We start from the raw sequence: 53,777 nt of genomic DNA, 5'->3' as shown, positions 1-53,777 counted from the left end.
GATGGTGATCGGCTGCGTCGTCGTGAACGAGGTGAGCGGGAATCCGTACGCGAGGTTGGTGATGGCCGCCCTCTGATAAACGGCGGTGCGCGCCCCCGATGTGGTCGCGACGCCGTTGTACTGGCTGACTCCGAAGCCGCGAGCCCTTCCAACGGGGATGTTGATGCCGGCCGGTCGTTGAACGATGATCGTCACCGTTCCGGTCTCGCCCGAGATGGCACCGTCGCCGTTCGTGAGGGTGAACTGAGTCGGACGGGTGATCAGCGCCGTGGCGGTCACCGTGCCGCCGGTATCGAGAAGGTTCAGCGTCGCCAGGTTCGAGGCGTTGCCGCTCCACGCGAGCGTCGCGTTGGCGACGGAGGCGGCGGCCATCGGGGCGGCGACGGCCGCCGCGACGACGGGGACGCTCCAGACGGCGGACGTGGTGAGACTGCGGCGGGAGAGTGAGTTCTCGGGCACGTGTTCCCTTTCGAGGAGGTGGGAGTGAGGTCGGAGGGCGGCTGTGCGGTGATCCACCTCACGCCTGTACGGGAAAGGTAGGGACGGGACCGCGGCGCGATCCACGCCTCCGTCCCGTGCGACGAATCCTCGACTCCACTTCGGCTGAGAGTTGCCTGGGACCCTCCTGCCCGTCGTGAGCGGAGGAATCCGCGCAGTTCCGGGCCGCCGCGCCCGTCATCGACACCCACCGCGTTGTCGACTGCACCGTCACCCTCGACCGGGTGGCCCCTGACCGGGCCGACCGACCTGGCGCAGAAGCGCGCCCCTCTGTCGGAGGCGTGCGGAGCGGGACACGACGGGGCCGCGCCTCATGGACTGCCCACAGCTCCTCGATGCGCCACGCAGAAGTGCCGTCCCTACGGTCGGGCATCGCGCGGACGACTCCGCCGAGCGCCCCGTGCCGGGGCCTCCCCACCTCGACCGGAAGGACACGATGTTCACCACCTACCTCCGCAGGGAGCTCATCAACCGGCGACGGCAGACGGTCGTCGTCGCCGCGGGTCTCGCGCTCGCGATCGCCCTCGTGATCCTCGTCACCTCGTTCGCCGCGGGGGTCCGGAACGCGCAGGCGTCCGTCCTCGGCTCCGTCTACGGGGTCGGCACCGACATCACCGTGACGCAGGCCGCGGCCGCGCCGACCGAGGGCGGGGCGGGCGGCCAGCGGTTCGACTTCGGCGGGGACGACGGCACCACCGACGGCGGCACCACCTCGGTCAGCCAGTCGCGCTTGGAGGTCGATCGCGGGACCACCGCGTTCGACGCCTCGGCGGTCGACACGGCCCTCGGGGTCGACGGCGTGCAGACGGCGATCGGCGTGCTCTCGCTGACCAGCACCACCTTCAGCGGCGAGATGCCGGACCGGTCGCAGGCCGCGGCGCCCGGAGCGGCTCCGAGCCCAGGGGCCCCGGCCGGCGGCTCCTCCTTCGGCGTCGACTCGTTCTCGGTGCTCGGCCTCGACCCGGCGGGCAGCGCGATCGGCCCGCTCGCCGACGTCGTCCTCACCGACGGGCGCACCTTCACCGCGGCGGACGCCGGGCAGGACGTCGTCGTGCTCGACTCCTCCTACGCCACCACGGCCGCCCTGTCCGTCGGCTCGACCGTCGAGATCGGCGGCACCGCGTTCACCGTGATCGGCGTCGTCACGACCGACTCCCCCGACGCGAGCACCGCCTCCGACACCTACATCCCGCTCGACGTCGCGCAGACGCTCTCGGGCGAGACCGGGATGATCTCCTCCGTCTACGTCCAGGCCGCGTCCTCCGAGGACATCGCGGGGATCCAGGCGGACCTCGAGACCGCCCTGCCCGACAGCACGGTCGCGACACAGGCCGACCTCGCCTCCTCCGTCTCGGGGTCGCTCTCGACGGCCGGCGACCTCGTCGCGGACCTCGGCACCTGGCTCTCGCTGCTGGTCCTGGCCGCCGCGTTCCTGATCGCCACGCTCTTCACGATCTCGGGCGTCACCCGCCGCACCCGCGAGTTCGGCACCCTGAAGGCGATCGGCTGGTCGAACGGCCGCGTCGTGCGGCAGGTCGCGGGCGAGTCGGTCGTGCAGGGCCTGATCGGAGGCGCCGCCGGCATCGCGATCGGCCTCCTCGGCATCGCGATCGTGAACGCCGTCGCGCCCACCCTGTCGGGCGCCTCCGCCTCGACGTCCGCGGGCGGCCCCGGAGGAGGGTTCGGGCCGGGTGCGCCGGTGGCGGCCACGGCGACGGAGGTCGCGCTCTCGCTCCCGGTCACGATCCCGGTGATCCTCCTCGCCGTCGGCCTCGCGGTCCTCGGCGGACTGCTCGCCGGCACGATCGGCGGCTGGCGGGCCGCGCGCCTGCGCCCCGCCGCGGCGCTCCGCTCGGTCGGCTGACCCGACCACCTCCACACCCCTCTCCTACTCGAAGGACGACATGTACACCCTCACGAACGTCACCAAGAGCTACTCCGGCGCGCAGACCGCGGTCACCGCGCTCAAGGACGTCACCCTCACCATCCCCGACAGCCAGATGGTCGCGATCCAGGGGCCGACGGGCGGCGGCAAGTCGACGCTGCTGCAGATGCTCGGCGCGCTCGACCGGCCCACCTCGGGCACGGTCGTCCTCGGCGAGCACGAGATCTCGTCCGTCGGCGATCGCCGGCTCGCCGCGGTGCGGGCGACGGAGGTGGGGATCGTGTTCCAGAGCTTCAACCTGATCCCGACGCTGACCGCCCTCGAGAACGTCGAGACGGCTCTCGCGCCGCAGCGGATGCCCGCCGCCGAGCGGACGCAGCGCTCCCGCGAGGCCCTCGCCTCCGTCGGACTCGCCGACCGCGGCGAGCACCTCCCGGCCCAGCTGTCGGGCGGGCAGCAGCAGCGGGTCGCGATCGCCCGCGCCCTGGTCAAGAGGCCCCGGGTGCTGCTCGCCGACGAGCCGACCGGCGCCCTCGACGAGGACACCCGCGACGACATCATGACCCTGCTCGAGACGCTCTGGACCGAGCGCGGGCTGACGCTCGTGATCGTGACGCACGACTCCGCCGTGGCCCGCCGCGCTCAGCGGCGACTGCACCTGAAGGGGGGCCGGGTGACCGAGGCGGCGTGAGCGGAACGCGCGGCAGGACGCTGCCGTGTCCGGATCCTGCCGCGACCCTCGGCACCCTCGGAACTCCCGCTCTGCGGGGCGTAGGGGATACCGGTCGTGTCAGCATGCTGCCGCGCCCAGTGCCTGATCTGGCGGCACCGGTGCGGGTGCCGGAGTCTCGGAGTACCGCCGGCCGCGAGGTCCGGTGGACCACCCGCCGAGAGGACCGCACCATGACCGTGACCGTCACCGGAACCCGCTCCCCCGCCGCGCACGTGCGCCCGACCGCCGTAGTCGGCTCCGTCGCGTGGGCCGCCCTCGCCGTGCTGCTCGTCGTCCCGGGCACGTCTCCCGTGGCTCTGCTCGCCGTGGTGATCGCCGCCGCCGCCGCCCTGTGCCTCGCGGTCGTGCCCTTCGTCCGCTCCCGCCCGGCGGCCCGACGGGCTGGCGTGCTGATCGGGCTGCTGTCTCCGTTCCTCGCGCTGGCGGCCCTCACTCCGTTGATCGCGGTCGTCGGCCCCGTCGCGATCGCGGTCGTCGCAGCCGCGGTCGCCCTCGAGCTGGCCGTCCTCGCGGCGGTCGCCCGGCGGTGACGCGGCCGAGCGCCCTCCTAGACTCGTCGAGGCGGGAGAACGGGGGCCGACCGGTGCTGAGCGAGAACGCGATCGCCCTCTACCTGCACGCCTGCGTCCGCAGCGACTGGACCCTCGAGGGCGCGTCCGACGAGCTCGGGCTCGCGATCCGCGACCTGGAGTCGGCGCGCGAGGAGCTGCTCGGCAGCCGCCTGCTCCGCCCGCTGCACGAGGGCGGATCGGCCTTCGGGACCGCGTCGCCCGACACCGCGCTGGCCGAGCTGGTCGACGACGACGAGCGCCGCGTGCTCGAGCTCCAGGCCGCGATCTCGCGCCGCCGCAACGAGCTGATGGCCCTCGTGCCCGCCTACCGCAGTGCGCAGCGCGACGTCGCGGGCACCGAGCACATCGAGGTGGTCGAGGACCCCGCGACGGTCCTGCGACTCCTGCTGGATCTCGGGCGCACCGCCACCCGCGAGATCCTCATCGCCGCGCCGGGCACGAGCAGCGTCGAGCGGCACGACGCGAGCGACGGGACCGACCGCGAGATCCTCGCCCGCGGAGTCTTCCGCCGCACCCTGTACCACGAGCGCCGGCGCGACCACGCGGCCACCAGGCGCTCCGTCGAGCAGCTCGAGCCGCTGGGAGCCGAGTTCCGCACCCTGCCACTCGTGCCGTTCCGCCTCGTCGTCTTCGACCGCTCGCTCGCCGTCGTCTCGCGGGGCCGCGACGACGACGACCGCGCCGCCCTCGTCGTCCGCTCGCCGGATCTGGCATCGGCCCTCGCCCGCGTCTTCGACGCCGCGTGGGAGTTCGCCGTCCCGTTCAGCGCGAGCCCCGTCGATCCGGACGTGCCTCTCAGCGCCGTGCAGCGCTCGGTGCTGGCCGGCCTCGCCTCGGGTCTGACGGACGACGCGCTCGCTGCGCGGCTCGGGATGAGCGTGCGGACCTGCCGCCGCCACATCGCCGTGCTGTTCGAGCTGCTCGGCGCCGAGAGCCGGTTCCAGGCGGGAGTCCTCGCGGCGCAGCGGGGTCTGCTGCCGACGCGGTCGCGCCGCTGAGGACCGGTGTGCCCACCGGCCCCTAGGGGCTGTTGAACACGAGATCGCCGTCGCGAGCACGGCCTGATCGTGCGAGCTGCATGGAGGGAAGCGAAGGCCACTGCGGGCAGTGGTCGAGTTTCCCGACGCCGCAGATCGTGCGATCAGGACGAGCGGAGCACGCGAGATCGTGTTCACCAGGCCCTAGATCGCGCGGGCCCGGAGGAACGCGAGCGCCCGCGTCCACGAGTCGGCCGCCGCCTCCGGGACGTAGGTGCCCTCGTTCGAGTCGTTGAAGAAGGCGTGGCCCGCGCCCGGGTAGACGACCACCTCGACGTCCTCCCCGGCCGTCGCCTCGCGGATCCGGGGCACCTGCTCGACGAGCGGCGCGTCCTGATCGCCGACGAAGGCCAGCACGCCGACCTCGAGGGCCGCGAGCTCCTCGTCGGACGCCGTGACGTGCCCGTAGAAGGGGACGGCCGCCGCGAGTCGCCGCTCGGCGAGCGCCAGCGCCCAGCTGAACGTGCCGCCGTAGCAGAAGCCGGTGACCGAGACGCTCGTCACGCCGTCCTCGCTCAGCAGGCGCGTGACGAGCGCGCGGAGGATCGCGACGCTCCGTGCCGCGTGCTCGGGAGTGAACACGGGCGCGAAGAAGGTGCGCAGCTCGACCTGCCGCGGCAGCCGCCGCACGGGGTGGTCGTAGTCGGCCCGCTGCTCGGTGTCGAGCTGCTCGAGCAGGCCGCTGTCGGCGAGCAGCTCGGGGGCGACGACGCGGAACCCCTCGGCCGCGTACCGGTCGGCGACCGAGCGGATGTGCCCGTCCACTCCCCACACCTCGTGGATCAGGATGAGGGCGCGCTCGCCCTCTCCGCTGCGGTACAGCGGGACGTCGTGGTCGGCCAGGGTCCAGGTCTCATCGCTCGTGGGCATCCCCGCACGATAGCCGTGCGCCCCGGGAGGGGGACGCGTGCTTCCTGAGCGGTGTGCGGTTGACTGAGCGGATGAGCGCGGAGGATCGACGGGGCGTGCGGGTGATCGCGACGGTCGCGGTGGTGGTCACGGTGATCGTGGTGGGGCACCTGGTGGTGCTCCTGCTGCTGGATCTGTGAGCCGTCAGCGACCGAGGGTGCTGCTCGGCGCGCCGGTTCGCCCCCTCTCCGTCCGTGAGGGCGGAGGGCGGACGGGACCGGACGGGCGTGAGGCCGTTCGGTTCGCTTCCGGTGAGGGTGCGGCCCATCTGGGGGAGGGCTAACCCGATTAATGCTCCGATCGGAGAGAGGACGATAAAGGCTACGTAGATTCGAGGCAATCCCCTTTCCTCGAGACCCTGCGGAGTTCTCTTGCCTTTCTCGTCCTCTGCGCGCGCAGCCCCCACTGCCGCGTCTTCTCGCCGATTCCGATTCGGCGCTCTCACCGTCGCACTGGTCTCTCTTCTGACCGTCGGCGGAGTAGCGCAGCCGGCTTCCGCGGCGATTCTCCAACCCACGCCGACCACCCCGATAAGGGTGCAGGAAAGCAGTGCCGACCTCACCTATTCGGGTTCCTGGCGCGACATGTCGGGCGGTGACAGCGGCGGCGGTATCAAGTACCTCAACAGCGAGGGATGGGTGCAGTTCAAGTTCACCGGAACCGCCTTCCGATGGATCAGCCGCACGGGCGTGACCTCGGGGATCGCGAACGTCTACCTCGACGGCAAGCTCCTGACCGAGGTCGACCGGTACTCGTCGTCGACCCAGTACCAGGTGCCGGTCCTCACCAGGATCGGGCTCCCGGACCAGGTGCACACCGTGAAGATCGCCTACACGGGCGAGAAGAACCCCGCGGCGACCGATGCGAATCTGATCATCGACGCGTTCGAGCTCGGCAGGGAGGCCTCGCCGACGGAGCCGAGCCCCTCCCCCACGCCGACCGCGACGGCCACTCCGACCGCGACACCGACGGCGACTCCGACCGCCACCCCGCGCCCGACCTCGACTCCGACGGCGCCGCCCACTCCGACTCCCACGGCCGACTTCACCCCCAGCGGCACCGACCCGCTCCGCGTCGAGGGCAGCCACTGGAAGCTCGACTACTCCGGCGACTGGCGCACCATGACCGGCGGTGATAGCGGAGGGACCATCGAGTACCTGAACGGCGCCGGCAGCGTGCAGTTCACCTTCGCCGGCACCTCCTTCCGCTGGCTCAGTCGCACCACCCCCACCTCCGGGATCGCGGATGTGTCCATCGACGGCAAGGTCGTCGCCTCCGTCGACCGCTACAGCTCCACCACGAAGTACCAGGTGCCGGTGTTCGAGCGCTCGGACCTGGCCGACACGGTCCACACGGTCAAGATCGCCTACACCGGGCGGAAGAACTGGGCGTCCAGCGACAAGAACCTGATCATCGACGCGTTCGAGCTGGCGGGCGACGGCCTGGCCGTCGGAGGAGTGCAGGCGTTCCCCCTCGTGGACGGCTACGTCCTCGGCTGGAACGCGCCGTTCTCCTCCGACGTCGTCTCCTACGACGTGCACCGCTCCTCCGGCTCGGGCTCCGGCGACGAGACGATCGCGACGGTCGCCGATCCGGTCCGCCAGTACCGCGACGAGGACGCGGCGCTCGGAGTGGCCTACTCCTACTGGATCACCGCGCGAGACAGCGACGGCCGCAGGTCCACCGTGACCGCGCCGACCACCGTCACCGGCGAGCAGATGAGCACGCGGGCCGCGCTGCAGGCCGCCTCGGACTGCCCGACTCCGACGAAGACCGTGCGCACCGCCTCGGAGTTGAACAGCGCCCTCGTCGGCGCCCGCCCCGGGCAGGTCATCCGCATGGCGGACGGTCTGTACACCGGCGCCTTCGATCTGCGCTCGATCCCGGACAGCGCCGCGGGTGTCTGGCTGTGCGGCTCCCCGAACGCCGTGCTCTCCACCGGCAGCACGCGCTCCGGCATCGCCCTGACCCTCAGGGACGTGCACAACGTGCACCTCGTCGGCTTCTCGGTGAGGAACGCGTTCCAGGGCGTGCACGTCCTCGCGAGCTCGCAGGTCCGGATCGCGGACCTGACGGTCTCCGAGATCGGCTACGAGGGTGTGCACCTGCGCAACCAGACCGTCGACTCGCTCATCGTCGGCTCGACGATCAGCCGCACCGGACTGGTCACCGCGAAGTACGGCGAGGGCGTCTACGTCGGCACCTCCGACCGCAACTGGTGCGAGTACAACGGCTGCGCCCCGGACAAGTCGAACCGCAACCTGGTGATCGACAACGTCATCCGCGACACGGGCGCCGAGCCCATCGAGGCGAAGGAGGGGACGTGGGACGGGATGATCATCGGCAACGTCGTCGCCCGCGGCTCGCGCATCTCGACCGACGTGCTGTCGCTGACGATGGTCTCCGGTAACGGATGGACGACCGCCGGGAACACCTTGTCGAATCCTCGGATGTACGGAGTGCAGGTGATCACGCGCGCGGACGGATCGGGCAACAAGAACCTCGTCACGGCGAATCACGTCGCGAATTCCCCCGTTTATCCCGTCTATCTGCACAATCCGTCGGACTGGTCGACCTGGGGCAATATCGCGACCTGCTCCAATTCCGGGAAGAATCCGATCAGCAATTCCGACTGCACGAGATAGTCGGGCTTCTCGATCGAGGCCGGCGGAATCACTCCAATATCTGATTGCACCGGTCTCCCGTGACAGAGGGAAAGGAGGGCGCACGGTGGATGCGCTCTCCTTTCCCTCTGCGCCGCCATCGAAGTAGGAGCACTCCTCACCGGCATGGCCCGAACCATCCAGCAGTTCGCCGGCACGGTCCTCGACCACGGCGACGCCACGCTCGGTGCCGTCGATCAGGAGCTGCTGACCTCAGCCCTCGAACTCGCCCTGTTCGGGGGCCATTCTGTTGCTCGCGTCGACTTCTACGATGGGAGCGGGAATTCGCTCCGACCTTCCTGGCCCTGGTGCGTCCACATCACGGTGACGCGACAGATCCCTCGAAGGTGAGAACTCCCTTGCAGCTGCCCTTTTCCTCCTGGCGGTACCCCCGGCTCGCTCGGGTCCTCACGGGCGCTGCGGTGATCGCGCTGGCAGCTGGCAGCGTTCTGGCGGTGCAGGAGCCGGCCGAGGCGAGTCAGGTCGGCTGCTACAGCTCCGCGACCGGCGGACTGCGCGCCGTCGAGGCACCCTCGAGCTGCGAGCAGACCTCCGAGATCGCGCTCGGCTGGACCGTCGGAGCCGACCACGGCTCTTCGGTGAACGCCGTGTCCGCACTCTCGAGCAGCAGCACGACGGGTGCCGCTGCGACCGCGGCCACCGGCGTGCCCGGCCCCCGCGGAGCCACCGGTCCGCGAGGGTACACGGGGCCGCGAGGGTTCAAGGGGGCCACCGGAGCGAAGGGAGCCACCGGGGCGAAGGGAGCCGCGGGGGCGAAGGGAGCCACCGGAGCCACGGGCGCCGCGGGGGCGAAGGGAGCCACCGGAGCCACGGGCGCCGCGGGGGCGAAGGGAGCCACCGGAGCCACGGGTGCGACCGGGCCGCAGGGAGCCACCGGCGCGCAGGGCGAAGCGGGACCCCAGGGTGACACCGGGCCTCAGGGAGCCACGGGCGTGCAGGGCGAGACGGGACCCCAGGGGGCCACCGGACCCCGGGGCGAGGCAGGACCCCGGGGTGCGACCGGAGCAGACGGTGCGACCGGCCCCACCGGTGCACAGGGTGCGGCGGGAACGGACGGCGCCGCTGCGTGGTCGACCATCACGCCGTGGAGCGGATCCAGGCTGTACGAGGTGGGACCCCCGTCCAGCGTCGTCGCCTATGCGGGTGGAGCCTTCGTCGCGATCGCGGACAGCACCGGTGTCGCTCCGGGATCCGGACAGGACGCCTGGGTGCAGATCGCCGCTCCTGGCGAGCAGGGCATCGAGGGTCTCGTCGGCCCCCAGGGGCTGCAGGGCCTGCAGGGTGTCCAGGGCGAGACCGGACCGCAGGGCGAGAAGGGCGAGAAGGGCGACAAGGGCGAGCAGGGAGACACCGGCCCGGCTGGTCCCGCAGGCCCTTCCGGTGGTGCCGAGACGACGGCGGACGCCACGAGGAACTTCCCGGAGGGATGCACGGTCGAGACCGCCCCCCTCGTCGCCGTCACCTTCGATCCGGGCGCAGCACCGGTCTACCTGGACGGGCAGGCGTTCTGCCTGCAGTCGACCCGTGAGACTGCGGTCTCCACCTCCGGCGTCCAGTCCGGTCCGACGAGTTGGTCCTCCCTGTTCATGGCCCTCGAGGCGGGCCCGATCGCCACCCGATTGCAGCAGGACATGCTCGAGAATCGAGCGATGGAGAGTGTCCGCGTTCAGCTCGGGGCGCAGTCGGCCGGATCACCCGCGTGCCGTGCCTCGACAGCCCCCTGCGACCGGCCGGCCGGAACGGCGATCTACACGTTCGGCGACCTGACTACGGTGGCGATGAACATCAGCACCGCCGGTGACGGCAGCACGTACATCGAGCTCGCCTGGACGCGCATGACCCTGACGGCACAGGGATCCACGACCGAACTGGTCAAGGTCGATCCGGGCGGCCCCGACACATCGGCACCCGTCACCACGAGAGACACGGACGGTGTGTGCTCCCCCAGCACCGGTCAGGCGCGAACCATCACGGTCACCAGGCCCGGTGCCCTGGGGTCGCCGCGACCGTATCCGCTGACAGCCGGGGGCGACTGTTTCGCGTTGAGCCTCAGTTCCGGGCGTCTCGACATGAGAAACGTTCCGCTGACGATCGATGCGCCCAGTGCGCGGATTCCGCAGATCCTCGAGGACGGTGCGCTCACGTTCGAGATGACGACGACGGACACGGCATCCGGGAACGTGATCAGCGTCGTGAAATTGGATGCCTACGTCGTCAGTCGCACGCTCGGGCAGGGGGAACTCGGGGGCACGATCCCCGTTGAGGTGCTGCCTTTCCGCGTGACGCAGAGGCTCACCCCTGTCGAGGGTGCCCCGTCCACCTTCAACTGGGATCGCGTGAAGGGCGTCTCCTTCTGAGGACGGCGCGGCGGGATCGGCCACCTCGGAACGGCGGACCGCCGCGGCACGAGCGGACCTCGCGCGTCCCGGAGAACGGAATGCCGAGGCCCCTTCCCCGGGTCCGAGTCGCCTCAGGCACGGTGGCGACTCGGACCGCGGGCCGGAGCGGATGGAGTCGTTCACGTGCTCTGTCGCCGCTCGTCGATCCGCGCAGGCGGACGCGGGGCGGGATCGGCCACCGATGCTGCGGCCGCCCGCGAATGGCCCGCTGTCGCAGCGCCAGGTCGACGACGTCGTCCGGTCTCGCAGGCGACCTCGGAGATCGTCGATCCCGGAGTCAGGGGTCGAGGGGCGGAACGGCTGGACCGGATCGCTCGGCTGCACGGATCCAGGGTGACGGAGGGCGTTGCCGACGGTGTCGGGTCGGGATCGGCGGTGCGTTCCGCAGAGGGGTGTCGTCTGCAACCGAGGTCAGGAGGCGGCGCTGATCCGGAGGAGGCCCGCGCGGCCCGTCTCAACCTCGGGTGCGAACGGTCCGGCCCGCAGAAGTAAGGCTGAACGCGTCGATCCCGGCGAGGTCCGGCGATCCACCGCGTCCGGCCTTACTCCTGCAGCCGAAGCTGCGGACAGGACCGGCCGAGACACCGCCCCTGCGGGAGGACAGCCACGTCGAGACCCGACCGCCCCCTAGCCCGTGCGCCCGTACCCCCCTAGGTTGGGGGAACCCGCCACGCACCACCGAGTTCCACCGGAGGAACGCCATGGACACGACACCCCGTCTCCGCCGGATCGCGCTCGCGCTGGTCGCGGTCGTCTCACTCGGAGCGGCGGGTGCCGCACCGGCGTCCGCTCTCGACAGGCCGGTCTTCCCGCGGGACGGGCTGCCGTCGCTCGGGGACGTCCGCGATGCCCTCGGCGGGCCGGTCGTCTCGCCCTCGACCTCGGTCGGCTACGGCGGTGCCGTCTCGTCGGTCGACGCCCGCGCGAGCCGCGCGGGACTCGAGGTGCTCAAGCGCGGCGGCAACGCCGCCGACGCCGCGGTCGCGACCGCCTCCGCCCTCGGCGTGACCGAGCCCTACAGCGCCGGAATCGGCGGCGGCGGCTACTTCGTCTACTTCGACGCCGCCTCGGGCGAGGTGAGCACGATCGACGGACGCGAGACCACGCCGGCGGGCATCACGCCCGACGCCTTCCTCGACCCGGCGACGGGCGCGCCGTACACCTTCACTCCCGACCTCGTCTCGTCGGGTGTCGCGGTCGGAGTCCCGGGCACCGTCGCGACCTGGGACACCGCGGTTGAACGGTTCGGCACCCTGCCGCTCCCGGTCGTGCTCGCGCCGTCCATCGCGCTGGCCGCCAAGGGCTTCCCGGTCGACGAGACCTTCCGCAACCAGACGCTCGACAACCTCGAGCGGTTCCAGGCGTTCCCCGACACCGCGGAGCTGTTCCTCCCCGGCGGCGACGCCCCGAAGGTCGGCAGCACCTTCCGCAACCTCGACCTCGCGAAGACGCTGACCCGCATCGCGGCGCAGGGTCCGAGCGCGTTCTACGAGGGACCGCTGGCCGCCGAGATCGCCGACACGGTCCAGAACCCCCGCGTCGCCCCCGACTCCGCACTGCCCGCTCCGGCCGGCTCGCTCACCGCCGCCGACCTCGCCGACTACTCCGTCCTCGAGCAGGCGCCCACCCGCGTCTCCTACCGCGGACTCGACGTCTACGGCATGGCGCCCTCCTCCTCCGGCGGCATCGCGGTCGGCGAGGCGCTGAACATCCTCGAGAACCACGACCTCGGAGCCGAGAGCACGGGCGGTGCCCTGCACCTCTACCTCGAAGCGTCGGCCCGCGCGTTCGCTGATCGCGGCGCCTACGTCGGCGACCCCGCCTTCACCGACGTGCCCACCGACACGCTGCTCAGCCAGGAGTTCGCGGACGCCCGGGACTGCACGATCGACCCGACGACCGCCTCCGTCCGCCCGGTCGCTCCCGGCGCGATCGACGGCTCCGGATGCGCGACCGCCCTCTCCGAGGAGCAGGCCGACACCGAGAACATCTCCACCACCCACCTCTCCGTCGTCGACAAGTGGGGCAACGCCGCCTCCTACACGCTGACGATCGAGCAGACCGGCGGCTCGGCCATGACGGTCCCCGGACGCGGCTTCCTCCTCAACAACGAGCTCACCGACTTCTCCCCCGTCTTCGTCGACGGCGATCCGAACCGGATCGAGCCGGGCAAGCGCCCGCGCTCGTCGATGTCGCCGACCATCGTGCTCGACGACGGCGAGGTGAAGTTCGTCGTCGGCTCGCCGGGCGGATCGACGATCATCACGACGGTGCTCCAGACGCTGGTCAACCGCATCGACCTCGGTATGACCCTCCCGGAGGCGGTGGCCGCTCCCCGGGCCTCGCAGCGCAACACGGCGGCGACCACCGCCGAGCCCGGCTTCATCGAGGCGTACGCCGACGACCTGGCGCCCTTCGGCCAGCAGCTGACCCCCTCGGGCGACTCGTTCACCTCGGCCGCCGAGATCGGAGCCGTCGCCGCGATCGAGGTCGACTCCTCGGGGCGGATGACCGCGGTCGCCGAACCCGAGCGTCGCGGCGGCGGCACCGCGCTCGTGGTCGATCCGGAGGAGTGACGCGGGGCCGGCACTCGACCCGCGTGCTCCGTTCAACTCGAGCGGTCGGGCTTCCCGCGACGCCCCCGGCGCCGCCACAGCCCGCGGAGCCGCTCGAGCTGCCGATCGGTGAAGTCGTTCGAGAGGGCGAAGGCCTCGGCACCCGGGTCGGCTCCGTCGTCCACGTTCCGGATGGCGCGCAGCGCGCGCTCCGCCTGAGCGCGCGACTCGTCCGGGGGTGGCGGGGTCGTGTCCATGGCGTCCACCCTAGGTTCGCTACGGACTCCCCACCCCTCGGCTCTCGAGAACGGGCCGTTCCGGCACCGAGGGCGTCGACACCTCACTCCCCGTGAGCCTGAAGGCGAAGGAGCGGCACATGCAGCGAACGGTCGGCGGGGTCGTCATCACCGTCACTCACACGAAGACCGATCACGCGAGGCGCACGACCTCGGGGCCGATCCAGCTGCGGTCCCTCACCCTCTCGGGTCCGGGCATCGACTGCTCCGCGACGATCGGAGTCGCCGGCCGCTCCACCGAGGCTGATGACGACGTGTTCGCGACCCTCGTCGACGTCGCCCTGCTGCAGTACGTCTCGGCCGGCGCGGACGGCGACCCGCTCGCGGCTCCGGAGGTCTCGGAGTGGAAGCGGATACACGACTCGGAGCTGCGCCTCCTCGTGAGCAGGCTCCGGGGGGAGGGTCGTCAGCGAGAATGACGCCCGGCAGGAGCGTCGGCAGGGCCAGTGGAGCGCGCACCGCTCGCCCTCCGCGCCTCGCCGTCCGCTCGGCGGTCACGACCGGCCTCCTGCCGCGGCGGGCTGCGGCGCGGCGGCCCGCTCGGCCGACTGCTGCGCGGGCCAGGCTCGGCGAGCCACGACGGCGCCGAGGAGCGCGAGGGCGAGCAGCGCGATCGCCGCGGCGGTGAGGCTCTCCGCGCCGATCCAGCCGGCGAGCGGATAGGTGAGCAGGAAGCAGGCGTGGGAGAGGGAGAACTGCGCGGTGTAGATCGCGCTGCGGTTCTCCTCCGTCGCCGCCCGCATCAGCAGCCGCGACGACGGGGTGCCCATCAGCGAGTTCCCGGCGCCGAGGATCGCCCAGGTCCCGAGCAGCAGCCACCAGGCGCCCGGCCGGCTCGCGGACGCGATCGTCACGGCGACGGCGAGCGCGAGGCCGGAGATCGCGAGGACGCTGCCGGCGAGCATGACCCGCCGGTCGTCCCATCGCTCGATCAGCCGCGGAATCGTGAGAGCGACGAGGAGGGAGCCGCCGCCGTAGCAGGCGAGCGCGAGGGCGAGGCTGGAGTCCTCGAGCGCGAACACGTCGCGGGCGTAGACGACGGTGTTGACGAGCACGAGTGCGGTAGCGGCGCCGACCGTGAGGTTCAGGCCCATCAGGAACCGCAGCGACGGGGTGCGGAGGAACACGCGCACCCCCGCGGTGGTGCGCTGCCACAGGGTGCCGGGGGCAGCGACCTCGCGCCGGCCCCCCAGCGGGGTCGTCACGACGAGGATCGCGGAGCAGAGGAACCCGATCACGGTTCCGAGGAAGAGGGAGTGGTAGCTGATCACCGTCAGGAGGATCGCGGCCAGGATCGGGCTGACCAACGCCTCGAGGTCGTAGGCGAGACGCGACAGCGACAGCGCCTTCGTGTACTCGCGCTCGTCCGGCAGCACCACCGGGATGAGCGACTGGAAGGCGGGCGTGAATGTCGCCGACGCGGCCTGCAGGAGGAACACGAGGACGTAGATCTGCCAGATCTCCGTCAGGAACGGCAGCGACAGAGCGACTCCCGCCCGCACCAGGTCGGCGCCGACGAGGACGGCCTTCTTCGGCAGGCGGTGCACGAGCGCCGCGATCACCGGAGCGACGCCGACGTACGCGAGCATCTTGATCGTCAGCGCGGTGCCGAGGACGGCGCCCGCCCGCGCGCCCGCGACGTCGTAGGCGAGCAGGCCCAGCGCGACGGTGAGCAGGCCGGTGCCGATCAGCGCGATCACCTGCGCGGCGAACAGCGAGCGGTAGGCGCGGGAGCGCAGGACGGACAGCACGGGACGACTCCTGACGTCGGGAGTCGCCACTCTATACCTGCATACTCACGCAGGTTCGATGATGTGCAGGAGTCGGGTGAGTGCGGGAGGGTCCCCTCCTCCCACGGAAGGACCGCCGCTCGGGCGCATGGCAGGATCGGCGCATGGACGAAGACCGCGCCCCGGCCGACCACGACATCCAGTACGTCGAACTCGCCGTCGAGGTGTTCGCGATGCTCGCCGACGCCACCCGCGTCCGCATCATCCTCGCGCTGCGCGACGGCGAGCGCTCGGTCACCGGGCTCGCCGGCCTCGTCGACAAGGCGCCCACCGCCGTGTCGCAGCACCTCGCGAAGCTGCGCCTGGCGCGCATGGTCACCACCCGGCACGACGGCACCCGCGTCTTCTACCGCCTCGTCGACGAGCACGCCCGCCGCCTCGTCTCGGACGCGATCTTCCAGGCCGAGCACTCGGTCGACTCCTCGCCGCGGCACCACAGGCTCCCGCACGGATCCGGCACGGACGCCGTCGGCCCGGATCAGCGCGGCGTCGACGCCAGGTAGGCCTCGAGGGACTGAGGAGCGGCTCCGCTCACGGACTCGACGGCGTCGCTGACCGAGGCCATGCCAACGCTCGCGACGGCGGTGCAGGCGCTCACCCAGGCGTCGATCTGCCAGTCGGGGGCACCGTAGACGGCCCGCGAGGCGTACGCCTCCTCGAGGCTCTCGTCGCGGAACGAGACCTCGCGGCCGCGGACTCGGGCGATCGTGGCGGCGATGTCCGCGAAACTCAGCGCCTCGGGGCCGGTGAGGTCGTAGGTGCGTCCGGCGTGCGCGGAGGGGTCGCGCAGCACGGCCACCGCGGTGCGGGCCACATCGGCGCGCGACACGATCGCGACGCGGCCGTCGCCTCCGGGGCCGCGGATCACTCCGTCCTCGCCCACCAGCGCCTCCATGAAGTCGATGGAGAAGCTGTCCCTCAGGAACGTCCACGCCACGCCGGACGCCCGGATGTGCTCCTCCGTCGCCCCGTGATCGCGCGCGAAGGTGAAGACCGCGTCGGGGGCGGCAGTGATGAAGGACGTGGAGGCGACGTGCCGGTCGCCGGCGGCGGCCGCGGCGTCGACGAAGGTGCGGTGCTGGTCGAGGCGGTCGGCGCTCTCGGACGCCGACACCATGAGCAGGGCCTCCACGCCGGTGAACGCCTCGATCGAGGCGGGCCGGTCGGTGCAGCTGAGGGATGGACGGTGGAGTCCGCCAGCTGCGGGGCCTTCTCGGGGGTGCGGGCGAGCAGCCGCTGGGCGACGCCGTCGGCGGCGAGCGCGCGGGCGACGGAGCCGCCGAGGACGCCGGTGACGCCCGTCACGGCCAGGGTGGGGAGGGTGGTCCTGAAGGGTCCTCTCCCTCGCTGCCCACGGGGCGCAGCGGCCCGGCCTCCCGGGCGCGCATCCCGTCGAAGGTGAGCTGCAGGTACCGCCGCCAGGCCGACGGATCGGAGTCCAGCAGGGGCGCCGCCGTGTAGTACACGCCGCAGATCAGCAGCATGACGTCCTCGCCGTTCAGGTCGGGTCGGAGCGACCCCTCGCGCTGCGCTCGACGCGTGAGCACCTCCGCCGCTCCGATCAGCTGTTCCCACCGGACTCGGGTCTCCGGGTGCTGACGATCGGGCATGGTCCCGAGAGCCTGCACGAAGGCTCGGGACCTGGTCGCGTAGAGGTCCACGCCGGCGCTCATGAACTGCAGCAGGGCGGCATCGGGATCGGCGTGCTCCGCCTGCCCGCGACCGACCTCCGCCAGCTCCTCCATCTCCTCGCCGATGATCGCGGCGAGCAGGTCCTCCTTCGTCGGGAAGTGGCGGAAGACGGTGCCCTTCCCGATGCCCGCCCGCGCCGCGATCTCGGCGATGGAGCCGTCCGCGCCGCGATCGGCGAACACGTCCGCGGCGGCCTTCAGCAGAGCCGCGCGGGTCCGCACGGCATCGGCTCGCATCGGACGGGGTGACGCGGTCGCGGAGGGTCCACTGCTCATGGGATCAGTCTACGCAAAATGACCGAGCGGTCACCTTGCTGCTACGGTATGCAAAATGACCGTGCGGTCCGTTTACGACTTCTCGTCGCGATCGGTCCGCTTCCCCAGCAGACACGAGGAGACCCCATGACCACGACACTCGGCTTCATCGGCAGCGGCACCATCGGCGGGATCCTGGCCCGCCACGCCGTCGCAGCAGGCATCGACGTCGTCCTGAGCAATTCCCGCGGCCCCGGATCGCTCGCCGACCTCGTCGCGGAGCTCGGGCCTCGCGCCCGAGCAGCGACTCCCGTCGAAGCCGCCGAGTCCGGGGACCTCGTGGTGGTGAGCATCCCGTTCGGTGCGTACGAGACCCTCCCGGCGGCGCAGCTGGCCGGCAAGACCGTGATCGACACGCTGAACTACTACCCCGAACGCGACGGCCGCATCGCGGAGCTCGACGGCAACGAGGTGACCTCCAGCGAACTGCTGCAGCGCCACCTCGCCGGCTCGAGGGTCGTGAAGGCGGCCGGCAACATCGTCTCGAGCCAGCTCGCCGCCCTGGCCCGCCCGTCGGGAGCGCCGGACCGCAGCGGCATGCCGATCGCGGGCGACGACGCCTCCGCCAAGGCCGAGGTCGTCGCACTGCTCGACGACCTCGGCTACGACGCCGTGGACATCGGCGGGCTCGCCGACAGTTGGCGCAGCGAACCGGGCACCCCCGTCTACGGCAAGGCCTACTACGGAGAGGTGCCCGCGGGCCTGAGCGACGACGAGACGATGGGATGGATCTTCTCGACTCCCGGCTTCCCGGTGTCCGCCGATCGGGTGAGGGAGTCGACCGCCGCAGCGGTCCGCGGCCGAGCCGGCGGGAGCCTCTCGATCGACGCCTGGACCTGATCGGGGGACGGCGCCGCGGTCACCTGCGCGCGGGGAGGGGCGACTGCGGCTTGGTCACTCCGTAGGCGAAGGACGTCTCGATCGAGGCGAGCGCGGGGATCATCCGGATCCGGGTGCGGACCAGCGTCTCGTAGCTCTCGAGGTCCTCGACGGCGACCTTGAGGAGGAAGTCGCTGTCGCCGGCCATGAGGTACGCCTCGGTCACATGCGGGATCTCGCGGATGGCCGCCTCGACCCGCGCCACGATCTCGGGGCTGTGGCTCTCGAGCCGGAGGCGCACGAAAGCGGTGATCGCGAGACCCACGGCGCGGGGGTCGACGACGGCGCGGTACCCGGTGAGGACGCCGACCTCCTCGAGTCGGCGCACCCGTCGGAGGCAGGGTGAGGGAGAGAGCCCCACCCGGTCGGCGAGGTCCTGGTTGCTGAGCCGGCCGTCCCGCTGCAGCTCGTCGAGAATGCGCGCATCGATGTCGTCCATACGGCCGACTGTGGCAGATCCTGCCAGAAAAGGCGACTACCGCGCAGGAATCGGCAATCGTGCGCCTCGGCCTCCGCCCTAGCCTCGGAGGAGCCGCCTCGACCGGCGCCGAGAGGACCACGATGACCAGATCCGCGCTCACCGGACCGATCGCGATGATCGCGACCGTCGCCACCTGGGCCGGGTTCGCCCTGAGCATCCGCGGCATCGGCGGGTCCGGACTGACCTCGAACGACGTGGCGCTCCTGCGCTTCGGCCTCCCGCTGCTGGTGCTGGCACCGGCGATCCCGCGCGCTCTGCGGTCGATCCGCCGCGAGTCGCCCCTCACCCTCGCCTGCCTGGCTCTCGGGGCGGGGCTGCCCTACTTCCTCACGGCGGCCCTGGGCGGGAGGCTGACCAGTGCCGCCCTCGTCGGCCTGGTGATCCCCGGCTCCGTCCCAGTCTTCGTCGCGCTGCTCGCCCTGGGGCTGATGCGGGAGCGCCCGGGCGCCGCGCGCCTGGTGGGCCTCGGCTCGATCGTGGTCGGCGTCGCCGTGATCGTCGCGCTGACGGCAGCGACCTCCATCGCTCTGGGGATCGCGATCCTGCTCGCGGCCGGCCTCCTCTGGGCCGTCTACACGCTCGGACTGCGGCGCACTCGCCTGACCCCCGTCTCGGTGGTCGTCACGGTCTGCGCCCCGTCGTTCCTCCTCAGCCTCCTCGCGGCGCTGACCGGGGCGCTGCCCACCACGCTGCTCACGGGGTCCGCGGAGCCGAGCGCGGTCGCGTCCTTCGCCCTCGTCCAGGGGGTCGGCGTCGGAGTCGTCGCCGCGCTCGCCTACACGGTCGCGGTCCAGCACCTCGGGTCGGGTCGCGCGGCGGCCTTCGGCTCGCTGAGCCCCGTCGTCACGGCCCTGGTCGCGCTCCCGCTGTTCGGAGAGTCGCTGCCGCCGGGCGACATCGTCGGGCTCGCTCTCGTCGTCCTCGGCGTCGTCGTCGCGAACGCTCCGCCACGCGGCCGCCCGCTCCGCCCCGTCCCCGATCTCCTCTCCGCCCGCCCCCTCCGCCCGTCACCGACCAGGAGTCACCGATGATCGTCACCGCGAACAGCCTCGCTCCCGACCCCGTCTGGGAGCTGACCCGGCGCTACGCCGCCGACCCCCGCCCGTCGCGCCTGGACCTCACCCTCGGCGTGTATCGCGACGACAGTCTCCGCGCCCCGGTCATGGACGCCGTCCACGCGGCCGAGCGGATCCTGCTCGCCCGGCGCGAGTCGAAGCAGTACCGGGGCCCGAGCGGCCACCCCGACTTCACCGCGCGGATGAGCACCCTCCTGCTCGGCGAGGAGCTGGCCGAGCGGGCCATCGGCGTGCAGACCGTCGCCGGGACCGGCGCGCTGCGGCTGCTGGCCGAGTTCCTGGCGCACTTCGAGCCGGGGCGCCGGGTGATCCTGGGCGCGCCCTCCTACGTCAACCACGCCCCCGTGCTCCGCGCCGCGGGTCTGGAGATCCACTCGGTGCCCTTCGTGGACGAGTCCGGACTGCCGTGGCTGGAGCCGACGATCGACGCGCTGCGCTCCGCCCGCCCGGGCGACGCGGTGCTCCTGCAGGGCAACTGCCACAACCCGACCGGAGCCTCGCTGACGAGCGCGATGTGGGACGGGCTGACGGACGAGATCGTCCGCGCCGGCGTCGTCCCGTTCCTCGACCAGGCGTACTACGGGCTCGGCGACGGCCTCGAGGAGGATCTCGCCGGCATGCGCCGCCTGCTCGCGCGGGTGCCCGAGGCCGTGATCTCGGTCAGCTGCTCCAAGGCGTTCAGCCTGTACAGCGAGCGGGTGGGCTGCGCCCTCCTCCTCCTCGACCCCTCCGGCGCCGCCGGCGCGATGCACACTCTCGAGGGCATCGCACGGACCGCCTACTCGCAGCCCCCGCACCACGGAGCGGCGATCGTCGCGACGATCCTCCAGGACGAGGAGCTCGAGCACTCGTGGCGGGGCGAGCTCGATCGGATGCGGACTCGGGTCGCGTCGCTCCGAAACGGCCTCGTCACAGGGGCGCTCTCGGCAGGAGCTCCGGAGGCGTTCGCCGCCCTCCGCGATCAGAGGGGCCTGTTCCTCTCGCTCCCGCTGTCGCCGACGGCCATGCACCGGCTCCAGCGCGAGTTCGGCGTCTACGGTCTCCCCTCGGGGCGGATCAACCTCGCCGGGGTCCCGGGGGTCGCGGTCGACGCTCTCTCCGCGGCCCTCGCCGAAGTCGCTGCGGAGGACGCCGCGCGGGGCGCCCTCGTGCGAGCGGTGGCGTAGCGGGTCGCACGCGCCCGCCCTCCCGGTTCGTCGGGCTCAGGACCGTCGCCGCCGACCCTTCGCTCGCGCGCGACCTGCAGCGCGGCGCCGACGTGCCGCGGCGACGAGCGCCGTCGCGCCTCGACGGGGCGCCCGCTCCCGCCCTCGTGAACGACTGCATCGACCCCGCCAGGAGCGTCCTGCCACTGACGCCGTCGCTCCACGTACTGCTCGACCCGCGCGTCCCCGGGTCGGACGAGTGGACGCGGGCAGACGCGGTCGAGGCGGAAGCGCTCCGAGTCGGCGAACGGCCCGTCGATGCTCTGCCGAGATGCGGGAACTCCGACCTCCGGGACCAGCAACGGACGCGAAACGTGACCGTAACGGGATCCCGTCTCTTCCGACGATCGTCGAAAAGCGGGCGCGCGCTCCTCGCTCGATTCCTCTATCCCTCGAGAGAGAGGGACAGCTTGGATGACAGGCATGAGTGATGCTCCCGCCCTGATCGAACTCCACGGAGTCTGCATCGACTACAACGCCCATCGGGTCGTGCACGACATCGACCTGAGCGTCCAGGAGGGGCAGGTCGTCGCTCTCATCGGGCCCTCGGGAGCGGGCAAGAGCAGTCTCATCCGGGCCGTCAACTACCTCGAGCGCCCGTCGGCCGGCACCATCCGCGTCGCCGACCACGAGGTCGACGCGGCGATCGCCGTCTCGGCGGAGGCGCTCGTGGAGCTCCGCCGCGACGTGGGCATGGTCTTCCAGAACTTCAACCTGTTCCCCCACCTCAGCGCCGCCGAGAACGTCGTCCTCGCTCAGACCCACGCGCTCAAGCGCCCGATCGCCCAGGCGCGTGCCCGCGCTCTCGAGGAGCTCGCCCACGTGGGACTCGCCGAGTTCGCGGACCGCAAGCCGGCCAAGCTCAGCGGAGGCCAGCAGCAGCGGGTGGCGATCGCGCGGGCGCTGGCCATGGACCCGAAGGTGATGCTGTTCGACGAGCCCACCTCGGCCCTGGATCCGGAGCGCGGCATGGAGGTGCTCGCGACGATGCGGCGGCTCGCCGAGGAGGGGATGACCATGCTCGTGGTGACGCACGAGATGCACTTCGCCGAGACCGTCGCCGATCGCGTCGTCTTCATGGCCGACGGGCGCATCGTCGAGGAGGGCCCCGCGCAGCAGGTCATCCGCGACCCGCGCGCTCCCCGGACCCGGCAGTTCCTGCACGCGGTCATCGGCCGATGACCGGCATCCTGACCGCCCTGCTGGGCGGCGTGCTGACGACCCTCCAGATCACCGTCGGAGCGTTCGCCCTCGGCGCCGTGCTCGGGGTCCCGCTCGCCCTCCTCCGCCGCTCCGAGCACCGGCCGCTCCGCCTGATCGGCGCGGCCGTCATCGAGGTCGTGCGCTCGGTGCCCCCCGTGGTCTGGCTGTTCCTCACCTACTACGGCATCAGCATCGGGATGATCCGGTTCGACACCCTCTCGGCCGCGATCGTCGGGCTCGGCGTCGTCTCCGCCGCCTACCTCGCCGAGATCTACCGAGCGGCCCTGGCAGCGGTACCGCCGGGCCAGACGGAGGGGGCCGACGCCCTCGGACTGCGCCGCACGACGACCCTCGTCAGAGTGCTGGCGCCTCAAGCACTCACGCTGACCGTGCCCCCTGCCGCCACCTACGCCATCGGACTGCTGAAGGACAGCGCCCTGGCCTCGATCATCGGCGCCACCGACATCACCTTCTTCGCCTACCAGCAGTCCCGGGTCTCGAACGACGGACTCCTCATCTTCCTGCTCGCGGCCGCCCTCTACCTCGTCCTCAGCCTCCCGATCGCGGTCGCCGCGCGGGCCGGCGGGTCCTGGCTCGAACGGAGACTCCTCGCATGACCGACTTCTTCGCTCCGTGGCCGGACTACTTCCCCCAGTTCCTCCCGGGTCTGCTCGTCACGATCGAGCTCACCGTCCTCTCCCTCCTCGTCGGCTTGGCCCTCGCCGTGGTCTTCGCCGTCTGGGCCTCGTCGCCGCGCCGGATCGTGCGGTGGACCGCGATCGCGGTGATCGAGATCGGCCGCGGAGTCCCCGGTCTGATCACGCTCTACATCGTCTACTTCGGCCTGCCCCAGGTGAACGTGACCCTGCCGGCCTTCGCGGCGTGCGTCGTCGCGTTCGGCTACACGAGCGCCGCGTACATGAGCGAGATCCTGCGGGCCGGGATCAGGTCGGTCGACCGTGGCCAGGTGGAGGCGGGCGAGGCGCTCTCCCTCACCCACGCTCAGCGGATGCGGCTCATCGTCCTGCCGCAGGCGGTCCGCCGCGTGGTCCCTCCGCTGATCGGCTACGCGATCCTGCTCTACCAGGGCACGTCGCTGGCCTACGCCGTCAGCGTCCCCGAGCTCCTCAGCCGCGCCTACACCGCCGCCTCGCTCAGCTACCAGTTCGCCTCGTCGCTGGTCCTCGCCGGCGTGATGTACGCGAGCATCTCCCTCACGGTGCTCGTGCTGCTCCGGATCGGATCGGCGCACCGCGACCGCCCGGTCCGCCGGCTCTCCCCCACCCTCCTCGTCGGGAGGCGGGTCCGCGCCTGAGCCGCGTCGCACCGCACCGCTCCGTTCCGTCGCGCCGGCATGGGCCGCGCGGGCGAGGAGCATCTCCTCTCGAACCCGGGACGGGTGCGGGCTTAACATGACCGTATGGTCACTTTCGGTGTAGGGTAGCTAACATGACCGGTCGGTCCGCCTAGCAGGCGCCTCCGTCCCGGCCGTGCCTCCCCTCATCCCTTTGGAGAACAGAGCCCCATGAACAAGACACTCGGCATCATCGGCAGCGGCGCCATCGGCAGCATCCTGGCCCGCCAGGCGGTCGCCGCCGGCCTGGACGTCGTCCTGAGCAACTCCCGCGGACCCGAGTCGCTGGCCGACCTCGTCGCCGAACTCGGGCCGCGCGCCCGGGCCGCCACGCCGGTCGAAGCGGCCGAGGCCGGCGACCTGGTGGTCGTGTCCATCCCGATGAACGCCTACGAGACGCTCCCGGTCGCGCCGCTGGTGGGCAAGATCGTGATCGACACCCTGAACTACTACCCGGCGCGCGACGGCCACATCGCCGTGCTCGACGCGAGCGAGCTGACCTCCAGCGAGCTGCTGCAGCGACACCTGACCGGTGCGCGCGTGGTCAAGGCTGCCAGCAACATCGTCGCGACCCAGCTCGCCGCCCTCGTGCGCCCCTCGGGCGCGGCCGACCGCAGCGCCATGCCGATCGCCGGCGACGACGCCGCCGCCAAGGCGGAGGTCGTGGAGCTGCTCGACCTCCTCGGCTACGACGCGGTCGACATCGGCACGCTCGCCGACAGCTGGCGGAGCGAACCCGGCACCCCCGTCTACTGCAAGCCGTACTTCGGAGAGGTGCCCGCGGACGTGAGTGCGGACAAGGCGATGGACTGGATCTACCAGGCCCCCGGCGTCCCGACGTCCGCGGACCGCGTGAGGGAGCTGACCCGCACGGCCGATCGGCCCGCGGGCGGCAGCTTCTCGATCGCGTCCTGGATGTGACCCGGGAGTAGAGCGGACGGTCCCACGGCCGCAGGCACGCGGGAGCGGGCCTGCGGCTAGGACTCCGCCGATCCGATCAGCCCCAGGTCGGCGGCCAGCAGCCAGAGCTGGACGAGCAGCCGCGTCCTCCCGTCGTCGAGGTCCAGCCCCGTCCGGTCCCGGAACCGGTCGAGCCGGTAGTAGATCGTCGTGCGGTGCACTCCCAGCTCGAGATGGACCTGCGAGACGTTGCCGCCGTGGTCGAGGAACGACCGGAGGACGTCGAGGGACTTCGGCGACTCCTTCGACAGCACGTCATCGAGCGCTCCCGGGAACAGGTGCCGAGGGATCGGGGCCGCCGCGATCCCCACCAGGAGATCCTCGGAGGATCCGTCGTCCCAGAGAGGAGAGCGTCCGGCGCGACGCCGCCGCACGGTCCGCACGATCAGTGACTGCTCGTACGAGCGGTGCACGAGACCGAGGTCGGCGACGGACCCGCCGAAGGCCACCTCCAGGGTCGCCGACGACTCCCGCGCGACCGTCTCGGCGATCGCCGTCTGCCGATCCGCCGTCAGCGGCGCGAGCGAGCCGACGATGCCGACGACCAGTCCGTCGACCTGCGTCGTCAGCCAGGAGTGCCGGCTCAGGAAGTGCAGCGCACTCCGGAGGGCGCGCTCGACCGCGGCGTGCTCTCCCGTGTCGAGTCTCTCCCGCGCCGTCGGCGAGACGAGCAGCACGCGGAAGTGGGCCGAGCCCGCGAAGTACCCGGCTGCGGCGAGCTCCGCCGCGATCTCGTCGCCCTCGAGCGGGCGGTCCGAGAGCAGCTCCAGCGCGAGAGCGCGGACCTCCGCCCACTCCTCCTCCCGCGCTCGGGCGCGTCGGTCGAGGACGAGGCGGATCCGGCCGGCCGCGACCGTCACCGCCGCGAGCTCGTCCGCCGCGATCCGACCGTCGTCGATGATCCACAGGAGCGCGACGAGCTCGCGGTCGACCCGGACCGGGACGACGAGCCTGGGCTTGATGCCGAGCTCGAGGCTGCCGAGCAGGCGCATCGGCTCGATCGCCCGGAAGACGCCCTGCTCCCGTGCCCACCTCGCTCGCTCAGGGCTGACCACGCGCCCGATGAGCGCTTCGATCCGCGCCGGGTCCGCGTCGTCGTAGTGACTGCTGGCCGCGAGCAGGTTCAGGTCCTGGTCGTCCACGGCGACCGACCGCGAGATCGTCCGCGCCAGGTCGTCCACGATCTCCTGGATGGAGTCCATCTGATCGACCTTCTCTGTCGAAGACAGGACACTCGGGCAGCGCCCTGATTTCGAAGATCGTAGCAATCCGCACCGCGATATTGCGTGCGCTGACGGTGGAGGCGCTCCCGCGCGTGCCCTTGACTGAGCCGCAACGCAGACGGAGGAGTGTCATGGGTAGGAATCAGCATCAGACGATCGTCATCGGAGCGGGCGCCATCGGCACCGCCACGGCGTACTGGCTCGCGGAGAAGGGCGAGACCGACGTCCTCGTGCTCGAGCAGTTCACGCTGGGACACACGTTCGGCGCCTCCGAGGACCACTCGCGCATCATCCGGCACTCGTACCACAACACCGCCTACGGCGACCTCACCCAGCCGGCCTACGACAACTGGGCTCGACTCGAGGAGGCGAGCGGGCAGCGTCTCGTCGTCAAGACCGGCGGGCTCGACCTCGGCGTCGAAGGCACGGCCGGCATGGAGGAGATCAGGAACTTCCGCTCGACCCTCGAGGCGACCGGGCACGAGTACGAGTACTGGAACGCCGCCGAGATCCGGGCGCACTACCCGCAGTGGAACATCGACGACTCCGTCGTCGCCGTGTACCAGGAGGACGGCGGCATCCTCGACATCCGGCACGCCAACGCCACCCACGTCGCGCTGGCCCGTGGACGCGGCGTCCACTTCGAGGAGAACACCCGGGTCCTGGAGATCCTGCCGAACGCGGACGGCGTGGTCGTCCGCACCTCGAACGGTGAGATCACCGCGGACAAGATCGTGATCTGCACGGCGTCCTGGACCGAGGAGCTCCTCCCCACGCTCGGGCTCGACTTCCCGTGGACGCTGACGCAGGAGCAGGTCACCTACTTCGGCACTCCGAACCTCAAGGACTTCTCGGTCGACGCGTTCCCGATCTGGATCTGGCACGACTACCCGCTGTTCTACGGTTTCCCGGTCTACGGCGAGGTCGGGACGAAGGCGGCGCGCGACAACAGCGAGCGCTACATCACCCAGGCGACCCGCAGCCACGAGCCGCTGGCCGAGGAGACGGCACTGATCCGTGCGTTCCTCGAGCAGCACCTGCCCGGCTCGGTCGGGCCGGAGATCCTCAGCAAGACCTGCGTGTACGACATGACCCCCGACCGCAACTTCATCCTCGACCGCGTGCCCTCCCACCCCCGGGTCTCCCTCGGGATCGGTGCCGGCCACGCGGCGAAGTTCGCCGGTCTCATCGGGGAGATCATGGCCGACGTCTCGATGACCGGGACCTCCGCGCACGACATCGACTTCTTCCGCGCCTCCCGCCCCGCACTCGTCGACCCCTCCTACCAGACCAACTTGCGCCTCGTGAGCTGACCCGAACCCCAGGAAACGGATACTCGCATGAACCGGAACCGCCTTCTCCTCGCCACCACGCTCAGCGCGGCACTCCTCGCGCTCTCCGGATGCGCGGCGACGCCCGCCGCCGTCTCGGCCTCCTCCGACTGCGACCCCGTCCACGACGGCATCACCACCCTGACCCCCGGAACGCTCTCGCTGTCCGTCTACACGACCGAGCCCTACACGACGCTGTCCGCGGACGGCGAGCTCGGCGGAGTCGACGGCAAGATCATCCAAGCGATCGCCGACATGGAGTGCCTCACCATCGCTCCGACGAACGTGGCCTCGGCGGCCGCGGTCTCCAGCGTCCAATCGAATCGGGCCGACGCGCTCATCTCGGGCCTCTACTACACGGCGGAGCGAGCGGAGGCCATCGGCCTGAGCGACCCGATGTACCGCGACGGCATGTCGATCGTGTCGAACGACGGGTACTCCTCGCTCGAGGACCTCTCGGGCAAGGGCGTCGGAGTGATCCAGGGGTACCTCTGGAACGACGCGCTCGCGAGCGCCCTCGGAACCGACTCCGTGACCCAGTACCAGGACTCGTCGAGCATGATGAGCGACCTGGACGCCGGACGGATCGACGCGGTCGTCCTGACCTCGGCCGAAGCCGCCTTCCGCGTGTCGAGTGACGACGGCCTCACGGCGGAGGCGTTCGCTTCCTCCCCCGAGATCCCGACGTCACAGGAGCTCTCGAACGTCGTGATCGGCGTCGCCCAGGACGACACCGGTCTCGTCGAGGCGATCAACGCCGACCTCGAGACCCTCACCGCCGACGGCACCATCGGGGAGATCCTCGAGTCGGAGGGGATGGATCCCGAGCTGGCCGGTCCCGGCAGCTGACGGGCGGAGGGACGGGGAGCGGCGACGCGCCGCCCCCGTCCCGCCCCGTCGGCGCCGACGGTCCTCGCGCCCCGCGGGCCTCGTCCACGACCCGGTCCCCGTGATCCCGGGACCACCGATCCAGGGACAGGAGGACTCTGCCTGGCGCTCCGGCAGGCGCCTACCGTCGCAGCAGCGGCCCGCACCGGGACCGCGATCGACGAAGGAGCACGACCCCATGAAGATCTCCGGCAACACGATCCTCCTCACCGGCAGCACCTCGGGTATCGGCCTGGGCCTGGCCCTCCGCCTCCAGGAAGCCGGCAACACCGTCATCATCGCCGGACGCCGCAGGGTGCTCCTGGACTCGATCACGGCCGAGCACCCCGACCTCGCCTCGGTCGAGCTCGACGTCGCCGACCCCGACTCGATCGCCCGGGCTGCGGCGAGCCTGGCGGTCAGCCACCCGGACCTCAACGTCCTGGTCGCCAACGCCGGCATCCAGCTGCTCGAGAACGTCCTCCACCCCGAGGACGTCCGCATCGCCGAGGAGCAGGTGGCCACGAACCTGCTCGGCACGATCCGGACGATCTACGCGTTCCTCCCCCAGCTGGTGACGCAGCAGGACGCCGCGATCCTCAGCACGAGCTCGGCGCTCGCCTTCGTGCCGTTCCCGGCGACGCCGACGTACAGCGCGACCAAGGCCGCCGTGCACTCGTTCCTCGAGGGCCTGCGCGTGCAGCTCGCCGACTCCGGAGTGCAGGTCGTCGAGATCGTCCCGCCGGCCGTCGCCACCACACTCCTGGGCAACCAGGACAACCCGATGGCCATGCCCGTGGACGCCTTCCTCGACGAGCTGGTCACCCTGCTGCGCGAGAACCCCGTCGCGCAGGAGCTCGTCGTCGAGAACGCGAAGCCGATCCGCGACGCGGTCGCCACCGGCGCCTACTCGCAGTTCCTGACGATGTTCAGCGGCCTCTGAGCGTCCGCACCGCCGCGGAGCGGACGACCGCCCGAGAGGTGGTGCACCGGGAGACGGCTCTCGTCCGCCACCCCGTCTACCGGGTGACCCGCGGGTCGACCCCGTACTGCGGTCGGGCGCCCAAGTGCTCGCGCAGCGTGGCCCCCTCGTAGTCGCGGTGGAAGAGCCCGCGCTCCTGGAGGATCGGCACGACCCCGTCGACGAACGCGTCGACTCCGCCTTCGTAGACGTCCGGCGAGACCCAGAAGCCGTCGACCGCCTCGGCCTCGAACCACTCCTGCATGTGGTCGGCGGCGGCGACGGGCGGTCCGACGACGACCGGGTGGTAGTCGATGACACCGTGGGCGAGGATGTCGCGCAGCGTCCAGCCCTCGCGGGCGACCTCGAGCGCACGGGTCGAGCGCGGATCGCCGGGCGAGGGCCGCGCCTGCAGGAGCTGGTCGCGCGTGAGCGGCCGGTCCAGCTGCGACGCGTCGAGGTGAAGGCCGAGCATGCGGCCGAGGTAGGACGCGCGCTGCGGGAAGGTCCGGCCGCTCAGGGCGATCCGGCGGTCCAGCCCTTCGCGCTCGTTGCTCGCGAGGGACGTCATCAGGCCGGCGAAGAACCGGATCTCGTCCGGATCCCTCCCCGCGCGCTCCGCCGCCTCGCGGAACGCCGTGCGCTGCGCCCGCGCGTCCTCGGTCGTGAAGGCGACCCCGATGACGGCGCTCGCCCAGCGCCCGGCGAACTCGTGCGCGTTCGCGCTGCCACCGGCGTGGAACACGACGGGCTGCCCCTGCTCCGACGGCGGGATGTACAGCGGTCCACGGGACGCGACGTACTGGCCGCCGAGGTTGATGGGAGCGATCTGCTCGGGGTGGGCGTAGAGGCCCGTCTCCGGGTCGTGGACCCAGGCGTCCGCACCCCAGCTCCCCCACAGCGCCTGGATCAGCTGCACACTCTCGTGAGCCCGTCCGTAGCGCTCCGGACCGGAGGGGATCCGGGCGCCGTAGTTCGCCGCGACGTCCTCGCCGCTGGACGTGACGGCGTTCCAGCCGATCCGCCCGTGGCTCAGGATGTCGAGCGCCTTGAACTGCCGGGCGAGGTTGAAGGGCTCGGTGAACGTGGTCGAGCCGGTCGCGACCAGGCCGATCCTGCTCGTCTCCCGCGCCACCGCCGCCAGGGTCACCGAGACGTCGAGAGTGAAGTTCGGCGGCTCGTTCGCGATGTCGCCGACGTGGGTCGGCCCGTCGGGCAGGAAGAGGAACTGCAGCTTGCCGCGCTCCGCCGCCTGAGCGTGCCGCACCTTCGCGTCGAAGCTCGTGTAGCTCCGAGGGTCGGTGGCGGGGTCGCGCCAGGCGCCCGGGAGGTTGCCGTAGCCGTTGCCGAGATGCAGTCCGATGAGCATCCGTCTGTCCATGCCGATGTCCTCTCTCCGCCGCGGTCCGGGCGGTGGACCTCGGCGCTAAGTGGAGATAGTCTCCTCTTACAAGGACGATACGGAGAGCATCTCCGCTCTGTCAAGCGACTCGACGCACCGGACCGAGGGCCCGCCGGACCCGCGGCCATCGCCCCTCGTTCAGGAAGGACGCACGACATGGCACGTCTCACAGGCAAAGTCGCCCTCATCACCGGAGCCGCCAGCGGCATCGGACTCAGCACCGCGCAGCTCTTCGCGGCGGAAGGAGCGCGGGTCGTCCTCACCGACGTCTCGGAACCCGCACTCGCCGAGGCCCTCGAGTCGATCGCCGGCGACGGGGTCGAGGCGATCGCCCACCCGCTCGACGTGAGCTCGCCCGAGGACTGGACGCGGGTGGTCGACGACGCCGTCGCCGCCTTCGGCACGATCGACGTCCTGGTGAACAACGCGGGGATCGCGTTCGCCCGGGGCATCCTCGAGACCAGGCTCGACGAGTGGAACAGGGTCCTCGCGATCAACGCGACGGGCACCTGGCTCGGGATGAAGACGGTGATCCCCGTCCTGCAGTCGGCCGGCGGAGGCTCGATCGTGAACGTCTCGTCCCTCGCGGCCATCATCTCGGGCCCGGCGGACGGCGGCGGTGCCGCCTACTCCGCCTCGAAGGGCGCCGTGCGGTCCCTCACCAAGCACGCCGCCAACTACTTCGCCGCCGACGGCATCCGCGTGAACTCGGTCCACCCCGGGCCGATCTACACCAACCTCGTGAAGAACTACGGCATCACCCGCGAGCAGGCGGCCGACTCGGTCAACTCGATCCTGCCGCCGCACATCGGGGAGGCCTCCGACATCGCGTACGGCATCCTCTACCTGGCCTCCGAGGAGTCGCGCTTCGTCACGGGCGAGGAGCTCGTGATCGACGGAGGGTACGCGGTCCACTAGGGCACGACACGATCGGGGCTCGGCGCGCACGAGGCGCGGACGGAGCCGCTCACGCACCACCGACGGGAGAGGACCCTCGATGAGGATCGGGATCATCGGCGCCGGCACGATCGGCGCGACGCTCGGACGACGACTGGCGGCCGCCGGACACGAGGTGGCCATCGCCAACTCCCGCGGCCCGCAGACCGTCGGCCTCGAGGCCCTGAGCACCGGAGCGCGTGCCGTCGACGTCGCAGCCGCTCCGGAGGGTGCGGAGGTGCTGATCGTCTCGGTGCCCTTCGGCCGGCTCCCCGACGTGGTCCCGGTCGTGCGGACCGCGCCGGACTCCGCCGTGCTCATCGACACGTCGAACTACTTCCCGCACCGCGACGGAGTCATCGCCGGACTGGACGGCGAGGTGCCGGAGAGCGTCCGCGTGTCCGAGATCCTGGATCGCCGCGTCGTGAAGGCGTGGAACGCCATCACCTCGCAGTCGTTCCGCGACCGGGCCACCGGAGCAGGCGATCCGCGGCGCCTCGCGATCCCCGTCGCCGCGGACGACGCGACGGAGGGCGCGATCGGGCGGCGCCTCGTCGAGGAGACCGGGTTCACGGGGCTCGACGCCGGCCCGCTGCGGGAGTCGTGGCGCCAGCAGCCGGGCTCCCCCGCCTACTGCACCGATCTGGATCCCGCCGAGCTGTCGCGCGCCCTCGCCGCCGCCGATGCCGACTCGGCGCCGCGCCGGCGGGACCTGATGATCGCCGTCCTCGACGAGCGTCGCGCCTCCGGGGACGCCGTCGACGGCGAGTACCTCGTCCGGCTCGGCCGCGCCCTCTTCTGAGCGACGGCGCCCGCCCGCGCCGGGGGTGACTCCCCGCGTGCCGTCACCCCTTCAGCGCCCCCGCGTTGCCTGCTAGGGATCGATCCGCGGACACTCCCCACGGGTCCCGGCAGCGTCGCAGCGGATCTCGGGATCACTCCGGCCCTGGCGGTCGATCTGCACGACCTCGCGGCCGGATGAGGAGTCCGGCCGCGAGCGGCTCGGGGCTCAGCCCTGGACGTGCTCGTACTGCTCGAAGAACCAGTCCGGACGGGTGACGGTGATGTAGGTGAGCCCCTCGGTCTCGATGGAGTGGGGAACCATCGGCTCCACGACGACGATGTCCTTCTCGCCCACCTCGAACCGGTCCTCGCCCACCGTGAAGACAGCGGTCCCCGCGATGACGAAGTAGATCTCGTGGACCTCCTTGTTGAGGTGGCTCCCGGAGGCCGGGCTGCTCGTCGTGATGGTCTGGTGCGCGAGGCCCGCCTCGGGGAGGACCCGGTACTTCCGGATGGTCCCCTCGGGGGTCGTGATCTCTCTGGCGCTGCTGGCGGGGATGTGCATGGTCTCGTCCTTCTCGTGGGGTGGGGGTGTCAGTCCGCCGCGACGCGGGGACCGAGGCTCTGGCGGCCGATGACCTTCAGCAGGTCGAGCTTGCTGCGGCTCTCACCGCTGCCGCCCGGGTTGAGCAGGAGGAGCGTCTGCGAGCGGTCCTCGGTGAAGAGCATCTGCGCGTCGATCTCGATCGGCCCCAGCTCGGGGTGCAGGAGGATCCTGCAGTCGTCGTAGCTGCGCGCGACCTCGTGCAGCTGCCAGAGGCGGGCGAACTCGGCACTGCGCTTCGAGAGCTCGGCCGCGAGCGTCACGGCCCGGGCGGTGTCGCTGCCCGACGTCGTGGCCATCCGCAGGCGGGCGACGAGGAACCTGCCGTGCTCCTCCTGCGCGTCGACGGGGTAGAGGCGGCGCTCGTCGGGGTCCGTGAACCAGCGGTGGAAGCCGCTGCGGTCGGCGCCGGTGAACCTCGTCTCGTCGCCGATCAGCGCGATGGCGAGCGGATTCATCGCGAGGGTGTCGTGGAGGTCGTTCTGCACGAGGCAGGGCACGTCGGTCAGCCCGTCGAGCACGCTCATCAGTGCCGGGCTCACGTGGTCGGAGTGGACCGACCTGCCCGGCGCGTTGTGCCCGATGAGGGCGAACAGGTGGTCGCGCTCGTCGAGGGTCAGTCGGAGCGCCCGGGCGAGCGCCGCGGCGATCTGCGTCGACGGGACGGGAGCGCGCTGCTGCTCGAGACGGGCGTAGTAGTCGGTGGACATGCCGGCCAGCTGCGCGACCTCCTCGCGGCGCAGTCCCGGGGCGCGCCGCCGCGGCCCCTCCGACAGCCCGACGTCGCGCGGGCGCAGCAGTTCGCGGCGCGAGCGGAGGAATTCGGCGAGCAGTCGTCTGTCCATCCGCTCATGATGGGCCCGGAGCCGGAGCGGAGCCAGGGACCGGTGATCCCCCGCTCCCCGGCTCAGGCCCGGTCAGAGGCTGCTGAGCGAGCTCACGAGGCCGGCGTAGGTGCCGTTCGCCGCGGCGTCGCGCGCCCAGCGGGCGTTCTCGACGACCAGCTCGCGGGCGTCCGGGTTCTCGCGCAGCAGCGCGAGCACTTCGGACACGTACTCGTCGAGCGGCATGGCCTGCTGGCTGTCCTCCTGACCGAGCAGGGCCGTCCGGACCGCGGGCGGCACGATCTCGACGACCTGCACACCCGCTCCTGCGAGCGAGATGCGGGCGCTCTCGGTGAACGAGTGGAGCGCGGCCTTCGTGGCGCTGTAGGTCGGGGTCGCCGCCCACGGCACGAAGGCGAGCGCAGAGGAGACGGTGAGGATCGCGGCACCGTCCCTGCCTGCCAGGACCGGGGCGAACGCGTAGACCATCCGGATCGTGCCGAGCAGGTTGGTCTGCACGTGCTGCTCGGCGATGCCGACGTCGGACGGATCGAGCAGGTCCTCCCTCAGCATGATCCCGGCGTTGTTGACGAGGACGTTCAGGTCGGGGTGAGTGAGTTCCAGGCTCGCGCGGGCCCGGGCGATCGACTCCGGATCGGCGATGTCGAGCTCGATCGCGTGGAGTCCGTGGTGCTCGGTCGTGATGGCGTCCAGGAGCGCCCGGCGCCGACCCGCGACGATCACGGTGTTACCGGCGTCGTGCAGGCGGAGGGCGAGCGCGAGGCCGATGCCCGAGGTGCCGCCGGTGATGAGGATGGTGTTCCCGGTGAGGTTCATGTGGTCGAGCTCCTTCGTCGTACCGCCCCTGGTCGGGCGGCCCGAGCGACCCTAGGCCCGTTCGGCGAGGCGAGGCAGAGACCGGTCGTCCGGGGATGGACCGTCCCCGGATCGGGTCGGCGGGCGTATGCTCGTGGTGATACGGAGACAGTCTCCGATAAGAACGGAGCGGCCGTGCCTCCCACCGAGACGACGCGCAGCCGGGCGCCCAGGGCGGACGCCCAGCGCAATCGGGACCTGATCCTCGACACCGCCGAGCAGCACTTCGCCGAGCACGGCGTCCGCGGCTCGCTCGACGCGATCGCGAAGAGGGCCGGCATCGGTGCCGGAACCCTCTACCGGCACTTCCCGACCCGCGAGGCGCTCCTCGCGGCGCTGCTCGCCGACCGCGACGACGCACTCGTCGCTCAGCGCGAGTCGCTCCGCGACGGCTCGGTCGACCCGGCGGAGGCGCTCGACGGCTGGCTCCGGGCGGTCGTCGACTGGGCGGGAGCCTACGAGGGCCTCCCCGATCCGCTCCGCGCCGCGACCAACGCCGACTCGTCCCCCCTCGCCACCACCTGCGAGGGGTTCGTGACCACGACGGCCGAGTTCCTCGACGCCGCGCAGCGCGACGGCCGAGCGCGCAGCGACGTCCGGGCCCGCGACCTCTTCCTCGCCGCGCTGGCCCAGAGCTGGGTGCGCGGCGCCGCACTGGCGGACCCCGCATCCGGCGCGGCTCTCGCCGCGCTCACCCGCAGCGGCTGGGAGACGTCCCGCGAACCCGTCCCCGGCCGGGGCTGACCCCCACCACGACCACCCCTACGACCACCCCCTCACGAAGGAGACAGGCATGACGAGCATCGGGATCATCGGCAGCGGAGACATCGGGAGCGGCATCGCCCGCCTGGCGATCGCCGCAGGCCACGAGGTGCTCCTCGCGAACTCGCGCGGTCCGGAGTCGCTCCGCGACCTGATCGAGGAGCTCGGCCCGCAGGCGCGGGCCGGCGACGCGCGCGAGGCCGCGGAGTCCGGGGACATCACGGTCCTCGCCGTGCCGCTGGGCGCCTATCCGGGCCTGCCCGAGGGCGCCCTCGACGGCCGCACCGTGCTCTCGACCGGCAACTACTACCCCCACCGCGACGGACGGATCGCCCGACTCGACGCTCTCGAGCTGACCACCGCCGAGCTCGAGCAGGAGCTCCTCCCCGGCGCGGTCATCGTGAAGGCGTTCAACAACATCCTCTGGCACCACATCCCGAACCTCGCCCACTCGACCCCGCGCACCGCGCTCGCGGTCTCCGGCGACGACGAGCAGGCCAAGGCCGCCGTCTCTGCGCTGGTCGACGACCTCGGCTTCGAGCCGGTCGACGCGGGCACGCTCGCCGAGTCGTGGCGCACGGAGCCCGAGTCGGGCGCGTACACGCCGGTCTACGCCGCCGACCTCGAGGGCCTCGCGAAGGACTACCTCGCCGACCCGGGGGCCCCCGTGTCCGCGGATCGACTCCGCGAGGTCATCGCCGCCTCGCACCGGGCGGACGTCGCCGCGCGCCAGTTCTGAGGACGCGGTAGAGGAGGGGGGCAGCGGTCCGCAATCCCCTCCCGACCAGCGCGCGGCTCCGGCACCGTGGTCGTCATGAGGAAGCTGCACTACTCCAGCGGGACCATGCTCGTCGCCGACGTCACCTGCAAGGCGGTCCTCCGCTACGCCCGCGCCCTGGCCGATGTCGGCAAGTCCGACGTGATCTCCGTCCCCGTCATCACCGAGGGCGGGAGCAGCGCCACCGCGCACCTGCTCATCGGACCCGCGAGCCAGCTCTGGTCGACGCCGGTCGAGAACAGCCACGGCGAGGAGCCGGTCGACGCGGAGGCCATCGCCCACATCGAGCAGGAGACCCGGCGGATGCAGCCGTCGCGGCCCTCCTGGAACGAGGAGATGACGGACCTGCCGGATCTGGACTTCCTCACGTACCCCGATCCCGCCTGATCGCGGCGCCTCCGCGGATCTCGTCCGTCGAACGGGACCTCGGCCGGGAGTGGTGCTCAGCCACGATGACGGCTGTGCACCGCTCCCGACCGAGGTTCTGCGCGCTGCCCCGCGGGAACGATCCCGCCGCGGCGTCGCCTCGTCCGCCGTCCGGTCTCCGTCCCTTGACACCGTCTGGAGCGGCTCATCATCATTCAGGGACGATCGGCGGCGGCGAGCCGCCGGCACCCCGAGAGGAACGGCGCACCGATGCCCACCATGATCTTCGTCAACCTGGCTGTGGACGATCTCGCCCGCTCCCGCTCGTTCTTCGAATCGCTCGGCTACTCGATCAACGAGGGCTTCAGCGACGAGAACGCCGTCAGCGTCATGATCAGCGACACGATCGTCGCCATGCTGCTCACGCGGGAGTTCTTCGCCGAGTTCACCAGCAAGTCGATCATCGACGCCACCACCTCGACCGAGGTGCAGCTCGCCCTCAGCGCCGAGAGCAAGGAGGAGGTCGACGCGATCCACGCGAAGGCCCTCGCCGCGGGCGCGACGCCCGCCGGCGAGCAGGACCACGGGTTCATGTACTCGAAGAGCTTCGACGACCCGGACGGCCACCACTGGGACTTCGTCTGGATGGACCCGGCTGCGGCGGCCGGCGGCGCACCGGAGCTGACCCTCGAGGAGATGCGGGAGAACACGACGCACAGCTGAGACGCGCCGGCCCCGGATCAGTCGACGGGCGCGGGAGGCGTCGTGCAGCGCTCCGACAGGTCGGAGTAGACGAGCCCGTCCGGCAGGTCGGCGCGGAACGCCCTCCGCGTCTCGTCGTCGTCGAGGACGGACCAGTGCACCTCGCCCTGCACCTCGGGCTCGAACTTGTCCCACTCGAACCAGTTGACCATCCTGATGTTCGGGAACCGCGTCGCGACGTCCTCCGAGAGGACCTGCCGCCACCACGCCTGCTTGATCGCGAGCTCCCCCTCCGGGTCGCCCCGCGGCACGACGAGCGCCGCCGTCTCGGGGATCGCGACGGGCTTCCCGTGCTCGACTCCGTACGTCCGGTAGAAGTCGGGGGCCGCCGTCTCGTCGCCCGCCGCCCCGCTGTAGGTGCCGGTCAGCTGCGCGGCGAACTTACCGGGCTCGGGCAGCTCGTTCTCGCCCCACGGATGCGCGGAGCCCCAGTGGTAGAGCGACATGCCCACCCAGTCGACGGCGTCGTCGCCCGGGTAGTACGGCGCGTAGGGGTCGTCGTCGAGGGTGAGGACCCCGTCGCCGGTCGTGTCGAGCACGGCGAAGTCCGCGGTCCCCGGCTGCGCGGCGGAGGCACCTCCTGAGAAGGGGTACCCCTCGGCACTGTTGGGCGCCCACATCATCGCCGTCCCGGGAGCGTCCGCGTGCACGGCCGCCGCCACCCGCCGGAACGTCTCGACGTACGCCGTCGGCTGCTGCCCCCACGCGTACCAGGAGCCGTTCATCTCGTGCGCGAACCGCACGATGACGGGCACCCCCCGCTCGTTCACCGCGGCGGCCAGGTCGGCGATGTCGGCAGCGACGTCGTCGGTCACCGCGGCGAGACCGCCGATCGACTCCAGGGTGAGCAGGAGCGTCCCGCCGTTCACCCGCAGCTGCTCCGCGGCCTCGTGCACCTCCTCGCGCTCCCCCGCGGTCAGCGGGAGATCGGCGAAGGCCACCGCGACCGAGGGCCGCTCACCCAGGGCCGTGCTGTACTCCTTCAGCGTCTCGGCTCCCCAGTCGAGGTTGACCCCGAACAGGGTGCCCTCCGCGGGCACGATCTCGGCGGCGGGGCGGACGACGCATGACGCGATCGCCTCGGCGGACGAGCCCGAGCATCCGGCGAGCGCCGACACGGCCGCCGCGAGTGCGAGGGCGGAGAGGTGTCGGAAGCGGGGCACGGTTCACGGTAACCGCCTGCCCGATGGCTGCCCGGTGCTGCGGATCCCCTCTGCGGCCCCCCATCAGCGGGTCACGGCAGGCCGGAAAGACTCCTCGCGCGGTCGCCCCGGCGGCGGGAACGCAGAGCGGCGCACCCCGTCCGGGCGCCGCGTGCCGGACCGCGACAGGATGGGTCCTGCCTCCGCAGCACCGCGGCCGCTCGAGAGAGGAACCGACATGGGACTGTTCTCCCGACGTCCGGCCGACCCGGATCCCGTGCCCGTGGTCGTCGATCCGGTGGCGGGGACCGCGCGCATCGGCGCCGACGCCGTGCCGCTGTACCCGCTGGTGATGGACGATCGCGCCGCCGCATCCCTGCGCTCTCGGTCCGACGGCCCGCTGCTCAGAGTGCACGACTCGGGGCTGACCGTGGCGTACGTCCTCGAGCGCGAGGCGGCGTGGGAGTACGTCACCGCCGCGACGGCCGCGCGGCTCAGCCTCACCGAGGCGGCGGTCGCGGAGGAGTCGCTCGCCTGGCTCGCGCGCATCGCCCCCGTCGCGTCGGGCGGCGACGGGCGGTTCCGCCTCGAGATGCCGGAGGGCAGCGAGGACCTCGCGGCGTCCCTGATCCTGCGCGCGGACGTCGTGCACGCGCTCGTGGACGAGTTCGTGGCCGGCGACCCGGTGGTCGCGATCGGGCAGCGCGTCGCGATGCACCTCTGCGGGACGGACGACGCCGAGGCTGTCGAGGGCCTGCGCGAGCTCGCCCGCGGCCTCTACGAGTCCGGCGACGCCGCTCCGGTCAGCACCGCTCTCTACCGGCTCGGCGCCGACGGATCCGCCCGCCCCTGGTGACGCGGTCGTGTCGCCTCCACGGGCGACCGTGCCGCCGCAATCCCCTGCGCCGGCGGTCCGACGCGAGTACAACGAGAGGATGCAGCGCATCTTCTACGCCGGCGACTCCGTCCTCACCGGGACCGACATCGCCCAGGCCGTCCTCGCCTATGCCCAGGCACTCGCAGGGAAGCAGTCGTCGGCGACGGTGGACATCCCGGTGCTGCTGTCGACCGGCGAGCGCGGCGTGGCCTCGATCCTGATCGGCCCCTCCAGCCAGCTCTTCTCCGAGACCCCCGAGGAGGACTCGGCGACCGAGCTCACCGACGACGCCCTCGTGCAGCACCTCACCGAACTCGCCGGCGCCCTCGGAGTCGCGCGGCCCGTGGTCGAGTCGGCCGCCGACATCGCCGCGCAGCACCGCGACGACGTCGATCTCGACCTCGACTTCGACCCGCCGACCCACGCACGGGAGTGAGTGCCAGGCCGCTCGGGCGTTGAGACGGGTCCCCGGACCACCGCCCGCGGATCGGACGCCGACCCGCTCCCGCGCTCGGCGAATCAGACGGGATCCTCCGTCACGCGGAGCCCGCCCGGGGAGTAGGAGTCGGCGACCCATCGCCTGACCCTGTCCCCGTCGATCACGACCGCCGGCCCGCTGCCGTAGCGGAAGCAGAGCGCGATCCTGGGATCCAGCCAGATCGAGGCGCGGCCGTTGCCCACGTTCGGCAGGTCCTTCCAGGAGAGGTAGAACGATTCACCTCGGCGCAGCCGGATCCCGATCACGGCTTGCAGATGAGCGAGGACACGGTCGTCGAAGTGCACGTCGAGCCGCGAGTCGTAGACGAGTCGTCCCATGAGGATCCTGCCGTCGGGTGCATCCGGGGTGGATGCCGTTGCCACGCGAAGGGGGTCCGGATGGGGTCGGGGTGGAGGCTACGCCCAACGACCCGGCGCGCGTGTGCTTTCTCCGACAATCGACGCGCATCTGCGCCGTCGACGCGAAGACCGGACCCGGCACCCCACCGCTCGCGGGACTTCGAGTCGTTCCGGGCGAGCAGTATCGGGCGGTCTCGTCCGCATCCCCGGCCGAGGCGTAGGGTCCGAGCATGACCGCACTCCTCAGCACCGCGACGGGTGTCTCCACCCCGCCCCCACGCCCCTCCGCATCGCTGGCCGCCGTCGACGCCGGGTCGCACCGACTCGGCGTCGACGCCGACGGTCTCCTCGAGGAGGCCGCTCGACATGCGCGCTTCTGGGCGTCCTACGACGCCGACCCCCGCTCCTCCACCGCCTGGGCCGACGCGGCGACCTCGACCTGGCGGCGCCCCGACCGCAGGGCGATCACTCCGGTCCGCGAGGGCCTGGACCAGTGGGACGGCGAGGGCGGCTACGACCCCGAATGATCACCACCCCTGCTCGATGAGGTACTCGGCGTCAGTTCTCCAGGGCGACGGATGGCCGCCACGGGCGGCGGTGCCGAGACGGGACCCGTCCGCGGTCACCGCGGCGGGCGGATCCGTCACGGCGCCTGCGACGAGGCGGGAGGATCGGTGCCGTCCGACCGCCGGATCCCCCTCGGCTCGTCTGTGACGACCATGTCCCGGCCGAGCCCCGGCCTCAGGAGCTCACGCAGCCACAGCCGGTTGAGGACGACCAGTCGAGAATCGTCGAAACGGTACTCGAGCAGCGCGGCGGGCTGGACGAGGATCGCGTGCGAGCGGTACTCCGCCTCGTGAAGCGTCCGCCAGGTCAGCCGGAACGGAACTCCTCGAGACATCCGCATGCCGACGGCCGTCCGCACGTGCGAGAGCGTCCGGTCGTCGAACTCGATCCGGCGGCGCCACGCGCCGAAGATCAGTGCACCCATGGTCACGTCCTCTTTCCTCGGTCGAGCGGCCCGCGGAAGCGCGGTGCAGCCGGCGCGGAGATCCGCGGGATCGAATCCGCGACAGGAGCGGACCGGTCATGAGAACCGAAGTAGGGAGGTGGCCGACGCTACTCCCCCTGAAGGCGGAGGACGTCCGGATGCCCGAGTCCCGTCGGTCCGGCTGCCCCTGCGCCGAGTAGTGGTCCTTCCGCGCCTGTGATGCGTGCCGACGCGTTGCCCAGAGACAGGAACGGCATACCTTCTGTCCGCCTAGCCTCGCAAGCCCCGTGCACGGACCCGTCGTCCGTACTGACACTGAGGGAGTGCAGCAGCCGACCGACGCCTCGACGGGCATCCCGACCACCGACGCAGGCACCCGCTTCCGGATGCGCAGCGTTCGCCGCCCCGACTCGCAGCGCGACGCGTTCTGATGCCGACATCCGGCTCCTGTCCCGGAGACAGCGACGGCCCGATCCCGCCGGACGAGCCGTCGATCGTCTCGTCCGCGCTGTCGCGGCACGCGGCCGTCGTGCACCAGGCCGCCGGCTTCGTGGGCGCCGGCCTGCGGGTCTCCCCCGACGACGCGCTCGCGATCCTCGAGCGCGAGGCGCGGCGGCTCCGGATCGACCTCGCCGTCCTGTCCGCCGACATCGTCGAGCGTCGCCGCCCTCTCCCCGCTGCGGACTGATCGCCCCCTCCTCGCTGGTCGAGCAGCCCCGAACCACTCGCTGGTCGAACGGCCCCGAACCGCTCGCTGGTCGAACAGCCCCGAACTGCTTGCTGGTCGAGTAGCCCCGAAGGGGCGTATCGAGACCCACGTCCCCCCGAAGATCTGCCTCCTCTCCTCTCCTCTCCTCCCCGCCCCGCACTCCAGCCGCCCCGCACTCCAGCCGACCGCGCCCCCTCCGCTGGCTACGCTCGGACTCGAGCACCGCACCGCCGCGCGACGAGGAGCCCCCGATGAGCACCAGCCCCGGTCCCCTGGACATCGCCTTCACCGCGCCGATCGGCGTCACCGTGAAGGGCGAGCTCTGGTCCTGCGTGGAGGTGCCCGGCTCGGTGGAGCTGTTCGGCACCGGCAAGGCGGTGAAGGTCCGCGCGACCGTCGACGGCGAGCCGGTGACGGCAAGCCTGATGCCCACCGGCGCCGGCGGGCACATGCTCTCGATCAGCGCGAAGCTGCGGAAGGCGCTCGGCAAGGACCTCGGCGACGAGGTCGTCGTGCACCTGCTGGAGCGGCGGACCTGACGCGGCCGGGCCGTTCACGGTCGACCACGGGATCTCCTCCCCGCGGGCGATGCCGGATCCCGACCCACCTGTCACGATCGCTGCATGCCGACGAGCACCGCACACACCGCATCAGCGACCGGACTCCGCCGCTCCGGAGGCGCAGCGCCACTGGTCCTCCTCGCTACAGCGCTCGGCGGCTGCGCGCTCCTCGGCAACGAGTACTCCCGCCAGCAGATCGACGTCGAGGAGTTCGCCGACGACCGCTGGACGGAGTGGGAGCCCCTGAGCGGACTCGAGGTCGTGAGCGAGGACGTCTGCTCAGACCTGGATGGATGCCTCCAGGCGGTCGCATCCGAGGATCTGGTGGTCCTGAAGTTCGACTCCGCGTCCTCGGCCCGCGAGTACATCGACGGAGCGAGCGGGTCCGTCCATCAGATCGACCCCCTCGTCGTCGACTTCCGTGGCACCGGCCTCTCGACAGCTAACCAGGACGCGGTCCTCAGCACCCTGTCGAACATCAACGCGGACAGCCCCGACTGATCACCTCCCGCCGCGACGGGTCGCCGAGCGCGTCGGCCGAGGGTCGGATCCCGGGGAGGTGCTCATGCTGCTCCGACCGGCGCGGCGCGCTGCCGAGACGGTCATAGTTGCTTCATGGACGACGCGGTGGACACCCTCCTGAGCGGCCCGCGGGGCCGACGCCTCTGCCTCGAGGTCGCGATGAGAGCGGACCCGGCGGTGAGGACGGCCGCGTTCCTCGCCTCTCTCGCCATCGACCAGGGGACCAGCGCCCGGTTCACCTCGTCCGACGGCGACCTGGGTGAGTCCGAGGCCCCCGATCCCGAGCCGGAGGAGGTCGCCGCCGCGATCGAGGCGCTTCCGGGTGGCGCCGTCCCCGACGACGTCCTCCGCGAGGGGCTCTGCGCGAGTGTCGACTCCGCGTGGTACTGGCAGGAGGCGGACGGGCAGGACGTGCTCGCGTCGCTGCCGGCGGTCCGCTCGGCACTCGTTCGGGTCGCCGAGGACGTGCTCGCATCACCGGTCGCCGCGGAGTGGACGCGGCCCCGCGGGTCGGAGCAGTGGGCGGTCGACTGGCGCCCCGACTCCGGGCGGCCCCTGCCCGTCGGCGCCGCGGCACTCCTGGAGGAGTGGGCGACGGACCTACGCGCCGACGAGGAACTGGAGCGGCCGACCGACCCGCAGGCCCGCTTCTCGGGCACCTGGTGGTCCCTCCCCCTCCGTCTGCTGCAGACGCAGTCGCGGATCGAGGATCTGCTCGAGCTGGTCGAGGACTCCGCAGGGCTCGACGCGGCGACCGTGATCCCGGTGGTCGGCGGTGGACGCACCCTCGAGATCGGCTCGGCGGCCGACTGGGCCGAGCTCTGCCGCGCCCACCCCGCGGAGGTCACCGCCTCCCGCCGGCACGACTGGTACCGCGTCACCGGGTGGGAGGGACGCTGGCTGATCCCCGACTGGCAGCGCGTCGCGGCCGACTGGGACGCCGTGCACCTCACGACCCTCGGCTACCTCTCCGCGGCGACGCGGCTGATCCCCGTCGGCGACGATCACGGCTCGGTCATCGCCGGATGGGCACCCGACAGCACACTCCGCCTCACCGACAGCGCGCGCGAGGCGGACGGCCCGCGCCAGCAGTGGGTGCGGCCGATGGGCGAGGACCGCTGGCGGAGGGTGTGAGGGCGGCTGTCGGAGAATCCACGGCTTCTCTTGCCCTCGTGCTTGCATTTTGCAAGCATGGCTCGCATGAGCCTCTTCATCACCTGCCCGGTCGAGAGCGTCGAACGCGCGACCGCCTTCTACACGGCCCTCGGCTGGACCCTCGACACCGACATGTCCGACCACAACGTGTCCTGCTTCGCGATCGCGCCCGAGCAGTACGTGATGCTCGGCAGCCGCGAGATGTACGCGGGCGTCGGCGGCACCGAGGACCTCATCGGCGGCCCCGGCACGCCCTCGAAGGTCACGGTGTCGTTCGACCTCCCCAGTCGCGAGGCCGTCGATGAGCTGGTCGAGCGGGCCGCCGCCGCGGGCGGGCGGGTCGGCGACACCGACGACTACCCCTTCATGTACCAGCGCCAGTTCGACGACGTCGACGGCTACCACTACTCGCCGTTCTGGATGAAGCCGGACGTCGATCCGGCGGAGTGAGCGATCTCTCCGCGGCTCTCGAGGTCGTCGGCGCCCGGTGGGCGCTGCTGATCGTGGAGCGTCTGCTCGACGGCCCGCAGCGCTACGGCGACCTGCAGCGCGACCTCGGCGCGCCGACGAACATCCTGGCGACCCGCCTGCGCGAGCTCGAGGCGGCGGGCCTGCTGACCCGGCTGCCCCTCCGCCACAACACCCGCGCCTACGCGCTGACCGACCGCGGGCTCGCCCTCCGTGAGCCGATCGCCGCACTCGCACGGTGGGGCGGCGACGAGAACGGAACCTCGACATGACCGCGCTTCCCCCGATCGGCACCCCCGCGACCCGCGCACTCGCGGCCGTCGGAGTCCGCACGCTCGAGGACCTCCGCGGGCGCGATCTGGCGCAACTGGCGACGCTGCACGGAGTCGGACCGAAGGCGATGCGCCTGCTCAGCGAGGCGTGCGCGTCGTCGAGCGCCGACGTCGTCGCGTCCTACTCCGCTCGAGCCGACGAGTACGCCGAGCTCTTCGGGGCGATGTCCTCGGTGCACCCCTCGGACGAGCGCCTCGTCTCGTCGTGGGCGCAGAGCGTCGAGGGACGCCTGCTCGACGCGGGATGCGGCCCCGGGCAGTGGACGGCGCACCTCGCCGGGCTGGGCCTGGACGTCAGCGGGGTTGACCGCGTGCCGGCCTTCGTCGAGCTCGCTCGACGGGCGCACCCGGAGGTGCCTTTCGCCGTCGGCGACATCGACGCCCTGGAGGAGGAGGACGGCAGCCTGGGCGGAGTGCTCGCCTGGTACTCGCTGATCCACCACCAGCCGAGCGCCCTGCCGCGCGCGCTGGCCGAATTCGCGCGCGTCCTCCGGCCGGGCGGGACGCTCCTCGTGGGGTTCTTCACCGGCTCCGAGGTGGAGGCGTTCGACCACGCGATCACCACGGCCTACCGATGGCCGCCGGAGGCACTCGCGGACGAGCTGCGCGCAGCCGGCTTCAACATCCTCGAGACGCACACCCGCACGGGGCAGACGCCGGGGCCCCGTCCCCACGGGGCGATCCTCGCGCGGAGGAGCTCCGGCGCGAGTGCCCGGCACCCGGAGACGACCTCGTCCGCATCCTCCGAACCTGGCTGAATGTGCGTGGCGGGTGACCGCGAGGGCGTCTCTCGGTGGAGCCACCCGCGTTAGCGTCGGCTCATGATCGTGAGAGTGTCCGAAGCAGAGGTCCGCGAGGGCCGCGAGGTGGAGTTCATGGCGCTGCTCAGCGCCTTGGTCGCCGATTTCCCCGCCCGTTTCGAGGGCCTCGTCCGCCACGAGATCCTCGTCGATCAGCGGGACGAGCGGCGCGTGCAGTACACGAGCACCTGGGCTGATGAGGACGCGCTGGTGGACTATGCCGGCGCCGACTGGCGGACGAGTCCGGTCACGTTCCCGGGCGAGGACGAGCTGCTCGTCCGCCCGCTGACCCTGAGGCACTTCGACGTTCATCCGCTGCTCTGAGCGGCCGGCGCTGCGCGCGTGGAGTCGACGGGACTCGACGGCGACGGTCCTCCGACGTGACGCGGCCGCGGAACCCGATGATCCTCAGAGGTTCGCGCGGACCTGGTTGATCGGAAGCTGGCTGAGGGCGACCGAGTCCGGAGTCCGCTTCGTCCCGACGGGTCCGCCGGGCTCGCCGAACGGGTCCGGTGGCAGCGGAGGGCGCCTGCGACTCAGCAGCCTGCTCAGGATCTCTCTGATGCGCTTCATCCGGATCACTCCCCCGTCTCGGCCCTGCGGGCCGACGCCTCCGGCCAGCATGGCACGGGCACGGCACCGCCCCCGGCCCCCGCGGCGAGCGGGGAACGGGGGCGGCGCCGGCGAGGCGGATCAGTGCTTGCCCGGCACCTTCCTCGTGACGATCACGTCGAAGCTGCTCGTCCGGGTGTTGCCGGCCGCGTCCTTCGCCGTGCAGGTCACGGTCGTGGTGCCGATCGAGAAGCGGCTGCCGCTGGGCGGGCTGCAGACCAGGCGGACCGCTCCGTCGCGGGTGTCGATCGCCGAGGGCGGCGTGTACGACAGCTTCACTCCGGACGCCCCGTTCGACACGGCGTGCACGTCCGGCACGTCGGCGATGCGCGGAGCGAGCACGTCGGCCGGGCGGGCGGGCAGCTTCGTCGGGTCGACGATCCCCCAGTAGGCCGGCGCGACCTGCAGGTCGTCGTCGAACGGCAGCGGCTGCTCCCACGGGCGGGCCATCGGCCACGTCCGCAGCCAGGTGCGGGCGTTGCTGATGCCCCAGAAGGTGACCGACTCGATCGAGGAGTCGTGCTCGCGGAGCATCGCGAACAGGTCGCGGTAGTAGTAGCCCACCTCGGCCGCCGCGTCCTCGTCGTTCTCGAACGCCGGGCTGTACGGGTCGACCGGGGCGCCGCTGACGTCGGCGCCCTGGTTCTCGGTCGACGCGTTCACGTCGAGCTCGGTGATCGCCTGGAGCAGCGTGGGATCGAGCTTCTCGACCGCCTCGATCGAGTCCTCGAGCCACTGCACCGGCCGGGCGACGTCCACGTGGGCCTGGTGGCCCACTCCGTCGATCGGCACCCCGCGGGCCTGCAGGGCCGCGATGAGCTCCACGTAGTCCGCGCGCTTCTCGGGCATCTCGGTGTTGTAGTCGTTGATGAACAGCTCGGCGTCCGGGAAGTACTGGTCGGCGAGACGGAACGCCTCGTCGACGAAGCCCTCGCCCAGCACCTGGAACCAGCGGCTGTCGCGCATGTCGTGCGGATTCGCGGTGTCGCCGTCCGCGATGACCTCGTTCACGACGTCCCACGCCCAGATCGGGCTGTCGCCGTCGGGGTAGCGGGCGTCGATGTGCGCGGCGATGCCGGCGATGTGCGCCCGCATCCGGGACTTCAGCAGCGCCTGGTCGGCGGGGCTGCTCGTCAGCGGCCGGTCTCCGTCGAGGAAGAACCACGCCGGGGTCTGCGAGTGCCAGGCCAGCACGTGCCCGTACACCTCGATGCCCTCGGCGTCGGCGAAGTCGAGCAGCTGGTCGAGCTGCGTGAAGGCGAACTGCCCTTCCACGGGCTGCACGCTCTCGGGCTTGCCGGCGTTCTCGGGCGTGAACGCGTTGTAGTGCTTGCGGAGGAGGTCCGCGGCGGTGCCGACCGTCTCGCGGGCGTCGATGGCGACTCCCACGTGCTCGATCCCGGCGGCGCCCAGCACGTCCTTCAGCGCGGGCACGTCGGTCTGGATGGGCTTCTCGACGATCGGCTCGAGGACGAAGTCGTCGAGCAGGAAGTCGACGCCCACCGGGCCCTCGACGTAGATCTGCACCCGGTCGGCCGCCGCCGCGAGGGTGTAGGTGCCGCTCATGCGGACCCAGCCGTCGGCCGTGATCTGCGCGCCGGCTCCGGCGACGCCCTCGTAGGCGCTGCCGCCGCCGTTGTCGCGCTGCACCGAGATCTTCAGCCCCGCGGGCGACTCGCCCGGAGCAAGCTTCGCCCAGACCGAGACGCCGACGGCCGTGCCCACGGGCAGTCCCTCGGTGACGTCGAGCGTCGCGCCGTGCCACGGCTGCGTGCGGTTCGTGACGAGCAGCGCACCGGATCCGGTCCGCGCGTCGGTGCTCGCCGCGACCTGCACGCCGTCGCCGCGGGCCGCCCAGCCGTCGAGGCCGCCCTCGAAGTCGGAGGAGACGCCCGCCTGCACGGCGGCCGTCGCACCGCCCTGGGGCAGCACGAACTCCCAGCCCTCGGCGGCCTTCTCGGTGACCACGGTCGTGACCGCCTTCACCGTGCTGCTGCGGTCGCCTCCGCCGTCGTGGGCGAGGACGATCGCACCCGGAGTGAAGGCGGCGCGGAGGTTCGCGGTCAGCGTCGCCTCGCTGAGGTCGTTGCCGTCCCAGTCCGAGATGGTCGAGCCCAGCCCGAGCGGCTGCATCCCGAGCGCCGCGGCCACCGCGCCGGTGGCGCCCCAGCTGCCGTTGGGGGCGCGGAAGTACGGCACGGCGAGCGCCGGGTCGCCCACGGCCTCGCGGATGATGCGGAGGTTGGCCTTGAGGTCGGTCTCGACCTGCGCCTGCGTCCACGAGCCCATGTCGGCGTAGGAGGTGCCGTGGTTGCAGAGGGTGTGGCCCTCGGCGGCGATCCGCCGCAGCAGCTCCGCTCCGCCCGCCTGCTGGACGTTCTGCCCGATGATGCAGAAGGTGGCGCGGATGCCCTGCGCCTTCAGCAGGTCGAGGATCGCGGTGGTCTCGCCCGGGTTGGGGCCGTCGTCGAAGGTGAGCGCCACCCGGTTCCCGGTGCCGCGGGCGGCGGTGACCGGCGTCGTGGTGGCGGCGGTCGCTCCTCCGGGCACGAACGAGGCGTCGGGGGTGGGCTGCCAGGTGACGGGCGCGGGAGCCGCGGTGCCGGTGATCACGATGTCGTCCAGGAGGTAGTCGTAGGGGCCTGCGAGCGCGCTCGTGCCGAGGTAGGCGCGGAGCGTCGCGGGGTCGGCGCCGGCGGGAGCCGAGAAGGTGCCGCTCACGGTGGTCCACGCGTCGGCGGTCACGGTCGTGTTCCCCACCCAGGAGTAGAGCCGCACCTGGGCCGACATCGTGTAGGAGCCGCCGGGCTGCAGCAGGTTCGCCGGCGTCTTCACTCCGTCGTAGTCGTTCGCGCGGCCCTGCACGAGCAGCGCGCGGTCGCCGCCCTCGGCGACCACCGACAGCGTCGGTCCGCCGTTCTGCACGAGCGGGTCGTAGGCGCCGTCCTCGAAGTCCTCCTGCAGGAGGACCGCGGGCGCGGTCTCGGCCGCCTGGGCCGACGGCAGGACGAGGGCGCCGGTGAGCAGGCCGAACGCGGTGGCGCCGGCGAGCAGGCCGCGGCGGTGCCGGGTGGAGGGGGCCGCCGTGAGGCGGCAGGGGGTGGCCGGAGTGATCCGGTCGTCGTCCCGGATGGGATCGTTCTTCATCGAACAGCACCTCTCGAAAGTTTCGACCTCAGTGTCGAAATCTGTTGGTGACTGGACGGTAACCGACCCCCTTCGGAGGGGTCAATTGTTTTCGAAACAGTTTGTTGCTCGTCACAACGAACGGCAGTGGTCGCCGAGGAGTCGCGGATCAGATCCGCGCGGTGGAGCCGCGCACGACGAGCGTCGTCGCCAGGTCCATCCGCAGCTGCGCCGCATCTCCGTCGCGCAGGCGCACGACGAGTCGGGTCGCCTCCTCGCCCATCAGGCGCAGCGGCTGGTGCACCGTCGTGAGCGGCGGCGACGTCCACTCCGCGATCGGCAGGTCGTCGTACCCGACGAGGGAGAGGTCCTCCGGCACGCGGAGCCCCCGCATCCGGGCCGCCTCGAGAACACCCAGGGCCTGCAGATCGGAGCCGGCGAACAGGGCCGTGGGCGGGGTCGGGCCCGACAGGAGCTCGAGCGCGTGGTCGCGCCCCCCGGGCACGTGGAAATCGCCGAAGCGGAGGAGCGACTCGTCGACCTCGACCCCCGCGGAGCCCATCGCGGACCGGAACCCGTCGAGCCGCGCGCGGGAGCACATCATGTCCGGCGGACCGGTGATCACTCCGATCCGCGTGTGCCCGAGGTCGAGCAGGTGCCGCGTCGCGAGCACCCCGCCCATCCAGTTCGCCGACCCGACCGACGGCACGTCGGGGGCGGGGTCGCCGGAGGGATCGATGATCGCGAAGGGGACGCCGGCGGCGCGCAGACGCCGCTTCTGCTCCTCCGGCAGCCCCGACAGGACGAGTACCACGCCCGCCGGCCGCCGCGCGAGGACGCCGGTCACCCACTCCGGACCCGGCGAGCGGTGGTCGCCGCTCAGCGTCAGCACCACGCTCATGCCGTGCTCGCGGGCGACCGCCTCGACCCCTTGGATGATCTGCGTCGACCACGCGCTCTCGATCTCGTGGAAGACGAGCTCGAGGTACATCGACCGCGAGCCCTCGCCGCGGCGGCGGTAGTCGTGCGCGTCCAGCAGCGCCTCGACCCTGCTGCGGGTGCCGGGCGCGACATCGGACCGGCCGTTCAGCACCTTCGAGACCGTCGAGATCGACACTCCCGCCTCGTCGGCGACCCGGGCGAGCCGCGCGCGCGACGGGGCGACGGGTGTCTCCTCCACGGTGCACCTCTCGTCCGGGGGCCGCTGGTCGAGGGACCACGTGCGGCCGGAGGGACGTGCGGCGCGCGCGTCCTCCCCGATCCTACGAGCGGGACCGCGGGCAGTCGACCGCCGCTGCGCCGGGCTCGCCGGCGACCGTCGCCGTGCGGCGGAGGGCGAGAACGCCGATCACGGCGGCGGCCGCGAGGCACACGGCGTGGAGCAGGAGCACGAGCGGATCGGGAGCGGGCGCATCGACGGCCTGCAGCGCGGTCGCGCCGAGCCACGGCAGCGTGCCGGACGCCGCGACCACCGCGGGTACCGGACGGCCGGCCGCGAGCAGTGCGACGGCGACGAGCAGCGCGAGTGCTGCGGCGGGCGGTACGGAATAGGGGTTCGCGACCGCGGTCCACAGCTCGCGCTCCCCGATGCCGAGCAGCCGGTCGTTCACCGCCAGTCCCCCGACCAGGACGACGAGCCACGCGGCGCCGACGAGCGGCACGGTCCGGATCCTCCGCGGTGCCCCGAGGAGGCTCAGGCCCGCGAGGAGACCGAGGACGAGCATGTTCGTCGCGGCAGCCGACGCCGGGTCCGGAGTCACGCGACCGATCGCGAGCGTGCCGACCGCCGCGAGCACCGTCAGCACCGCGGCGACCCTCGCCGACCGTCGATGCCCGGCGCAGGCGAGGACGACGAGCACGGCGAACGCGACCGCGGCGACAGCGCCGGTGCTCAGGAAGGGCCCGGAGCCGGCTTCGGCGAGATGCAAGGCCCTATCCGGGAGGAACGGTGCCCAGACGATGAAGACGAAGTAGACGAGCGCGAAGGCCCCGCCGGTCCCGAGGGAGGAGGCGGCGATCGCGTCGCGGACCCGCGCCGGGACGACGGCATCGAGGCGGGCGGCGACTCCGGCGCGAGCGAGGTCCCACCGTTCGGCGGGAGTCGGCTCGGTCCGACCTTCGGCCTCGGCGATGTCGAGCATCGTGCCGATCAGGACGTCCTCGTTCGCTGCGCGCCACGACCTCGGGTACCACCCGGCGAGGCGGCGGTAGCGCGCCTCGAGATCGCCGGTCACGCCACGCCTCCGACCGTCGTGGGCGCGAGTCGCCGCGCCAGCCGCGTCCGGGCGATCGCCGCGTTCCGCTCGAGCCGGTCGGCCTCGGCGGCCAGGATCGCCGCTCCGTCGTCGGTCAGTGCGTAGTGCCGCCGCGTGCGGCCGTCGACGACCGTCTCACCGGCGGGAGCGATCGCTCCGGAGTCGACGAGCCGCTCGAGTGCCGCGTAGAGCGTCCCTGCCCGCAGCCGCACCGAGCCGCGCGAGAGGACGCCCACCTCCTCGATGAGCGCATAGCCGTGCCGCGGTCCGCCTGCGAGGGCGGAGAGGATCAGGAACGTGGGCTCCTGCATCTGGGTGCCTGCCATGCTCGGAGCATACATCGATGATCGGTATATGTGCGCGGTCCGGCCGGCTCCCTCGGTGATCGGACTCGTTCCGGGTCGCGCGCTCTGCTCCGAGCCCGTTTCGCGCCCAATCGCCGCGGACCGCAGCGCCGAGACGACACGAAGCGGGGTCACGCAGCTCCTCGAAGCCCGATTCGAGACCACTCGCCGCGCATGCCAGCACCGAGACGACACGAAGCGGCCCTTCACGGCTCCGCAGACCCCGGTCGGCGCCCACTGCCGAAGGACGAGACACGGGTCGGCCGGCTCTCCCCTCCGCTGACCGGTCCTCCGCGGCGGGGGCGCGCCGTCGGCGGGAGCCGTTGCGCCGCGTCCGGCGCGCGAACAGGCTGGACGCATGTTCGTCGACACGACTGCGACTCCTGACGACCTGCCCGTTCCGCCGTCGCTCGACGACGTCACCTCCCGGTTCCCCGGCGCGCTCTTCACGCTCGAGCCGCAGCCCGGCGCCGAGGAGATCGCCGTCAGCACGGTCACCGCCGGAGCGGGGCGGCACCCGGTCTTCCTCTCGGCTGCGATCTCCTACGGGTTGTGGAGGCGACCGGACGACCGCGACGATCCCGTCAACCTGGCAGAGATCAGCGACGAGCTCCGGGCGCAGCTCGACGAGCCTCCGCGGTTCCCCCTCCCCGACGGGCTGATGGCGATCCGGGAGCGGATGCGGTACCCGATGCTGTGGGAGGCGGTGCAGACCACCCTCCTCGGCCTCGGCGACGAGGAGCGGACGATCGGCACGACGCTCGTCGAGCACGTGAACCACATCCTGATGAACCGCTTCCGCGACACCCGCGTGCGCGGGGAGATGCCGGGCGAGCTGCTCGGCGCGGCGACCGAGGCGGCCGTCGAGCGGGGCATCCCGGTGCGCATCGACGGCGGCGTCGTGGACGGCGTCCGCCTCGATACCGACGCACACGTCCTCGGACTCGGCGACCGGCACCTCACCGCCGTGCTGGCGCGCGACGATCTGCCGTTCCTCGACCTCGCCTTCGTCACCCGCGCGGTGCCGTAGCGAGGGACGCGTCAGCGCTCGCCTCCCCGCGCGAACGCCTCGAGCGCGTCGCCGGCGAGCCGGTACCCGAGCCACTCCGTCTTGGGCGTCGCGCCGATGCCGTCGTAGACGCGGATCGCGGGGGTGTTCCACCGCAGCACGCTCCACTCGAACCGGCCGCAGTCGTTCTCGAGGGCGAGGTTGGCGAGGCGCCGGAGGATCGCCGTTCCGGCGCCGGCGCCCCGGTGCTCGGGAGAGACGTAGAGGTCCTCCAGGTAGAGGCCGTTGCGGCCCTGCCAGGTGGAGTAGTTGAAGAAGTAGACGGCGAAGCCGATCGGGACGTCGTCGGCGAGGCAGATGAGGGCGTGCGCGGTCGACGAGTCGCCGAAGAGGGTCGCCTCGATCGACTGCTCGGTCGCGACGACCTCGCGCTCGGACTCCTCGAACACGGCGAGCTCGCGGACGAACCGGAGGATCGTGGCGGCGTCGGATGTCTGCGCGGGTCGGATCTCGAGGTCGGGCACGTCGGGGCTCCTCTCGTGCGAGGCGCTGGGGCGCTCGCGGTCCTCGGACCCTAGCGGACGGCCGCGGGGGTCGACGTGCTGCATCCCCAGCTCACTCCCCGAACCGCGTCTCCTTGTACGGCGCCCCCGAGCGGTCGTACGTCGTCCACACTCCGACCTGCCTCCCCCGGTCGAGCGTGCCGCTGCGCAGGAGCGTGCCGTCGAGCCGGAACCACTCCCAGTACCCGTGCATCTCCCCGTCGAGCATGCCGCCGCGGCCGCGGAGGCTGCCGTCGCGGTGCAGGATCTCCGTCGTCTCGCTCACGCGCTCGCCTCCGATCCCGATCGCGCCACCGGAGGGAGGACCACCAGCGGATCGGGCCGGTGCACCCCGCGCATGCGGTAGCCGAGCGCGTCCGACGCCTGCAGCAGGTCGGCCAGCAGCCAGACGATCCCGAGCCACATCTCGGTCCCCTGCAGCCCGGGCACGCCGTCCGCGCCGTCGGACCGCGGCGCGAACGCGATCCCCTCGCCGGGG

At 72.0% G+C, this 53,777-nt stretch carries 60 protein-coding genes and 2 pseudogenes (2 of these 62 running past the window's edge); 38 read left to right on the top strand and 24 right to left on the bottom strand.

The genetic code is table 11. The annotated features are described in order from the left end of the window. Positions 1 to 459, bottom strand: the 5' portion of a protein-coding gene (locus ASF48_RS10685; protein ID WP_055790879.1) for a hypothetical protein. The gene continues 174 nt to the left of window position 1, outside the view; 459 of the gene's 633 nt are visible here — the first part of the coding sequence; the start codon lies at positions 457 to 459; its stop codon lies off the left edge, out of view. 475 nt (positions 460 to 934) lie between these two features. Here ASF48_RS10685 and ASF48_RS10680 point away from each other — a divergent pair, with 475 nt between their 5' ends. From ASF48_RS10680 to ASF48_RS10665, 4 genes are all read left to right on the top strand, one after another. Further along, entirely contained in the window at positions 935 to 2,362 is a 1,428-nt protein-coding gene (locus ASF48_RS10680; RefSeq protein WP_055790876.1) for an ABC transporter permease, read from the top strand. A 40-nt stretch (positions 2,363 to 2,402) separates the two neighbouring features. Then, positions 2,403 to 3,074 carry an ABC transporter ATP-binding protein gene (locus ASF48_RS10675; RefSeq protein ID WP_055790873.1) on the top strand — a complete coding sequence of 224 codons (672 nt, stop codon included), beginning with the start codon at positions 2,403 to 2,405 and terminating at the stop codon, positions 3,072 to 3,074. A gap of 212 nt (positions 3,075 to 3,286) precedes the next feature. Then, entirely contained in the window at positions 3,287 to 3,646 is a 360-nt protein-coding gene (locus ASF48_RS10670; protein WP_055790870.1) for a hypothetical protein, read from the top strand. Positions 3,647 to 3,699: 53 nt separating this feature from the next. Continuing rightward, the gene (locus ASF48_RS10665) at positions 3,700 to 4,686 is read left to right on the top strand and encodes a helix-turn-helix domain-containing protein (RefSeq protein WP_055790869.1); all 987 of its coding nucleotides are present in this window, start codon (positions 3,700 to 3,702) and stop codon (positions 4,684 to 4,686) included. A gap of 183 nt (positions 4,687 to 4,869) precedes the next feature. Here the strand turns inward: ASF48_RS10665 and ASF48_RS10660 are convergent, their stop codons facing one another. Further along, complete coding sequence (locus ASF48_RS10660) at positions 4,870 to 5,595, bottom strand: dienelactone hydrolase family protein (protein ID WP_055790866.1); 726 nt, start codon at positions 5,593 to 5,595, stop codon at positions 4,870 to 4,872. A gap of 575 nt (positions 5,596 to 6,170) precedes the next feature. Here ASF48_RS10660 and ASF48_RS10655 point away from each other — a divergent pair. After that, positions 6,171 to 8,279, top strand: a complete 2,109-nt coding sequence (locus ASF48_RS10655) for a right-handed parallel beta-helix repeat-containing protein (protein ID WP_157603145.1) — start codon at positions 6,171 to 6,173, stop codon at positions 8,277 to 8,279. Positions 8,280 to 8,423: 144 nt separating this feature from the next. Next, positions 8,424 to 8,648, top strand: a complete 225-nt coding sequence (locus tag ASF48_RS19945) for a hypothetical protein (protein ID WP_055790860.1) — start codon at positions 8,424 to 8,426, stop codon at positions 8,646 to 8,648. A 139-nt stretch (positions 8,649 to 8,787) separates the two neighbouring features. Here ASF48_RS19945 and ASF48_RS19940 read toward each other — a convergent pair whose 3' ends face one another. Beyond that, positions 8,788 to 8,985, bottom strand: a complete 198-nt coding sequence (locus ASF48_RS19940; RefSeq protein ID WP_235577242.1) for a hypothetical protein — start codon at positions 8,983 to 8,985, stop codon at positions 8,788 to 8,790. A gap of 541 nt (positions 8,986 to 9,526) precedes the next feature. Between ASF48_RS19940 and ASF48_RS20035 the strand changes: the two genes are divergently transcribed. Then, a complete protein-coding gene (locus tag ASF48_RS20035; RefSeq protein ID WP_055790857.1) occupies positions 9,527 to 10,675 on the top strand; it encodes a collagen-like protein in 1,149 nt (382 codons plus the stop codon). 743 nt (positions 10,676 to 11,418) lie between these two features. Further along, positions 11,419 to 13,293 (top strand): gamma-glutamyltransferase, encoded by a 1,875-nt coding sequence (gene ggt, locus ASF48_RS10640; protein WP_055790854.1) that lies wholly within the window; start codon positions 11,419 to 11,421, stop codon positions 13,291 to 13,293. A gap of 32 nt (positions 13,294 to 13,325) precedes the next feature. Here ggt and ASF48_RS10635 read toward each other — a convergent pair whose 3' ends face one another. Continuing rightward, positions 13,326 to 13,529: a hypothetical protein gene (locus tag ASF48_RS10635; RefSeq protein WP_055790852.1), complete on the bottom strand. Its 204-nt coding sequence runs from the start codon at positions 13,527 to 13,529 to the stop codon at positions 13,326 to 13,328. A 119-nt stretch (positions 13,530 to 13,648) separates the two neighbouring features. On the opposite strand from ASF48_RS10635, the gene ASF48_RS10630 reads away from it, so the two are divergent. Further along, complete coding sequence (locus ASF48_RS10630; RefSeq protein WP_157603144.1) at positions 13,649 to 13,987, top strand: hypothetical protein; 339 nt, start codon at positions 13,649 to 13,651, stop codon at positions 13,985 to 13,987. Positions 13,988 to 14,062: 75 nt separating this feature from the next. Here ASF48_RS10630 and ASF48_RS10625 read toward each other — a convergent pair whose 3' ends face one another. Then, positions 14,063 to 15,319, bottom strand: coding sequence for an MFS transporter (locus tag ASF48_RS10625; protein WP_055790845.1), 1,257 nt, complete (start codon positions 15,317 to 15,319; stop codon positions 14,063 to 14,065). Between the two features lie 143 nt (positions 15,320 to 15,462). Here ASF48_RS10625 and ASF48_RS10620 point away from each other — a divergent pair, with 143 nt between their 5' ends. After that, positions 15,463 to 15,861, top strand: coding sequence for an ArsR/SmtB family transcription factor (locus ASF48_RS10620; protein WP_055790841.1), 399 nt, complete (start codon positions 15,463 to 15,465; stop codon positions 15,859 to 15,861). Here the strand turns inward: ASF48_RS10620 and ASF48_RS10615 are convergent. Further along, on the bottom strand, positions 15,837 to 16,490 hold the full coding sequence (locus tag ASF48_RS10615) for an NAD(P)H-binding protein (protein WP_327205442.1): 654 nt from the start codon (positions 16,488 to 16,490) through the stop codon (positions 15,837 to 15,839). The genes ASF48_RS10620 and ASF48_RS10615 overlap by 25 nt on opposite strands. 169 nt (positions 16,491 to 16,659) lie before the next feature. Continuing rightward, positions 16,660 to 17,325, bottom strand: coding sequence for a TetR/AcrR family transcriptional regulator (locus ASF48_RS10610; RefSeq protein WP_055790838.1), 666 nt, complete (start codon positions 17,323 to 17,325; stop codon positions 16,660 to 16,662). A 126-nt stretch (positions 17,326 to 17,451) separates the two neighbouring features. Here ASF48_RS10610 and ASF48_RS10605 point away from each other — a divergent pair, with 126 nt between their 5' ends. Next, entirely contained in the window at positions 17,452 to 18,204 is a 753-nt protein-coding gene (locus tag ASF48_RS10605; RefSeq protein ID WP_055790835.1) for an NADPH-dependent F420 reductase, read from the top strand. Between the two features lie 19 nt (positions 18,205 to 18,223). On the opposite strand, the gene ASF48_RS10600 is transcribed toward ASF48_RS10605, so the two are convergent. Continuing rightward, positions 18,224 to 18,682, bottom strand: coding sequence for an Lrp/AsnC family transcriptional regulator (locus ASF48_RS10600; protein WP_055790832.1), 459 nt, complete (start codon positions 18,680 to 18,682; stop codon positions 18,224 to 18,226). Between the two features lie 122 nt (positions 18,683 to 18,804). Here ASF48_RS10600 and ASF48_RS10595 point away from each other — a divergent pair, with 122 nt between their 5' ends. From ASF48_RS10595 to ASF48_RS10570, 6 genes and pseudogenes are all read left to right on the top strand, one after another. Then, the gene (locus tag ASF48_RS10595) at positions 18,805 to 19,755 is read left to right on the top strand and encodes a DMT family transporter (RefSeq protein ID WP_157603143.1); all 951 of its coding nucleotides are present in this window, start codon (positions 18,805 to 18,807) and stop codon (positions 19,753 to 19,755) included. Continuing rightward, positions 19,752 to 20,966, top strand: a complete 1,215-nt coding sequence (locus tag ASF48_RS10590; RefSeq protein WP_055790827.1) for an aromatic amino acid transaminase — start codon at positions 19,752 to 19,754, stop codon at positions 20,964 to 20,966. The genes ASF48_RS10595 and ASF48_RS10590 overlap by 4 nt, the downstream gene beginning before the upstream one ends. Positions 20,967 to 21,419: 453 nt before the next feature. Next, positions 21,420 to 22,187 carry an amino acid ABC transporter ATP-binding protein gene (locus ASF48_RS10585; protein WP_200931004.1) on the top strand — a complete coding sequence of 256 codons (768 nt, stop codon included), beginning with the start codon at positions 21,420 to 21,422 and terminating at the stop codon, positions 22,185 to 22,187. Further along, complete coding sequence (locus ASF48_RS10580; RefSeq protein WP_055790823.1) at positions 22,184 to 22,825, top strand: amino acid ABC transporter permease; 642 nt, start codon at positions 22,184 to 22,186, stop codon at positions 22,823 to 22,825. The genes ASF48_RS10585 and ASF48_RS10580 overlap by 4 nt, the downstream gene beginning before the upstream one ends. Next, positions 22,822 to 23,523: an amino acid ABC transporter permease gene (locus tag ASF48_RS10575; protein ID WP_055790820.1), complete on the top strand. Its 702-nt coding sequence runs from the start codon at positions 22,822 to 22,824 to the stop codon at positions 23,521 to 23,523. The genes ASF48_RS10580 and ASF48_RS10575 overlap by 4 nt, the downstream gene beginning before the upstream one ends. 174 nt (positions 23,524 to 23,697) lie before the next feature. Next, positions 23,698 to 24,483: pseudogene (locus ASF48_RS10570) on the top strand (NADPH-dependent F420 reductase); the annotation flags it as partial. 56 nt (positions 24,484 to 24,539) lie between these two features. Here ASF48_RS10570 and ASF48_RS10565 read toward each other — a convergent pair. After that, positions 24,540 to 25,724, bottom strand: a complete 1,185-nt coding sequence (locus tag ASF48_RS10565; RefSeq protein ID WP_055790814.1) for a PucR family transcriptional regulator — start codon at positions 25,722 to 25,724, stop codon at positions 24,540 to 24,542. 152 nt (positions 25,725 to 25,876) lie between these two features. Here ASF48_RS10565 and solA point away from each other — a divergent pair, with 152 nt between their 5' ends. The 3 genes from solA to ASF48_RS10550 all read left to right on the top strand — a co-directional run bounded on the left by solA (position 25,877) and on the right by ASF48_RS10550 (position 28,886). After that, positions 25,877 to 27,058, top strand: a complete 1,182-nt coding sequence (gene solA, locus ASF48_RS10560; protein ID WP_055790812.1) for an N-methyl-L-tryptophan oxidase — start codon at positions 25,877 to 25,879, stop codon at positions 27,056 to 27,058. 27 nt (positions 27,059 to 27,085) lie between these two features. Continuing rightward, positions 27,086 to 27,925, top strand: a complete 840-nt coding sequence (locus tag ASF48_RS10555; protein WP_055790809.1) for a substrate-binding periplasmic protein — start codon at positions 27,086 to 27,088, stop codon at positions 27,923 to 27,925. A gap of 217 nt (positions 27,926 to 28,142) precedes the next feature. Further along, positions 28,143 to 28,886: an SDR family oxidoreductase gene (locus ASF48_RS10550; protein WP_055790806.1), complete on the top strand. Its 744-nt coding sequence runs from the start codon at positions 28,143 to 28,145 to the stop codon at positions 28,884 to 28,886. Positions 28,887 to 28,962: 76 nt separating this feature from the next. Here the strand turns inward: ASF48_RS10550 and ASF48_RS10545 are convergent, their stop codons facing one another. Continuing rightward, positions 28,963 to 30,285 (bottom strand): NtaA/DmoA family FMN-dependent monooxygenase, encoded by a 1,323-nt coding sequence (locus tag ASF48_RS10545; protein WP_055790803.1) that lies wholly within the window; start codon positions 30,283 to 30,285, stop codon positions 28,963 to 28,965. A gap of 177 nt (positions 30,286 to 30,462) precedes the next feature. Here ASF48_RS10545 and ASF48_RS10540 point away from each other — a divergent pair, with 177 nt between their 5' ends. Together ASF48_RS10540 and ASF48_RS10535 are read left to right on the top strand one after the other, a co-directional pair. Further along, a complete protein-coding gene (locus ASF48_RS10540) occupies positions 30,463 to 31,224 on the top strand; it encodes an SDR family NAD(P)-dependent oxidoreductase (RefSeq protein ID WP_055790798.1) in 762 nt (253 codons plus the stop codon). A gap of 22 nt (positions 31,225 to 31,246) precedes the next feature. Further along, positions 31,247 to 32,044: pseudogene (locus tag ASF48_RS10535) on the top strand (NADPH-dependent F420 reductase); the annotation flags it as partial. Positions 32,045 to 32,251: 207 nt separating this feature from the next. Here the strand turns inward: ASF48_RS10535 and ASF48_RS10530 are convergent. The 3 genes from ASF48_RS10530 to ASF48_RS10520 all read right to left on the bottom strand — a co-directional run bounded on the left by ASF48_RS10530 (position 32,252) and on the right by ASF48_RS10520 (position 34,290). Further along, positions 32,252 to 32,590, bottom strand: coding sequence for a cupin domain-containing protein (locus ASF48_RS10530; protein ID WP_055790790.1), 339 nt, complete (start codon positions 32,588 to 32,590; stop codon positions 32,252 to 32,254). A gap of 29 nt (positions 32,591 to 32,619) precedes the next feature. Continuing rightward, entirely contained in the window at positions 32,620 to 33,474 is an 855-nt protein-coding gene (locus ASF48_RS10525) for a helix-turn-helix transcriptional regulator (protein WP_055790785.1), read from the bottom strand. 72 nt (positions 33,475 to 33,546) lie between these two features. Next, entirely contained in the window at positions 33,547 to 34,290 is a 744-nt protein-coding gene (locus ASF48_RS10520; RefSeq protein WP_055790780.1) for an SDR family oxidoreductase, read from the bottom strand. A gap of 174 nt (positions 34,291 to 34,464) precedes the next feature. On the opposite strand from ASF48_RS10520, the gene ASF48_RS10515 reads away from it, so the two are divergent. From ASF48_RS10515 to ASF48_RS10500, 4 genes are all read left to right on the top strand, one after another. After that, positions 34,465 to 35,073, top strand: coding sequence for a TetR/AcrR family transcriptional regulator (locus ASF48_RS10515; RefSeq protein WP_055790776.1), 609 nt, complete (start codon positions 34,465 to 34,467; stop codon positions 35,071 to 35,073). Between the two features lie 49 nt (positions 35,074 to 35,122). Further along, entirely contained in the window at positions 35,123 to 35,830 is a 708-nt protein-coding gene (locus ASF48_RS10510; RefSeq protein WP_055790771.1) for an NADPH-dependent F420 reductase, read from the top strand. 75 nt (positions 35,831 to 35,905) lie between these two features. After that, on the top strand, positions 35,906 to 36,256 hold the full coding sequence (locus tag ASF48_RS10505; RefSeq protein ID WP_157603142.1) for a hypothetical protein: 351 nt from the start codon (positions 35,906 to 35,908) through the stop codon (positions 36,254 to 36,256). A 249-nt stretch (positions 36,257 to 36,505) separates the two neighbouring features. Further along, positions 36,506 to 36,958 carry a VOC family protein gene (locus ASF48_RS10500; RefSeq protein ID WP_055790761.1) on the top strand — a complete coding sequence of 151 codons (453 nt, stop codon included), beginning with the start codon at positions 36,506 to 36,508 and terminating at the stop codon, positions 36,956 to 36,958. Between the two features lie 17 nt (positions 36,959 to 36,975). Here the strand turns inward: ASF48_RS10500 and ASF48_RS10495 are convergent, their stop codons facing one another. After that, positions 36,976 to 38,160: a glycoside hydrolase family 26 protein gene (locus tag ASF48_RS10495; RefSeq protein WP_082481245.1), complete on the bottom strand. Its 1,185-nt coding sequence runs from the start codon at positions 38,158 to 38,160 to the stop codon at positions 36,976 to 36,978. A gap of 217 nt (positions 38,161 to 38,377) precedes the next feature. On the opposite strand from ASF48_RS10495, the gene ASF48_RS10490 reads away from it, so the two are divergent. Both ASF48_RS10490 and ASF48_RS10485 read left to right on the top strand, forming a co-directional pair. Next, positions 38,378 to 38,995 (top strand): hypothetical protein, encoded by a 618-nt coding sequence (locus ASF48_RS10490; RefSeq protein ID WP_055790757.1) that lies wholly within the window; start codon positions 38,378 to 38,380, stop codon positions 38,993 to 38,995. 79 nt (positions 38,996 to 39,074) lie between these two features. Further along, complete coding sequence (locus ASF48_RS10485) at positions 39,075 to 39,452, top strand: hypothetical protein (protein WP_055790754.1); 378 nt, start codon at positions 39,075 to 39,077, stop codon at positions 39,450 to 39,452. 83 nt (positions 39,453 to 39,535) lie between these two features. Here ASF48_RS10485 and ASF48_RS10480 read toward each other — a convergent pair whose 3' ends face one another. Next, the gene (locus tag ASF48_RS10480) at positions 39,536 to 39,832 is read right to left on the bottom strand and encodes a DUF7882 family protein (RefSeq protein WP_055790750.1); all 297 of its coding nucleotides are present in this window, start codon (positions 39,830 to 39,832) and stop codon (positions 39,536 to 39,538) included. A 251-nt stretch (positions 39,833 to 40,083) separates the two neighbouring features. Between ASF48_RS10480 and ASF48_RS19435 the strand changes: the two genes are divergently transcribed. Next, positions 40,084 to 40,380, top strand: coding sequence for a hypothetical protein (locus tag ASF48_RS19435; protein ID WP_055790747.1), 297 nt, complete (start codon positions 40,084 to 40,086; stop codon positions 40,378 to 40,380). Between the two features lie 116 nt (positions 40,381 to 40,496). Here the strand turns inward: ASF48_RS19435 and ASF48_RS10470 are convergent, their stop codons facing one another. After that, a complete protein-coding gene (locus ASF48_RS10470) occupies positions 40,497 to 40,844 on the bottom strand; it encodes a DUF7882 family protein (RefSeq protein ID WP_157603141.1) in 348 nt (115 codons plus the stop codon). A 430-nt stretch (positions 40,845 to 41,274) separates the two neighbouring features. Between ASF48_RS10470 and ASF48_RS10465 the strand changes: the two genes are divergently transcribed. The 8 genes from ASF48_RS10465 (at position 41,275) to ASF48_RS10430 (ending at position 45,714) form a co-directional block, all read left to right on the top strand. Then, positions 41,275 to 41,532 (top strand): ANTAR domain-containing protein, encoded by a 258-nt coding sequence (locus ASF48_RS10465; protein ID WP_055790742.1) that lies wholly within the window; start codon positions 41,275 to 41,277, stop codon positions 41,530 to 41,532. Positions 41,533 to 41,804: 272 nt separating this feature from the next. Further along, on the top strand, positions 41,805 to 42,092 hold the full coding sequence (locus ASF48_RS10460) for a DUF1905 domain-containing protein (protein WP_055790739.1): 288 nt from the start codon (positions 41,805 to 41,807) through the stop codon (positions 42,090 to 42,092). A gap of 84 nt (positions 42,093 to 42,176) precedes the next feature. Beyond that, positions 42,177 to 42,614 carry a hypothetical protein gene (locus tag ASF48_RS10455; protein ID WP_055790736.1) on the top strand — a complete coding sequence of 146 codons (438 nt, stop codon included), beginning with the start codon at positions 42,177 to 42,179 and terminating at the stop codon, positions 42,612 to 42,614. A gap of 114 nt (positions 42,615 to 42,728) precedes the next feature. Beyond that, entirely contained in the window at positions 42,729 to 43,769 is a 1,041-nt protein-coding gene (locus ASF48_RS10450) for a hypothetical protein (protein ID WP_055790733.1), read from the top strand. 66 nt (positions 43,770 to 43,835) lie between these two features. Next, on the top strand, positions 43,836 to 44,240 hold the full coding sequence (locus ASF48_RS10445) for a VOC family protein (protein ID WP_055790728.1): 405 nt from the start codon (positions 43,836 to 43,838) through the stop codon (positions 44,238 to 44,240). Then, positions 44,237 to 44,530 carry a winged helix-turn-helix transcriptional regulator gene (locus tag ASF48_RS10440; RefSeq protein ID WP_055790724.1) on the top strand — a complete coding sequence of 98 codons (294 nt, stop codon included), beginning with the start codon at positions 44,237 to 44,239 and terminating at the stop codon, positions 44,528 to 44,530. Before ASF48_RS10445 ends, ASF48_RS10440 begins: the two co-directional genes overlap by 4 nt. Next, positions 44,527 to 45,348, top strand: coding sequence for a methyltransferase domain-containing protein (locus ASF48_RS10435; protein WP_327205441.1), 822 nt, complete (start codon positions 44,527 to 44,529; stop codon positions 45,346 to 45,348). The genes ASF48_RS10440 and ASF48_RS10435 overlap by 4 nt, the downstream gene beginning before the upstream one ends. Positions 45,349 to 45,411: 63 nt before the next feature. Continuing rightward, on the top strand, positions 45,412 to 45,714 hold the full coding sequence (locus ASF48_RS10430; RefSeq protein WP_055790721.1) for a putative quinol monooxygenase: 303 nt from the start codon (positions 45,412 to 45,414) through the stop codon (positions 45,712 to 45,714). Between the two features lie 84 nt (positions 45,715 to 45,798). Here ASF48_RS10430 and ASF48_RS19430 read toward each other — a convergent pair whose 3' ends face one another. From ASF48_RS19430 to ASF48_RS10410, 5 genes are all read right to left on the bottom strand, one after another. Next, positions 45,799 to 45,963 (bottom strand): hypothetical protein, encoded by a 165-nt coding sequence (locus tag ASF48_RS19430; protein ID WP_157603140.1) that lies wholly within the window; start codon positions 45,961 to 45,963, stop codon positions 45,799 to 45,801. 120 nt (positions 45,964 to 46,083) lie between these two features. Then, positions 46,084 to 49,149 carry an endo-1,4-beta-xylanase gene (locus ASF48_RS19925; RefSeq protein WP_157603139.1) on the bottom strand — a complete coding sequence of 1,022 codons (3,066 nt, stop codon included), beginning with the start codon at positions 49,147 to 49,149 and terminating at the stop codon, positions 46,084 to 46,086. Between the two features lie 148 nt (positions 49,150 to 49,297). Beyond that, positions 49,298 to 50,308 carry a LacI family DNA-binding transcriptional regulator gene (locus ASF48_RS10420; protein ID WP_055790718.1) on the bottom strand — a complete coding sequence of 337 codons (1,011 nt, stop codon included), beginning with the start codon at positions 50,306 to 50,308 and terminating at the stop codon, positions 49,298 to 49,300. A gap of 82 nt (positions 50,309 to 50,390) precedes the next feature. Further along, complete coding sequence (locus ASF48_RS10415; RefSeq protein ID WP_055790714.1) at positions 50,391 to 51,362, bottom strand: hypothetical protein; 972 nt, start codon at positions 51,360 to 51,362, stop codon at positions 50,391 to 50,393. Beyond that, positions 51,359 to 51,709: a PadR family transcriptional regulator gene (locus ASF48_RS10410; protein WP_055790711.1), complete on the bottom strand. Its 351-nt coding sequence runs from the start codon at positions 51,707 to 51,709 to the stop codon at positions 51,359 to 51,361. The genes ASF48_RS10415 and ASF48_RS10410 overlap by 4 nt, the downstream gene beginning before the upstream one ends. A gap of 376 nt (positions 51,710 to 52,085) precedes the next feature. Here ASF48_RS10410 and ASF48_RS10405 point away from each other — a divergent pair, with 376 nt between their 5' ends. Then, positions 52,086 to 52,757: a hypothetical protein gene (locus tag ASF48_RS10405; RefSeq protein WP_055790708.1), complete on the top strand. Its 672-nt coding sequence runs from the start codon at positions 52,086 to 52,088 to the stop codon at positions 52,755 to 52,757. 11 nt (positions 52,758 to 52,768) lie between these two features. Here the strand turns inward: ASF48_RS10405 and ASF48_RS10400 are convergent, their stop codons facing one another. The 3 genes from ASF48_RS10400 to ASF48_RS10390 all read right to left on the bottom strand — a co-directional run. Further along, complete coding sequence (locus ASF48_RS10400) at positions 52,769 to 53,260, bottom strand: GNAT family N-acetyltransferase (RefSeq protein ID WP_055791558.1); 492 nt, start codon at positions 53,258 to 53,260, stop codon at positions 52,769 to 52,771. Between the two features lie 91 nt (positions 53,261 to 53,351). Further along, positions 53,352 to 53,564, bottom strand: a complete 213-nt coding sequence (locus ASF48_RS10395) for a toxin-antitoxin system YwqK family antitoxin (protein ID WP_055790703.1) — start codon at positions 53,562 to 53,564, stop codon at positions 53,352 to 53,354. Next, positions 53,561 to 53,777, bottom strand: partial view of an acyltransferase gene (locus ASF48_RS10390; protein WP_055790699.1) — the 3' portion only. It continues 1,505 nt past the right edge of the window; the window shows 217 of its 1,722 coding nt (coding positions 1,506-1,722); its start codon lies off the right edge, out of view; it ends in the stop codon at positions 53,561 to 53,563. The genes ASF48_RS10395 and ASF48_RS10390 overlap by 4 nt, the downstream gene beginning before the upstream one ends.

Origin of the sequence: Rathayibacter sp. Leaf299, from assembly GCF_001423055.1 — a bacterium.
Taxonomy (GTDB): Bacteria; Actinomycetota; Actinomycetes; order Actinomycetales; family Microbacteriaceae; genus Rathayibacter; species Rathayibacter caricis.
The sequence above is the reverse complement of the archived record's forward strand: the minus strand, read 5'-3'. Positions and strand labels throughout refer to the sequence as shown.

What these genes read in the sequence shown, in the direction of transcription:
- ASF48_RS10680 (WP_055790876.1), top strand. Translation starts at nt 935, where the DNA reads ATGTTCACCACCTACCTCCGCAGGGAGCTCATCAACCGGCGACGGCAG.
- ASF48_RS10675 (WP_055790873.1), top strand. Translation starts at nt 2,403, where the DNA reads ATGTACACCCTCACGAACGTCACCAAGAGCTACTCCGGCGCGCAGACC.
- ASF48_RS10670 (WP_055790870.1), top strand. Translation starts at nt 3,287, where the DNA reads ATGACCGTGACCGTCACCGGAACCCGCTCCCCCGCCGCGCACGTGCGC.
- ASF48_RS10660 (WP_055790866.1), bottom strand. Translation starts at nt 5,595, where the DNA reads ATGCCCACGAGCGATGAGACCTGGACCCTGGCCGACCACGACGTCCCG.
- ASF48_RS19945 (WP_055790860.1), top strand. Translation starts at nt 8,424, where the DNA reads ATGGCCCGAACCATCCAGCAGTTCGCCGGCACGGTCCTCGACCACGGC.
- ggt (WP_055790854.1), top strand. Translation starts at nt 11,419, where the DNA reads ATGGACACGACACCCCGTCTCCGCCGGATCGCGCTCGCGCTGGTCGCG.
- ASF48_RS10635 (WP_055790852.1), bottom strand. Translation starts at nt 13,529, where the DNA reads ATGGACACGACCCCGCCACCCCCGGACGAGTCGCGCGCTCAGGCGGAG.
- ASF48_RS10630 (WP_157603144.1), top strand. Translation starts at nt 13,649, where the DNA reads ATGCAGCGAACGGTCGGCGGGGTCGTCATCACCGTCACTCACACGAAG.
- ASF48_RS10620 (WP_055790841.1), top strand. Translation starts at nt 15,463, where the DNA reads ATGGACGAAGACCGCGCCCCGGCCGACCACGACATCCAGTACGTCGAA.
- ASF48_RS10610 (WP_055790838.1), bottom strand. Translation starts at nt 17,325, where the DNA reads ATGAGCAGTGGACCCTCCGCGACCGCGTCACCCCGTCCGATGCGAGCC.
- ASF48_RS10605 (WP_055790835.1), top strand. Translation starts at nt 17,452, where the DNA reads ATGACCACGACACTCGGCTTCATCGGCAGCGGCACCATCGGCGGGATC.
- ASF48_RS10600 (WP_055790832.1), bottom strand. Translation starts at nt 18,682, where the DNA reads ATGGACGACATCGATGCGCGCATTCTCGACGAGCTGCAGCGGGACGGC.
- ASF48_RS10595 (WP_157603143.1), top strand. Translation starts at nt 18,805, where the DNA reads ATGACCAGATCCGCGCTCACCGGACCGATCGCGATGATCGCGACCGTC.
- ASF48_RS10590 (WP_055790827.1), top strand. Translation starts at nt 19,752, where the DNA reads ATGATCGTCACCGCGAACAGCCTCGCTCCCGACCCCGTCTGGGAGCTG.
- ASF48_RS10585 (WP_200931004.1), top strand. Translation starts at nt 21,420, where the DNA reads ATGACAGGCATGAGTGATGCTCCCGCCCTGATCGAACTCCACGGAGTC.
- ASF48_RS10580 (WP_055790823.1), top strand. Translation starts at nt 22,184, where the DNA reads ATGACCGGCATCCTGACCGCCCTGCTGGGCGGCGTGCTGACGACCCTC.
- ASF48_RS10575 (WP_055790820.1), top strand. Translation starts at nt 22,822, where the DNA reads ATGACCGACTTCTTCGCTCCGTGGCCGGACTACTTCCCCCAGTTCCTC.
- ASF48_RS10565 (WP_055790814.1), bottom strand. Translation starts at nt 25,724, where the DNA reads ATGGACTCCATCCAGGAGATCGTGGACGACCTGGCGCGGACGATCTCG.
- solA (WP_055790812.1), top strand. Translation starts at nt 25,877, where the DNA reads ATGGGTAGGAATCAGCATCAGACGATCGTCATCGGAGCGGGCGCCATC.
- ASF48_RS10555 (WP_055790809.1), top strand. Translation starts at nt 27,086, where the DNA reads ATGAACCGGAACCGCCTTCTCCTCGCCACCACGCTCAGCGCGGCACTC.
- ASF48_RS10550 (WP_055790806.1), top strand. Translation starts at nt 28,143, where the DNA reads ATGAAGATCTCCGGCAACACGATCCTCCTCACCGGCAGCACCTCGGGT.
- ASF48_RS10545 (WP_055790803.1), bottom strand. Translation starts at nt 30,285, where the DNA reads ATGGACAGACGGATGCTCATCGGACTGCATCTCGGCAACGGCTACGGC.
- ASF48_RS10540 (WP_055790798.1), top strand. Translation starts at nt 30,463, where the DNA reads ATGGCACGTCTCACAGGCAAAGTCGCCCTCATCACCGGAGCCGCCAGC.
- ASF48_RS10530 (WP_055790790.1), bottom strand. Translation starts at nt 32,590, where the DNA reads ATGCACATCCCCGCCAGCAGCGCCAGAGAGATCACGACCCCCGAGGGG.
- ASF48_RS10525 (WP_055790785.1), bottom strand. Translation starts at nt 33,474, where the DNA reads ATGGACAGACGACTGCTCGCCGAATTCCTCCGCTCGCGCCGCGAACTG.
- ASF48_RS10520 (WP_055790780.1), bottom strand. Translation starts at nt 34,290, where the DNA reads ATGAACCTCACCGGGAACACCATCCTCATCACCGGCGGCACCTCGGGC.
- ASF48_RS10510 (WP_055790771.1), top strand. Translation starts at nt 35,123, where the DNA reads ATGACGAGCATCGGGATCATCGGCAGCGGAGACATCGGGAGCGGCATC.
- ASF48_RS10505 (WP_157603142.1), top strand. Translation starts at nt 35,906, where the DNA reads ATGAGGAAGCTGCACTACTCCAGCGGGACCATGCTCGTCGCCGACGTC.
- ASF48_RS10500 (WP_055790761.1), top strand. Translation starts at nt 36,506, where the DNA reads ATGCCCACCATGATCTTCGTCAACCTGGCTGTGGACGATCTCGCCCGC.
- ASF48_RS10490 (WP_055790757.1), top strand. Translation starts at nt 38,378, where the DNA reads ATGGGACTGTTCTCCCGACGTCCGGCCGACCCGGATCCCGTGCCCGTG.
- ASF48_RS10485 (WP_055790754.1), top strand. Translation starts at nt 39,075, where the DNA reads ATGCAGCGCATCTTCTACGCCGGCGACTCCGTCCTCACCGGGACCGAC.
- ASF48_RS10480 (WP_055790750.1), bottom strand. Translation starts at nt 39,832, where the DNA reads ATGGGACGACTCGTCTACGACTCGCGGCTCGACGTGCACTTCGACGAC.
- ASF48_RS19435 (WP_055790747.1), top strand. Translation starts at nt 40,084, where the DNA reads ATGACCGCACTCCTCAGCACCGCGACGGGTGTCTCCACCCCGCCCCCA.
- ASF48_RS10470 (WP_157603141.1), bottom strand. Translation starts at nt 40,844, where the DNA reads ATGGGTGCACTGATCTTCGGCGCGTGGCGCCGCCGGATCGAGTTCGAC.
- ASF48_RS10465 (WP_055790742.1), top strand. Translation starts at nt 41,275, where the DNA reads ATGCCGACATCCGGCTCCTGTCCCGGAGACAGCGACGGCCCGATCCCG.
- ASF48_RS10460 (WP_055790739.1), top strand. Translation starts at nt 41,805, where the DNA reads ATGAGCACCAGCCCCGGTCCCCTGGACATCGCCTTCACCGCGCCGATC.
- ASF48_RS10455 (WP_055790736.1), top strand. Translation starts at nt 42,177, where the DNA reads ATGCCGACGAGCACCGCACACACCGCATCAGCGACCGGACTCCGCCGC.
- ASF48_RS10450 (WP_055790733.1), top strand. Translation starts at nt 42,729, where the DNA reads ATGGACGACGCGGTGGACACCCTCCTGAGCGGCCCGCGGGGCCGACGC.
- ASF48_RS10445 (WP_055790728.1), top strand. Translation starts at nt 43,836, where the DNA reads ATGAGCCTCTTCATCACCTGCCCGGTCGAGAGCGTCGAACGCGCGACC.
- ASF48_RS10435 (WP_327205441.1), top strand. Translation starts at nt 44,527, where the DNA reads ATGACCGCGCTTCCCCCGATCGGCACCCCCGCGACCCGCGCACTCGCG.
- ASF48_RS10430 (WP_055790721.1), top strand. Translation starts at nt 45,412, where the DNA reads ATGATCGTGAGAGTGTCCGAAGCAGAGGTCCGCGAGGGCCGCGAGGTG.
- ASF48_RS19430 (WP_157603140.1), bottom strand. Translation starts at nt 45,963, where the DNA reads ATGAAGCGCATCAGAGAGATCCTGAGCAGGCTGCTGAGTCGCAGGCGC.
- ASF48_RS19925 (WP_157603139.1), bottom strand. Translation starts at nt 49,149, where the DNA reads ATGAAGAACGATCCCATCCGGGACGACGACCGGATCACTCCGGCCACC.
- ASF48_RS10410 (WP_055790711.1), bottom strand. Translation starts at nt 51,709, where the DNA reads ATGGCAGGCACCCAGATGCAGGAGCCCACGTTCCTGATCCTCTCCGCC.
- ASF48_RS10405 (WP_055790708.1), top strand. Translation starts at nt 52,086, where the DNA reads ATGTTCGTCGACACGACTGCGACTCCTGACGACCTGCCCGTTCCGCCG.